The sequence below is a fragment of the Rhodococcus sp. 3258 genome (genome assembly GCF_031456475.1).
GTDB lineage: Bacteria > Actinomycetota > Actinomycetes > Mycobacteriales > Mycobacteriaceae > Rhodococcoides > Rhodococcoides fascians.
The window spans coordinates 172,313-213,252 of the sequence record NZ_JAVDUT010000007.1 but is presented as its reverse complement, the minus strand read 5'-3'; the positions used below and the strand labels follow the sequence as shown (position 1 = coordinate 213,252).

The window sequence follows — 40,940 nt, the reverse complement described above, 5'->3', positions numbered from 1 at the left end:
GCCGACACATCACATGAAAGACAGCCATCGGCGTCAGAGCGGAAACGAGTCATACCTTCCACCTCGACGAACAACTCCAGTATCACTGAGTGGAACCTCGTAGTGGACTACGAGGTTCCACTCACATGGGGTCAGCTGCGATCGGGCAGGGCGCGTTCGACGATGTGCGGGCGACCCAGCGGATGGCGAACCTTGCGCTTGGCTTCGAGGTACACCCGAGCCGTCGACTCCGCGACGTGCTTCCAGTCGAAGTCGACGGTGAGACGTTCCCGAGCGGCGACGGCTCTCTCCTGCGCCGCATCGGTGTTGTCCAACACCCGCCGCACCGCCGCCGTCAGCGCGGCCACATCACCCGGAGGGAAGGACAGCCCGGTGACGCCGTCGACGATCGCCTCACCGAGTCCGCCGGCCGTCGATGCCACCAACGGAATGCCTGCTGCCGCGGCCTCGAGGGCGATGATGCCGAAGGGTTCGTACCGGCTGGGAAGGACGATGGCGTCGGCGCCGTGCAGCCATCCGAGCAGATCGGAGTGGTTCAGGTTGCCGAGGAACGACACCGACCTGGCGACGCGGTGGGTGCGTGCCAGACCTGCCAGCCACCCGAACTGAGTGCCTTCGCCGGCGATGTGCAGCGTGGTGCCGGGGTGACTTCGTCTGACGCGTGGCAGAGCGGCTATGGCGTCCTGGATGCCCTTCTCGTATTCCAGACGACCGACGAACAGCAATTTCGCGGGCTCGGAGCGGGGCTGTCGGCGTCGGAAACTCCACGCGGATCCGTCGATGCCGTTGTGAATGACCGAGACCGTCGACTCGGCGACGTCGAACAGGGCTGTGACCTCGTCCTTCATCGACGCCGAGCACGCGATGATCGCGTCGGAATCGTTCGCGAGCCACCATTCGATCGAATGGACCTGGCGGTTGACGGTGCCCGAGATCCAGCCGCTGTGGCGTCCGGCCTCGGTGGCATGGATGGTCGAGACCAGCGGCACGTCGTAGAACTCCGCCAGAGCGATGGCCGGGTGCGCGACCAGCCAGTCGTGGGCGTGGACGACATCGGGCTGCCAGCCGTCGCCGAGGCCGGGTTTACCGAGGGCGACCCCTGCCCGCACCATGGCGTGCCCCATCGCCAGAGTCCACGCGAGCATGTCCTCTCCGAACACGAAGTGCGCCGGATCCTCGGCGACGGCGACCACCAGTACGCCGTCCTCGATGTGGTGGGAGGTGGGATGGGTGGACGCGTCGGTGCCGGTGGGTCGGCGAGAGAGAACGACGACCTCGTGCCCGCAGCGCACCAGCTCGGTCGCCAGGTGATGAACGTGGCGACCCAGCCCGCCGACCACGACGGGTGGGTACTCCCACGACACCATCAGAACTCTCATCTACGCCCCCCTGGGCCTTCTCGGCGTGCACCGGGCAGTCTGCGTGCGTCCAGCGCCGCGAACAGTCCGTCTGCGTGATTCCATTGCCGCGCCAATTCTTCGGCTCGGGCCGGGTGCTGCTGCGCGGCAGCGATTTCACGTAGCGCATGTGCGTGGACGTGAGCTCGCTCTCGGGCGTATCCGGCCGCGGAGTCCTTGCTGACCATGAACGCCCAGTCGCTGGCCACGGCCATGAGTGTCTCACGCAGAATCTGATCGTCGACTCGATTGCGCAGTTCGGGGCCACCCGCCCGGCTTCGGACGGCACGGGAGGCGTCGACGGCATCGAGCGCGGTCCGGGACACCTCGGCGTTGAGTTTTACCAGGTCGGCGACGTCGTCGCCTGCCCACACGCGCCAGTCCTTGCCCGATCCCCAGGAAGAATCCTGCAGTTCGAGTGGGGCTCCGACAAATCCCCGTTCTCGGGCATCGTTCAGCGTTCCGACGGTGACTCCCGCGGCGGGCAGTGCGCGCATCAACTTCTCGAGCCACTGTGGCCCCTCGTGCCACCAGTGTCCGAACAGTTCGGTGTCGAACGCGGCCACCACCACGGCATCGCGGCCGATCCGCTCGGATTCGGAGATCAAGCGCCGACGCACCACGTCGACGAAGTCGGCGACGTGACGGTCCACTGCTGCCGCGGCACGCTCGGGTTCGTAGGGAGCCTTGTCGTTCGAGTCGACGGTGCGGCCGGTGACCCGGGCCGGTTTGAGTCCGGTCGCGTGGTCGTAGGTGTGGAAATCCCGGTAGGCACCGTGGCCCGGGTAGCCGGACTTCGGTGACCAGACGCGGTAGCTGACCGGGAGATCGCGCCCGAACGCGACGACGTCCGAATCCCACACGGGCCGGCCGAGGGAGGTGTCGCCCCGCATGGCGGGGCCGTCGACCATGAAGTGCGAGACACCTGCGGCCGCGTATTCGGTTTCCATGCCGGGGGTGAATCCGCATTCCGGTGCCCAGATACCGCGTGGCGTGGTGCCCCATCGGGCGGCGGCGTCGCGTAGGCCCTCGCTCAGGGAGAACCGCCGCAGTCTTTCGTCGAGCAACGGTTGGAACGGGTGCGCGAGCGGCCCACCCAGCAGTTCGACGATGCCCGTGTCGATCAGCGGACGAAGTACTGCCGAGCCGCCGTGTCGCCATCGCGTCTCGAAGCGGTCCAGAGCCGCGGCGGATGCCCGGTGTTCACGTATCGAGAGCGCGGGGTCGGTTGCCTCGTGCGCGCGTAGCTGCCAGTTTCCGAGCCAATGGTGCATGCCGGCCAGGCAATGCGGATCGTCGAGCTGGGCCGCGAGTACCGGGGTGACGCCGAGCGAGAGGACGTCGGTGTAACCGTCGTCGGCCAGCCGTTCCAGTGCCGCGGTCAGCGGGAGGTAGCAGTCGGCCCAGGACTGGTACAGCCATTCCTCGCCGACGGGCCACCTGCCGTGATTGGCCAACCAGGGCAGGTGGGAGTGCAGGACGAGGGAGAACATGCCCGGCACGGTGGCACCGGATGTCACCCGATCACCGCAGCCGAGCTCTTTCGGGCGACGGCGACCAGGTCGAGGCTGTCGTCGATTCGATCGGCCGCGATGTCGAAGTCGGCGATGGTGATCGCGGCGACGTCCTCGGCGAGTTCGGCAGGCCAGGGTTCACCGGCGAGTGCTCGTTCGATCTGCGCGTCGATGAAGGATCCGCCGTGTTTGGCGTCGAGGGCGGCCAGCGTGCTTCCGTGCCGGACTCCGGTGAGTTCGGTGACCTCGAGGCGGGCGGCGACGAGCAACTCGGTCAGTTCTGCCGCGTCGAGTTCGCGGGTGTGGAAGGGGTTGAGGGGAGTGTCGCGTCCGGGCGAGAAGGTGATGCGGTTCGGTGTGCTGATCAGCAGCGTGCCGCCGGGCTCGAGGACGCGGTGCACTTCGGCCAGGAACGCTCCTTGATCCCAGAGGTGTTCGATGACCTGGAAGTTGACGACGACGCCGACCGAGGAATCCGCGAACGGAAGGCGGTCGAGATTGCCGCGCACCATCGTCACCGCGGGGTAGCGCGCGTGGACGTGCGTCGCGGCCGAGACGTCGTAGTCGAGGCCGACGACGCAGGCCGCAACCTCGGCAATCATGTTGGCTCCGTAGCCTTCTCCCGATCCGGCTTCGAGCACCGTGCGGTCGCGGCACCGCTCTGCGAGGGCGCGGTAGACCACCTCGTGACGGCGGAACCAGTAGTTCTCCTCGGCGATGCCGGGCACAGTTCGCTCGCCGGTGAGGGGGAGTGGTTCCGGTGCCGGTGTCCGAGCCGATGAATCGTTCACCGACGGAAGGTTAGTGCCTCCGGCGATGAGGTAAGCCAACGTGGTCTCCATAACAGTCGGGGTGCGGATGTATGGTCGATCGGGCAGGGAGGTAAGTTACCCACCAGTAACTACGGTGGGGTAACCTCGTAGCAGAACGTAGAACTGCACCAACCGTTCGACTTGCAGCAACCGTTAGAACACTCACGATCAGCAGAACATGACCAGGAGGTCGACGCAGACCCATGACGAACATCGTTGTTTTGATCAAGCAGGTTCCAGACACATGGTCCGAGCGCAAGCTCAGCGACGGTGACTACACCCTCGATCGCGAGGCTGCAGACGCCGTTCTCGACGAGATCAACGAGCGGGCCGTCGAAGAAGCCCTGCTCATCAAGGAAGCTCAGGGCGGTGAGGTCAAGGTTCTGTCCGCAGGCCCCGATCGCGCCACCGACGCGATCCGCAAGGCTCTGTCGATGGGCGCGGACAGCGCGGTACACCTCAACGACCCGAGCCTGCACGGCTCCGACGCCATCCAGACCGGGTACGCCCTGGCTGCGGCACTGGGCAACGTCGCGTTCGAGAACGACGAGCCTGCCGATCTCATCATCGCGGGTAACGAGGCCACCGACGGCCGCACCGGCGCAGTTCCGGCGATCATCGCCGAATACCTGCAGATCCCGGCCCTGACGCAGCTGCGCAAGCTGTCCGTCGCAGACGGCAAGGTCACCGGCGAGCGCGAGACCGACGAGGGCATCTTCGGACTCGAAGCCACGCTGCCCGCCATCGTGAGCGTCACCGAGAAGATCAACGAGCCGCGGTTCCCGTCGTTCAAGGGAATCATGGCCGCCAAGAAGAAGACGGTGCAGACCATCACTCTGGCCGACATCGGTGTCGAGGACGGCATCGTCGGCGTCGACAACGCCGGAACGACGGTCACCTCGTCCACCCCCAAGCCTCCCAAGACTGCCGGCGAGCGGCTCACCGACGAGGGCGACGGCGGCGACAAGATCGCCACCTACCTCGTAGGCCAGAAGATCATCTGATCCCGCCCCACCGAGCAATCGAAGACCAACGAGGAGCAAAGTCATGGCAGAAGTACTCGTGCTCGTGGAGCACGTCGAAGGAACACTGAAGAAGGTCAGCTCCGAGCTGATCACCGCGGCCCGCGCACTGGGTGAGCCGTCCGCGGTCGTCACCGGCCCGGTCGGTACCGCCGACAAGGTCGCCGACGCGTTGACCGAGGCCGGTGCCGAGAAGATCTACGTCGCCGAGTCCGACGACGTCGACGGTTTTCTCGTCACGCCGAAGGTCGACGTCCTGTCGTCCCTCGCCGAGTCGGTCTCGCCTGCGGCGATCATCACCGCAGCGACGATCGAGGGCAAGGAAGTTGCCGGCCGCCTCGCCGCCCGTCTGGGCTCGGGCTACCACAACGACGTCGTCGCGATCAACGGCGACGGCAGTGCCGTCTACTCCATCTTCGGTGGTGCGTTCACCGTCGAGGCCAAGGCCAACGGCGACGTCCCCGTCCTCTCGCTGCGCCCCGGCGCAGTCGAGGCAGAGCCGAAGGCCGGAGCGGGAACCCGCGAGACCGTCGAGGTCCCGGCGCAGGAAGAGGGCACCGTCAAGGTCACCTCGCGTGATCCGATCGTCGGCGGCGACCGTCCGGAACTGACCGAAGCAACGGTCGTCGTCTCCGGTGGCCGTGGCGTCGGCAGCGCCGACAAGTTCACCGTCGTCGAGGATCTGGCAGATTCGCTGGGTGCCGCAGTGGGTGCCTCGCGTGCCGCCGTGGACTCCGGTTACTACCCGGGCCAGTTCCAGGTGGGCCAGACGGGCAAGACCGTCTCCCCGCAGCTGTACGTTGCACTCGGCATTTCCGGAGCCATCCAGCACCGTGCCGGCATGCAGACCTCGAAGACAATCGTCGCGGTGAACAAGGACGAGGAAGCACCCATCTTCGAGATCGCCGACTACGGCATCGTCGGTGACCTCTTCAACGTCGCGCCTCAGCTGACCGAGGCCGTCAAGAAGCACAAGGGATAGCCTCTCGGCGAAAATCTCTGCTCGACGGGCCCTCATCGCGATTGCGGTGGGGGCCCGTCGCGTTTCGACGGGCGCAATCGTGTTCATGCAAACTCTTCCGACACTTCTCCTCGGCGATGCCCGGTAGTCTTCCCCGCTCGTTAGACACACCTCATGACCACTTCCGTCATGAGCTCGACTGCATCGATCGTCCCGGCCACCGACCGCTATTCGCTCGTGTTGTCCACCGACCCCGAACACCGACTCGCGGCGCAGCGCCTGCGCTACGACGTGTTCGCTTCCGAGCCCGGCTTTGCCATACCCACCGACACGGACGGTCTGGACGCCGACCGGTTCGACGATTTCTGCGACCACCTTCTCGTTCGCGACCAGTGGACCGACACGTTCGTCGGTTGCTATCGCATGTTGCCGCCGCAGGCCGCGGTGTCGGCAGGCGGCTATTACACCGCAACCGAATTCGACATCTCCGCGCTCGATCCGGTCGGGATGAACATCGTCGAAATGGGTAGGGCTGCTGTGCATCCCGACCACCGGTCGGGGTCGGTCCTCGGCCTGATGTGGGCGGGAATCCTGCACTACCTCGACGTGACGGGATACGAGTGGGTGATGGGTTGCGTGTCGGTTCCGATGCAATCGGCTCCCGGGGAAGCGGTCGGGGCCAACGTGCGTGGTGTTCGCGACCGGCTGTTGGATCGACACGCGACAGCGGTCGACAGGCGGGTCGTGCCCTACCACCCCGTGGTCGTCGACGGCGTCGATCTACTCGACATTCCGGCGGCGAAGCGAGCGTCCATGCCGCCGTTGATGAACGGTTACCTGCGGCTCGGTGCCTCCATCTGCGGTGAGCCCGCCCACGACCCGGAATTCGGAGTGGCGGATTTCGTCGCGCTCCTCGGCCTGCACGAGGCCAACACCAGGTATCTGGACCGTCTTCGTTCTGCAGCAACGACATTCGAGTCGGGTGCCCGATGATGCAACCCCTGGTTCGCGCACACGCCTGGATGCCGTCCTCGCCGTGCAGTGACGGGTGTCTGCCGAAGAATCCGCCCACGGTGCGTCGAATCGTCCTCGTTCTGCGCATCGTTGCGGCGATCGCGGCCTTCGCGCTGTTGCCGCTGTTGGTCGTCCTGGGGGTGCCCTTTCCCCGGGTTCGGCATGCATTGACGCGGCTGGGCGCTCGGATGCTGCTATCGGCCATCGGCATCGATCTCACCGTGCTCGATACACGCTCGGAGCGAGAGCGGTCGCGTACGGCAGGTGGTGCCCTGCACGTCTCCGGACACATTTCGTGGACCGACGTCGTCGTCCTCACGGCAGTGCGCCCGTCGACGTTCGTTGCGCGAGCCGATCTGGTGGACTGGCCGCTGCTCGGGCGACTGGCCCGGGCCATGAAGGTGCTTCCCATCGATCGCGCACGACTGCGTGAGCTCCCGGCCGTTGTCGACCAGGTTGCCGACCGAATCCGCGCAGGCGCTTCGGTCGTGGTGTTCCCCGAGGCCACCACCTGGTGTGGGTTGGCCTACGGATCGCTTCGTCCGGCCCTGTTGCAGGCTGCCATCGATTCCGAGACGTGGGTGCAGCCCATCCGGCTGCGCTATCTCGATCGACACGGCGAACTGACCACCGCGACGTGCTTCGTCGGAGACGAGACGATCGGATCGTCGATCGGCCGCATCTTCCGGCTCGCCGGACTGCGCGCCGAGGTCGAGTTCACCGCCCCGGAAGCGCCCGGCGGCAATCGACACGACCTCGCGCGGCGCTGCGAGGTGGCGATTCGACGCGACGACGGAGTAGAGCCTGCGGAACGACCCCGGAAGGACGTCTACGACCCGACGGTGCACGAGGTGATGGCCGAAGCCGAGCGAAGCCCCAGCGCGCCGACGGTTGCAGCTGCCTGATCCACAGCTGAACCGGGCGACCGTGGACCCACCTCGCGCAGGTAGGTCTGCGGTCGCTGGACCGGGTATCGTCGAGCGCGTTATGCCTTCTGTGCGCAGTACGCCTGCCCCCACCCCGCCGCAGCCATCGGTGTACCTCGATCACGCCGCGACCACTCCCATGTTGCCGTGTGCGATCGAGGCGATGAACTCCGTCTTCGGCACCGTCGGGAACGCATCGTCGCTGCACACCTCGGGCCGGTCCGCCCGTCGCCGGGTCGAGGAATCTCGCGAGTCGATCGCCGCGGACCTCGGTGCGCGCCCGTCCGAGGTGATCTTCACCTCCGGTGGTACCGAAAGCGACAATCTCGCCGTCAAGGGCATCTTCTCGGCCCGTCGAGACTCGAACGCCGCACTGACCAGGATCATCGCCAGCTCGGTGGAGCATCACGCCGTGCTCGACGCGGTGGAGTGGCTCGTCGCGCACGAAGGGGCGAGTGTCACCTGGCTCCCGGTCGACGACGAGGGCCGGGTCACCCCCGATGTGCTGCGCGCCGAGCTGGCTCTGCACGCAGACGAGACCGCGCTGGTGACGGTCATGTGGGCCAACAACGAGATCGGCACCGTCATGCCGATCGCCGAACTCGCAGCGGTTGCCGCGGAGTACGGCGTTCCGATGCACAGCGACGCCGTGCAGGCCGTACCGCACCTACCAGTGGGATTCGCCGACAGCGGTCTGTCCGCCCTGAGTATCGCTGCGCACAAGTTCGGGGGCCCGCAGGGCGTCGGAGCCCTTTTGCTGGGCCGTCAGGTCCCGTGCGTGCCGCTGTTCCACGGTGGTGGTCACGAACGTGACGTCCGGTCCGGCACGCCCGACACGGCCGGCGTCGTCGCGATGGCGGCCGCACTGCGATCGACGGTGCAGAATCTGTCGCTGCACGGGGAACGAACTCGCGCGTTGCGTGATCGACTCATCACCGGGGTTCGCGAGGTGGTTTCCGACGCCATCCTCAACGGCCCGGAGGGCGACGGGCGGCTCGCCGGCAACGTGCACTTCACTTTCCCCGGGTGCGAGGGGGATTCGCTGTTGATGCTTCTCGACGCCGCGGGCATAGAATGTTCGACGGGATCCGCCTGCACGGCGGGTGTGGCGAGCGCGAGCCATGTTCTGATCGCGCTCGGGTGCGATCCGGGCGTGGCCCGCGGATCCCTTCGGTTCTCTTTGGGAACCGGCTCGTCCGATTCGGACATCACCACTGTGCTTGCGGCCCTGCCGCAGGTCGTCGAACGTGCTCGTGCCGCCGGACTCGCCGGCGTCGGAGCTCGAGGAGGAAATCGCTGATGCGTGTTCTCGCTGCCATGAGCGGGGGAGTCGACTCCGCAGTCGCCGCGGCTCGAGCCGTCGACGAGGGGCACGACGTCGTGGGCGTTCATCTGGCGCTGTCCACCGCTCCCGGGGCGCTGCGGACCGGCTCTCGCGGGTGCTGCTCGAAAGAAGACGCCGGGGATGCACGCCGAGCTGCCGACGTCCTCGGAATACCGTTCTACGTCTGGGACTTCGCGGATCGGTTCAAAGAAGACGTCATCGACGACTTCGTCGCCTCGTACGCCGCGGGGGAGACTCCGAACCCGTGCCTGCGGTGCAACGAGAAGATCAAGTTCTCCGCGCTCGCGGACCGCGCGTTGGCACTGGGCTTCGACGCCGTCGCGACCGGGCACTACGCGCAACTGCACGACGGAGTTCTGCGGCGTGCGGTGGACGCCGACAAGGATCAGTCCTACGTGCTGGCCGTCCTGAACCGCGGGCAGCTCTCGCGTGCGATGTTCCCCATCGGCGACACCCCCAAGTCCGAGATCCGCGAGGAAGCAGCCGAGCGGGGTCTCGCCGTCGCCGACAAGCCGGACAGTCACGACATCTGCTTCATTCCCTCGGGCGACACCCGGGCCTTCCTCGGCGCACACATCGGCGTTCGTCCCGGCAAGGTCGTCGACTCCGAGACCGGAGCCGAGTTGGCGGACCACGACGGTGTGCACGGCTTCACCATCGGCCAGCGTAAGGGTCTCGGGGTGGAAGTACCGGCCGTGGACGGCCGTCCGCGCTACGTCACCTCGATCGAACCGGACACCGGCACCGTCATGGTCGGTTCGGCGCAGAAGCTGGACGTCTGGTCCATCACCGGAGACCGCGCGGTGTGGACCGAGGGCACCGCGCCCACCGGGCCCATCGAATGCGTCGTACAGGTTCGGGCGCACGGCGGGCTGACCGACGCGGTTGCCGAGGCCGTCGGCGACGGGATGGAGATCCAGCTCCGGGCACCCTTGACCGGTGTCGCCAAAGGGCAGGCAGCGGTGTTGTACCGCAAGGACATTCACGGTGACATCGTGATCGGCAGCTCGACCATCTCGGGCACCCGATCCGAGCGCGAGTGACCCCGAGCACGTTCGGAGGGCTGGCGACCGGCATAGGTTCGTGGCCCGGCACCGACGTTCGTGAGGCCGTCGCCATCGTCCTCGGCGAGCTGGGTGAACTGCCACACGTGGTCGAACTGCCAGGGCGCGGGCTCGGTGCCGACATGATCGGCCGCACCGGAGCCATCATGGTCGACGTCGAACTCGACGTCCGGACGTCGGGCTACCGCGTCGTACCGCGTCCGATGCTGGCCGGTCGCCGTGCGACCGACTTTCTCACCGAGGATCTGGACGTGCTCGAGGAACTGTGGGAGGTCGCGGGACTACGCGGTGCCGGCCGGACCATCAAGGTGCAGGCTGCAGGACCGTTCACCATGGCCGCGCAGGTCGAATTGCGGCACGGACACCGTGCGCTGACCGACCGCGGCGCTCTACGGCACTTCGCGGAATCCCTCGGCGAAGGGCTGCGCCTGCACTGCGCAGAAGTGGCACGCAGACTCTCGGCGAACGTGGTGGTCCAACTCGACGAACCCAGTCTCGCCGCCGTTCTCGCGGGCAGTCTGACCGGGATCACCGGTATCGACTCGGTGCGCGCGATCCCGGAACCGGAGGTTCTGGACCTGCTCGACTCACTGATCGACACCATCGCGTTACCGGTCGCTGTGCACTGCTGTGACGGGGGAGCTCCCGTCGATCTGCTGCGCCGAACCCGAGCCGTCGCGGTGGCCGTGGATGCACACGAGCTGCGCCGAACCGACCTCGATGCGCTGGGAGAGCTGCTCCAGGCCGGCAAGACCCTCGTACTGGGATCGGTGCCGTCGGCAACCCCGGACCGACCACACTTGTGGCGCGAGTGCGCCGAGCCCGGTGTGAAGTTGGTCGACAGCCTCGGCTTCGATCGTTCGATACTCGCTTCGCAGGTGTCGGTGACGCCGTCCTGCGGCTTGGCCGGAAGCACGCCCGAGTGGGCTCGTCGAGCAACGGCTCTCACCCACGAGGTTGTCGCGGCCTATCGGGACGCACCCGAATCGTTGTGACCACGGACCGGGACATTGTGACGAAACACAGTGTGCCGAGTCGGAATGCCTGGAGCGTCCTGCGGCTCCGTCCCGGGTCGTTCGGGACGTACAACAGGTGTGACATCATTCACACGGCCGTCGGGGGTCTGCTTTGAATCGGTGGGAGTTCGTACATGGCATCAGGTGGTCGCGGCTTCGATGAAGTCGCCTCCCTCCGACGTTCCGGCCGGCATCGACGCGGAGTTCTGGCCAAACTCGCCGCCGCCACGTCGGATTGGTACCGGGCTCCGCACGACTTCGAATGGATCCTCAACCACCGGTCCACTCGTCCACTGACGGGAATCATCCGGGTCGTCTTCGGCACCGCCGTCCTGATGTATGCCCTCACGTCGATTCTCATGTTGTTCAGCGATCTCGGCCCCACCGGCTCGCCGGCAATCGGGTGGGTCTTCTTCGTCCTGTTCACGCAGGTACTCGTTGCCGCACGGTGCGTGTTCGGCCCGATCCCCGGGAAGAAGTTCTTCGTCGGGTTCCTGGCGTTCGGCGACATTCTGACGACCTCGGTGCTGGTGTTGTACGCGCCGGTCGCGTCCTTGATCGGAACGGTGCTGTTCGCCGTCACCGGAGCGTTCTGTACGTATTTCCTCAGTCCTCGATTGCTCGTAGCCCACCTGGTGTGGACGGCGACGTTCATCATCGGCTTCGGTATTCGCACGTTCCTCGCTGTGATGGACGGCGAGGTGGTTGCCGTCGACGGACCGGCGGTCGCGACGGCGACGGTGGTGCTGTTGCTGGCAACGGTGGCGGTACCGGTGTTCGCGCAGGTGGCGTGGACGACGTTGTCCAACGACGCCAAGCGGTCGGTACTCGATCCTCTGACCGGGGTGTACAACCGCCGCGGTATCGACAGTGAACTGCTCGACCTGTGGCAGCTCGCGAACAAACGCGGACTGTCGATGGCGTTCCTGGTGGTCGACATCGACAAGTTCAAGGCCGTCAACGACCGTTACGGCCACAGCCGGGGCGACGAGGTCATCGTCCGGGTCGCGGATCGGCTGCGCAGACTCGCCCGCCACCACGGCGGAGTGCTCGCGCGAACCGGTGGCGAAGAATTTCTGCTGGCCGTCGTCGGACATGCGCAGAGCACCGTCGACCTCGGCGTCGATGTGGTGCGCGTGCTGTGCGACCACCGGGACGACATTCCGGTCACGGCGAGCGTCGGTATGGCACTGCTGCGTGAGGACTCCGCGCTGTGGGACGTGGGCACCTCCGTCGTGGGACGAGCGGCTCGCACGGCGGACGCGGCGATGTACCGGTCCAAGCAGTCCGGCGGGAACAGTGTGGTCGTCGACGAGATCTGACACGGGGATCTGCGATGATCGAGACATGTATCGACTCTCGGACGCCCAGCGGCGCGGTCTGCCCGCCGGTGTCCTGCTCTCGGTGATGGCCTCCGTCCTCGGCGGTATCTACTCCGACGACTTCCTGACCGGATTCGCGCTGACTGCCGGAATCTGCGCGGTGGCGTTGATCGCCGCCACCCTGCTGCTGGGCCTGATGGGCAGATAGCCTTCCGGACGCAGGATCGTTTCGATGTCGGTGCCGTCGGATAATCTTCGTCACGTGCCTGAGCCGACCGAACTGCCTGCAGGAACCGACGATGCCGCCGAGGCTGCCGGAGTCGAACTCGATCCTGCCACCCCTGCCGACCGCGAGCGGTGGCAGACACTGGCCGAGGAAGTACGTGGACATCAATTCCGCTACTACGTACGTGATTCGCCCATCGTCTCGGACGGTGAATTCGATGCCCTGCTGCGCGAACTGAACGATCTCGAACAAGCCCACCCGGACCTGCGTACGGCCGACTCACCGACCCAACTCGTGGGCGGTGGTTTCGCGACGGAGTTCACCGCCGTCGACCATCTGGAACGAATGCTGAGCTTGGACAACGTGTTCGATCACGACGAGCTCCGTGCGTGGGCCAAGCGGGTCGAGACCGAGGCCGGTCCGGGTCTGCACTACCTGTGCGAAGTCAAGATCGACGGTGTGGCGTTGAACCTGGTGTACGAGAACGGCACTCTCGTGCGCGGTGCGACCCGAGGTGACGGGCGGACCGGCGAGGACGTCACGCTCAATGCTCGGACGATCGACGACATCCCCGATACCTTGACCGGCAGCGCCGAATATCCGATTCCGGAGCTGCTCGAGGTGCGCGGTGAGGTGTTCTTCCGGCTCGAGGACTTTCAGGCGCTCAACGCGGCGCTCGTCGAAGAGGGCAAACCCCCGTTCGCCAATCCACGGAACTCGGCGGCGGGCTCGCTGCGCCAGAAGAACCCGGCCGTGACCTCGAAGCGGCGTCTCGGCATGATCTGTCACGGATTCGGACGGATGGTCGGCTTCACCCCCGATTCGCAGTGGCACGCCTACGAGGCTCTGCAGGCGTGGGGTCTGCCGATCTCGACCCACACGACGCGCGTGCAGGGCATCGATGCCGTCGTCGAGAAGGTCGAGTACTGGGACAAGCACCGCCACGACGTCGAGCACGAGATCGACGGCCTGGTGGTCAAGATCGACGAGATGTCGTTGCACCGTCGGCTCGGAACGACGTCGCGAGCACCGCGGTGGGCCATCGCGTACAAATACCCACCCGAGGAAGTCACCACCACCCTGCTGGACATTCGCGTCAGCGTCGGCCGAACCGGTCGAGTGACTCCGTTCGCGTACATGACGCCGGTGCTCGTCGCGGGGTCCACGGTGTCTCTCGCGACCCTGCACAACGCGTCGGAGGTCAAGCGCAAGGGTGTTCTGATCGGTGACACCGTCACGATTCGCAAAGCGGGAGAGGTCATTCCGGAGGTGCTCGGCCCGGTCGTCGACGCCAGGACCGGCGACGAGACCGAATTCGTCATGCCCACCGAATGCCCGGAATGCTCGACGCCGTTGGCACCGGCGAAGGACGGCGACGCGGACCTGCGCTGCCCCAATTCGCAGTTGTGCCCGGCGCAACGCCGTGAGCGTGTGTTCTTCGTGGCCGAACGGCAGCGTTTCGACATCGAGGGTCTCGGATACGAAGCGGCGACGGATCTTCTGGCCACCGGTGCGATCGAGGACGAGGGCGATTTGTTCTCGCTCACCGAAGAAGACCTGATGAAGACGACGATCTTCCGCACGAAATCGGGCGCATTGTCGGCCACCGGTCGCAAACTGCTCGACAATTTGTCCTCCGCCAAGAATCAGCCTCTGTGGCGAGTGCTGGTGAGCCTGTCCATTCGCCACGTCGGCCCCTCCGCGGCACGAGCCCTCGCCGGAGAATTCGGCAGCCTCGAGCGCATCGAAGCAGCGTCCGTCGAGGAGTTGTCGGCGGTGGACGGGGTGGGCGGCACCATCGCGGCTGCTGTGTCCGAATGGTTCGAGGTCGACTGGCACCGGGCCATCGTGGAGAAATGGCGGAATGCCGGTGTGCGGATGGAGGACGAGCGAGACGCCTCCATCGAGCGCAATCTGGAAGGCCTGTCGATCGTCGTCACCGGTTCGCTCGAGTCCTACTCGCGCGACGAGGCCAAAGAAGCGATCTTGCTGCGGGGCGGAAAGGCCGCCGGTTCGGTGTCGAAGAAGACGGCGTTCGTCGTCGTCGGTGAATCGCCCGGTTCGAAGCACGACAAGGCCGTCGAGCTCGGCGTACCGGTCCTGGACGAGGCAGGGTTCACGCGTCTGTTGACCGAAGGCCCGGACGCAGTGTCGGAGCCGACGACGGACACCGACGCGTCGCAGTAGGGGAGACCGGGCGGGTTCCGGTGATCAGGTCAGGACGGTTGCGACGATCCCGGCGAGGTAACCGAGTCGGGCTACCTCCGACGGCCTGAACTCTGGCCCTCCCGGCCGACCGAGCATCAGCACGGTGCCGGTGGTGCCGAGGGGAGCGGCAGCGATCTTGGTGTCCATGTCCCGCCACACCTGAGGTACCCAGTCTGCGTCGGAGTCGAGTGCAGCGGGAGAGGTCAGCGGGAACCAGGGCAGTTCGGCGGCGTGTGTTTCGGGTGCGCCCGGGCTACCGACCAGGCGGAACGGACCGTGCGCGTTGGTGGCCACCACGGTGCTCCAGCCCACGCGCAGAACGCGGGGAGCGCCGTCGACCAGAACTTGCAGACGGTCGTCGGATGCCGCTGCGACCCGGTCGATCAGTTCCAGTTCGCGATGGGTGTCGAGAACGCCGGTGTACGGGCGGATCGAGTCGACGCGGACGTCGGTGAGGTTCTCGGCTGCAGTGATCAGTGTGTCGGGAAGCGAACCGGGCGCAACGTCGACCACAAGGTCGTCGACCGCGTAGCCGTCGCCGCGTTCGATGACGTCGAGCGAGAGGATGTCCGCTCCGACCGAGCCGAGGGCCACGGCCAGCGATCCGAGGCTGCCCGGCCGGTCGGGCAGCTGCACGCGGAGCAGGTAGGACATGGCACGCTCCCTTTCGACGTCTGGCGTAGTTCAGGGAACACTGTGCACCCCCGGCGCGAGCAATCTTTGCATCTTCGACCTGGCCGGCTCGACACGCAACGCGGGACGTGACAATTCTGACACTCGTGCGGGCGAGATCGGCGGCCGATCGAGACCGCTGACCGGGAGTGAGGTCGGCGAAACGGTGCGCACTAGGCTGGACCGCGTTCGCGGACCTGTGCGGTTCGCTCTGCGCAAATACGGGGCCGGTTCCTGCAGGCCCCACTCCTACTGTGTGAAAGGGGTCTACGCGGTGCCCGATATCTCCCGCGACGAGGTCGCTCACCTCGCCCGGCTGTCGCGCTTGGCTCTCAGCGACGCCGAACTCGACGAGTTCGCCGGCCAGTTGGATTCGATCCTCCATCACGTCAAGACCGTCGCCGAGGTGGCGACGGACGACGTTGCGCCGACAGCCAACCCCAGCGACATCGTCAATGTGACGCGTCCCGACGTGATCGTTCCCGGTCTGACGCCGGAGCAGTCGCTGTCCGGTGCACCGAATGCCGAGGAGGGCCGTTTCGCGGTGCCGCAGATTCTGGGAGAGAGCGAATGACCGACCTGACCAAGCTCGACGCGTCCGAGCTCGCCGACCGTATCCACTCGCGGGACGTCAGTGCGGTGGAGGTGACCCGGGCACATCTGGATCGGATTGCCGAGGTCGACGGCGACCTTCACGCTTTTCTGCATGTGGCAAGCGCGCAGGCGCTGGCCGCGGCGAACGACGTCGACGCCGGGCTGGCCGCGGGCTCGGCACCGGCCTCACCGCTCGCCGGGGTGCCGTTGGCGCTCAAGGACGTGTTCACCACCACCGACATGCCGACCACCGCCGGCTCGAAGATTCTCGACGGGTGGGTGTCGCCGTACGACGCGACGCTGACCTCGAAGCTGCGAGCGGCGGGCATTCCGGTTCTCGGCAAGACCAACATGGACGAGTTCGCGATGGGCTCCTCGACCGAGAACTCCGCGTACGGACCGACCAAGAACCCCTGGGACACCACCCGGATCCCGGGCGGCTCGGGAGGCGGAAGCGCGGCTGCGCTCGCCTCGTTCCAGGCACCGTTGGCCATCGGCACCGACACCGGTGGATCCATCCGGCAGCCCGCGGCACTGACCGGCACCGTGGGAACCAAGCCGACGTACGGCAGCGTCTCGCGGTACGGACTCATCGCCTGCGCCTCCTCGCTGGATCAGGGGGGACCCTGTGGTCGTACGGTGCTCGACACCGCGTTGCTGCACGAGGTCATCGCGGGTTACGACCCGCGGGATTCCACGTCGGTCGACACCCCGGTTCGTCCCGTCGTCGAGGCGGCCCGAGAGGGCGCTCGCGGCGACCTGACCGGAGTGAAGGTGGGTGTGGTCAAGGAGTTGCACTCGGACAACTATCAGTCCGGTGTCATCTCGTCCTTCGACGCCGCAGTGGCCGCATTGACTTCGCTCGGCGCCGAGGTGGTCGAGGTGTCGTGCCCCAACTTCGTCCACGCATTGGCTGCGTACTACCTGATTCTCCCGTCCGAGGTGTCGTCCAACCTGGCTCGGTTCGACGGAATGCGGTACGGCCTGCGTGCGGGCGACGACGGCCACCACAGCGCCGAATCGGTCATGGCCACCACCCGCGCTCAGGGGTTCGGGCCGGAGGTCAAGCGCCGCATCATGATCGGCACCTACGCGCTGTCGGCCGGTTACTACGACGCGTACTACGGCTCGGCCCTGAAGGTCCGCACCTTGATCGCGCAGGACTTCGACGCGGCATACGAGAAGGTGGATGTGCTCGTATCGCCGACGACCCCGACGACGGCATTCCCGTTGGGCGACAAAGTCGACGACCCGATGGCGATGTATCTCAACGATCTGTGCACCCTGCCCACCAACCTCGCCGGCCACTGCGCGATGTCGGTGCCGTCCGGACTGGCGTCCGAGGACGGTCTGCCGGTGGGTCTGCAGATCATGGCTCCCGCGTTCGCAGACGAGCGGCTCTACCGCGTCGGCGCTGCGTACGAGGCTGCCCGCGGCGATCTGCGGTAGTTCGAGGTGCTGCATCGGTGGGCCGCCCGGTTGGCGCATCTGCCCTTGCTCGGTGGAGCGGTCCCGGTCATCGGATTGGCGGCGGCCACGGTGCTGGCGATCGTGGCCGCCGGTGCGATCGTGGTTCGCATCCGCCGTGGCCGTCCGCTCGGCTCGCCCGTCGGTGGGCTGAGCGCACTGGGCCTGGCAGCGGCGCTCCTGGTGGCGACCGCCGTACTGACCAACCTGACGGTGACGCGGTACCCCACGGCCGCGTCGGCACTCGGGCGTGCGCCGGTCGTGCACGTCGAAGGACACGGCCGGTTGTTCGACGTGGAGGTGCCCGGCACGGTGTCGCAGTTCCGTGCTCGTCCGGCGACGGTCTATCTCCCGGCCGCGTACGACGACGGGGCGGACGACCTCCCGGTACTGGTGTTGCTCACGGGACAGCCCGGCCATGTGGTCGACTGGATCGAAGGTGGCCGACTACCGCAGACGATGGACGCATTCGCGGCACGTCACGGCGGCGTCGCCCCGGTTGTCGTCGTTGCCGACGGGCTGGGGGACACCGAAGCCAACCCGATGTGCATGGATTCGGACCTCGGTAATGCTGCGACGTATCTGACAGTCGATGTCCCGCAGTGGGTTCGGTCGAACCTCCACGTGTCCTCGGACCCGCGATCCTGGGCGGTCGGCGGGTACTCCTACGGCGGAACCTGCGCCCTTCAGCTCGCGACGACGGACCCGTCGGCGTACCCCACATTTCTCGACATCTCCGGTGAGGACGAACAACGTCGTGGCACCAGAGCGGAGTCGGTCCTTGCTGCGTACGGGGCGGACACACCGGCCGACGAGGATCGGTTCGATCGTTCTACGCCGCTGAACGTGCTCTCCCGCAACAGCTTTCCCGACTCTGCCGGTGCCTTCGTCGTCGGAGCCGACGACGAGGAGTTCAGGCCGCAGACCGAGCGGGCCTACCGGGCAGCCGCCGCCGCGGGCATGGATGTGCACTACAGCGAGCTGCCGGGAGGACACTCGATGCAGGTCTGGGCGCCGGCGCTCGATCAGGAGATGGACTGGCTCGGCAATCGGCTCGGTCTGCTCGGCTGACGGACCAGCACTCCCTTTTCCGGCGGCCCCTCTCGTTAGCGGCAGCGAGCCATGGCCTCGCCTTGGTCGGTCCCGTATCGATGGCCGTGGCCCGACGTGACATCCAATGCGGCGAGCAGGTCGACGGACGTCTGCAGGAAGCCGACGACAGGCAACCACGGCGGCCGTGGGGCGTCGATCGTGAACGTCGTCGTATCCGGCGGCGACCACAACAGATCGAGAGACCATCGCGCGACGGGGTCCGAGGAGTTGGCCAGGACGGCGGCACCGTCGGTGTCGACCGATCCCGCGGGCGGGCCGGCCCAGACAGCCCCGCAGAGTGACGAAATGTTCTGTTGCACGGCAAGGTACGCATCACTTCCTGCAACCGAACCCAGGCTCTGGCCGTACACGACGACTTTCGGTGTGGTCGGCTCCGCCGCCGCTCGTGTGGCGACCGCTCGAACCACGGCGTTCGCGGACCGGCGGGCGTCGTCCTCGGCGAACAGGAAGGTCGCCCAACTTGGCTTGTCGGAGTACTGCACCGCCACCGTCGCGACGTCACCGCCGAACGTTCTTTCGGCCCCGGTGATCGCATTCTCGTCCACCCAGCCGGACCCGGTGGGAATCGCGACCACGACGACGCTGCGTTCGAAGGCTCCAGCCCGTTCCATCTCGGAGACGGCCAGTGCCACACGCTCGTCCGGTGTCGCGGCCGACTCGAGTCCCACGTACGTGCGTACGGTGTCGAGATCCTGCCCTCCCGACGCGAACGCGCGGCCCTCGCGTCCCAGCGTGCGCCACGGTGCCGAGGATCCGGGACCGCCGGATCTCGTCTCCGATGTCGGGGCGGCCACTGCGTCGTCCATCGCCGAGTTCGAGGCCGAGTACGAGGCCGACAGAGTGGACCGCACGAACGGAACGGCCAGGGTGTACGACAATGCAGCGACCGTGACGAGCAGTGCCACGCAACGGTTCCGGCCCAGAGCGGAGAAGATTCGCCGGAGCGCGCTACCGGCTCCGCACAGTACGAGCGCAACGCACAGGGCACCCCCGGTAACGTCGACGGCGTAGCTCCAGCTCACCGGCTCGACGTCCATCGCGGCTCGTAATCGATTCTGCCAGTGCATGTTCGAGGCCAACGCGACGCCCGAGATCAATGCAGCAGTGACGACGGTCCACGCTCGTAGCCGTAGCGACGCGGGCCGTCGTGGCCCGAACACCCGTCGGCCCGCACATGCGACCGTCAGAGCGAGTGCCACCATGAATCCGGTGAACAGGGCCGCAGTGACGGCGGAGCGGGGCAGAAGTGACGGAGCCGAGGAGATCGCCACAGCCGCTGCAACGGACACCGACGTGCCGAGTCTCGGCAAGCGAAGACGGTTGGGCGACTCGACATCCGATGCGACTGGGGTCTCGACCTCGCGGTCCGGGATGGCCGTGGTGGACATCAGCGTCGGTCCGTGCGGGTCGGGGTCATCGACACACGTCGGTACCGCGCGACAACGGACGCGATCAGCAGCGTCAGCGCCAGCACGGCTCCGAACAGTGTCAGGGGCATGGCGGGTTCGGCGACCGGTGCACCGAACGATTGTCGCCAGGAATTGAGGTCGACTGCCGTTGCCGCCACGACCGCAGCTGCGTCGCAGATCTGCCGGGACCCGTCGTCGGTGCGATGGTGACAGGCGTCGTGCATGCGACTGTCGAGTTGGGCGTCGATCGCCCTGCGCCACTGTGGGTCGACGGTCGTGCCCGTCGCGTTCGCGTAACGGAGGAGGTCGTAGCCCAGGTCGTGGGCTCGGCACGCAGCCTCGAACTCGGGTGGCAGTGGGATCGGGGACGAGCAATCCCCGCCGGGATTGCTCGCCATCCCGTCCTGCACCGCGGGCCGGTAGCCCATGACGTCTGCGAAGTCGCTCGGGATGGTCGACGCAGCGTCCTCGGCGGGTTCGGTGACCAGTGCACGAACGGTCTGTGCCACGGGGGAGCGACGGTCCTCGGTGGGTGACGACGTTGCTGCTCCCGTCGTGGCGGTCACGACGACGATGGCAGCTGCCACGCACATCAGGGTGCGAGATATGTTCCGGCTCATGAGGATCGACGCTAAGTTCGGCCGGCCGAGGCAAGCATCGCTCCGAGGTTCGGCTGTGGTGAGTGCCCCCGGGACCGGTTCGACGCGGTCCTGATACCTCCGAGCCATGCCGAACCGATACCCCGGTACGAGGACGCCGGCGGTCGATGCTGCCTAGGCTCGAGACGTGCGAAAGAAAAGGTCGACGAGTCTCGAACTCGGGGTACGTGCTCGGCGCCGGGTGCCCGAGCAGATCGGCGGCGTCCGTTCGGTCGACGTGCTGATCATCGCGGTGACGGCAATTCTGTACTCGATCGCGTGGCCGACACTGACGGTCACGCATCAGGTTTCGGTTCCGTTGCTACCGTTCGTCGCAGCGTTGGCAGCGTTTCCGTTCGCTCTGATCAGACTCAATCCCGCGATGGGGTGGGCGGTATCGGCGCTGTCCGCGTTGGTGATTCCGGCGGCGTTCGACCGCGTTCCGGATTACGACTACCCGTGGCAAGTGGTGCACATCCTCGTCCTGTTGGCGTTGCTGTTCGCGGTCGCGCTGCGTTCTCCGGCGCAGGTGCTGTTGGTGGCGTGGTTGGCCAGCATGCTGGTGTTCTTCGCGTACATGCCGGGCTCCGACGGAATCGGGTGGTCGGTGGGCCTGACTGCCGTGGTCGTGTTCGGGCTGCTGATCCGGTGGCTCGTTCTTTCGCGCAGGCAGCTCGCGCAGCAGGAGGAGGTCAGCGAACTCGAACGCACTCGCCGCACGATTCTCGAGGAGAGGGCGAAGATCGCCCGCGATCTGCACGACGTCGTGGCACACCACATGTCGATGGTCGTCGTTCAGGCCCAGAGTGCGCCGTACCGACTGGACGACGTGTCACCGGCCGCGGCTCGAGAATTCGAGTCGATCGGCGCGAGTGCACGCGAGGCGCTCAACGAGATCCGGGGGATGCTCGGGGTACTGCGTAGCGATGGAGCGCAGATGCAGGACGCGCCCGCGCCGAGTGCACTGGATCTCGAACGCACATTGCAGGCGAGTCGCAGAGCGGGCATGAATGTCCGGTGGACCATCGCCGGTACCGTCGAATCGGTCTCGGAGACAACAGGACTGGCCCTGTTCCGTATTCTGCAGGAATCGCTGTCCAATGCCGCGCGCCATGCGCCCGAAGCCGAGGTGGAGGTGGATATCGCGATCGACCCTGCCGTCGTGGACATGACGGTGGTCAACGCACCGGCTCCGAACCCGAGCATCTCCCGCACTCCCGGAAGCGATTGCGGCGGGCACGGAATCGCGGGAATGCGCGAGCGAGCGCAGGCCGCACACGGCCGGCTGCATGCCGCCCCTCTACCCGGCGGTGGGTTCGAGGTTGCGGTTCGTGTGCCGACCGGAATGTCGACTCCGCCGGCAACGGCTGACGCCGGTGACGCGGTTTAGGCTGTCACGCGTGGTTACAACGGTGTTCATCGCCGACGATCAAGCGATGGTGCGGCAGGGGTTCGGTGCACTGCTCGGCGCTCAGGACGACATCTCGGTCGTCGGCGACGCCGACAACGGTCGTACCGCCGTCAGCGAGGTAGCGCGGCTGTTGCCGGACGTAGTGCTGATGGACGTGCGCATGCCCGAGATGAACGGGCTCGACGCGGCCCGCGCGATCCTGTCCGCGTCGCACGCGTCGCCGGTCCGTGTCCTGATGCTGACGACCTTCGACATCGACGATTACGTCTACGAGGCCCTGGCTCTCGGGGCCAGCGGATTCCTCCTCAAGGACGCGGCGGCCGAGGAACTGATCAGAGGCGTACGAGTCGTCGCGGCAGGCGATGCGCTGCTGGCACCGTCGGTGACCCGACGCCTTATCTCCGACGTCACGACCCGTCGCGGAGCGCGGAGGAACACTCCTTCCCGCCTGGCCGATCTGACGCCGCGCGAGCGCGAGGTTCTCGAACTCATCGCGACCGGCATGTCCAATGCGGAAATTGCAGGTGCGCTGTTCTTGGCCGAACAGACGGTCAAGACCCATGTGGGCAAGGTCCTGAGCAAGCTCGGGCTACGCGACCGCGCGCAGGCGGTCGTGCTGGCCTACGAAACCGGTGTCGTCACGCCCAAGTGAGGCCGACCGGTACCGGCGCGCGCGGGGACCCACGCCCGATTAGGCTGATGTTCGTCACTTCGGTCCGCTCCGCGGGCCTGCGAGCAGAGAGGCCAAAATCGATGCGCATCGGAGTTCTGACCGGAGGCGGCGATTGCCCAGGGCTCAATGCGGTGATCCGCGCTGTCGTTCGCACCGCCGACGCGCGATACGGCTCCACGGTCGTCGGATTCCAGGACGGGTGGCGCGGGCTTCTCGAAGACCGTCGGGTCCAGCTGCGCAACGACGACCGCAACGACCGGCTGCTCACCAAGGGCGGCACCATGCTCGGGACGGCTCGAACCAACCCCGACGTGCTGCGGGCCGGTCTAGACCGAGTCAAGCAGACCCTCGAGGACAACGGCATCGACGTGTTGATTCCGATCGGCGGTGAAGGAACTCTGACGGCAGCTGCGTGGCTGTCGGAGGAGGGCGTACCGGTGGTCGGTGTCCCCAAGACGATCGACAACGACATCGATTGCACCGACGTCACATTCGGCTTCGACACGGCGCTCACCATCGCCACCGATGCGATCGACCGACTGCACAGCACCGCCGAATCGCACCAGCGAGTGATGCTGGTGGAGGTGATGGGGCGACACGCAGGCTGGATCGCGTTGCACGCGGGATTGGCCTCGGGCTCGCACATGACTCTCATCCCGGAGCAGCCCTTCGACGTCGAAGAGGTATGCACGTTGGTGCGCAAGCGTTTTCAGCGGGGCGACTCCCACTTCATCTGCGTCGTGGCCGAAGGGGCCAAGCCCGTCGAAGGGTCGATGCAATTGCTCGACGGCGGTATCGACGAATTCGGGCACGTCCGATTCACCGGAGTCGCACATCAGCTCGGCGTCGAGATCGAACGTCGCATCAACAAAGAGGTACGCACCACGGTGCTCGGGCACGTGCAGCGTGGCGGCACTCCCACTCCGTACGACCGTGTGCTCGCAACGCGATTCGGTGTCAACGCCACCGATGCCGCGCATTCCGGAGACTTCGGAAAGATGGTGTCGCTGCGCGGTGCCGAGATCGGCCTGGTGTCGTTGGCCGAGGCCACCAAGCAACTCAAGCGGGTCCCTCAGACCCGGTACGACGACGCAGCAGCGTTCTTCGGCTGACCCCGAGGCGATCGGTGCGCGAGGACACGTGGTTACTCGGGTGGCGAATGCAATGCATAAACTACGGAGCATGACTGCTGCAACCGTCGATCTGATCGATTACGACGATGTGCTCGCCACGTTCGACCCCGTGCTCGGCATGGAGGTCCACGTCGAGTTGGGTACGGCCACCAAGATGTTCTGTGGTTGCCCCACCGCGTTCGGTGCGGAGCCCAATACGCAGGTGTGCCCGGTGTGCCTGAGCCTTCCCGGCGCACTGCCGGTGGTCAACGCTGCTGCGGTGGAGTCGGCGATTCGTATCGGGCTGGCGCTCAATTGCTCGATCACCCCGTGGGGACGGTTCGCGCGGAAGAACTACTTCTACCCGGATCAGCCGAAGAACTACCAGATCTCGCAGTACGACGAGCCGATCGCCACGGAGGGTTACCTCGACGTCGTGCTCGACGACGGCAGCACGTTCCGCGTCGAGATCGAGCGCGCCCACATGGAGGAAGACACCGGCAAGTCGACGCACGTCGGTGGCGCAACCGGACGAATCGAGGGCGCATCGCATTCGTTGCTCGACTACAACCGCGCCGGTGTGCCCCTGGTCGAGATCGTGACCAAGACCATCACCGGTACCGGGGCGCGGGCACCGGAGGTGGCGCGGGCGTACGTGACCGCATTGCGTGACCTGTTGAAGTCGCTGAACGTCTCCGATGTGCGGATGGATCAGGGTTCGTTGCGTTGCGATGCCAACGTCTCGTTGATGCGGAAGTCGGCCACCGAGTTCGGTACTCGCACCGAGACGAAGAACGTCAACTCGCTCAAGAGCGTCGAGGTCGCCGTGCGCTACGAGATGCGCCGTCAGGCTGCGGTGCTCGAATCCGGCGGCGAGGTGACGCAGGAAACCCGACATTTCCAGGAGTCCGACGGCACCACCACGGCGGGCCGGAAGAAAGAGACCGCGGAGGACTACCGCTACTTCCCGGAGCCCGACCTCGCTCCCGTGGCCCCGGATGCAGCGTGGATCGAGGAGCTGCGAGCCACTCTGCCCGAGCTGCCGTGGTTGCGCCGCGGGCGAATTCAGAAGGACTGGGGCGTCTCCGACGAGGAAATGCGCGACTTGGTCAACTCGGGTGCTCTCGAACTCGTGGCGGCGACCGTCGACGCCGGCGCGTCGGCGCAGGCTGCGCGGTCGTGGTGGGTGTCGTACCTGGCGCAGCAGGCCAACATCGCCGGCGTCGAATTGGGGGATCTGGCGATCACTCCGGCTCAGGTGGCCGAGGTGGCAGCCTTGGTGGCCGACGGCAAGGTCAACAACAACGGTGCTCGTCAGATCGTGGACGGCGTCTTGGCCGGTGAGGGCGAGCCCGCAGAGGTGATGTCGGCGCGGAATCTGGTGTTGGAGAAAGACGACACCAAGCTTCAAGCCGCCGTCGACGAAGCACTTGCGGCGAACCCCGGTGTGGTGGACAAGATTCGCAGTGGCAAGGTCCAGGCCGCCGGTGCCATCGTCGGCGCGGTGATGAAGGCGACGCGGGGACAAGCCGATGCCGCCCGAGTCAAGGAACTCGTGCTGGCGGCGTGCGGTCAGTCCTGATCGACGCATGAGCAGGGCGGCCGGGCAGCGATTGCTGCCCGGCCGCCCTTGTCGTTCGAAGGAGCTGTCGGATCAGTCGAAGCCGCCACCACCGCCGGCAGGGAACGGCACCTTGACGACGCGGTCGTCGGTGGGGCCGACGGCAGTGCCGTTCTTGTTCACCGTTCCCACCAGAATCTGACCGTCGCTCGTGCTGGTAGCCCCGTTCAACTGCCCGTACTTGTCCTGGATCAACAGGGTCGGCTCGGCCGAGACCGCTCCGGTGTTCGGGTCCGTGGCCAGTGCTGCAACAGCTTTCGCTGTGGTCAGGGCAACCGCGACGCCGCTCTGACCGGCGGCACACCCGGCCACACCCGGACGGTCGGGCCAGGTCCACACGGGGGAGAACACTGCTCCCAGCTTGTCGATGCGCTGCAGGCGATCCTCGGTGGCGGTGCGGTCGGTGACGTAGATGTTTCCGCTGCCGTCGGTGCACACGTCGCCCGCTGTGCCGATACCGCTGAGCGCGATCCCCGGCCGCGGGGGAGTAGGAGTCGGCGACAGTGACGTCACGCGTAACAGCTTGCCGGACAACGAGTTCGGATCCGCGGCGGCCACGGCATCGCCGTTGTCGCCGGTCAACACCAGAAGTTCGTTCGGCGTGTAGAACTCGAGGGAACCTCGGACTCCCGCGGCCCCGCGGGGGATCCCGGTCAAGATGTCCTTGGGTACGTCCCCCTGCGCGAGCCGAACGACCCGCGTATCCGACGCCGTCGTGATCAGCGCGTAGAGCAGTTTATCCTCGGCGTACGTGGGCGAGAGCGCGATGTCCAGCAGGCCCCCGTCGCCGGTGCCGTCGACGGGGATCGTGGCCACCTGCTGTGGCGTCCGGCCTGCGGTGACCTCCATGATGCGGCCGGTCCTGCGTTCTGCCACGAGGCTGCTCTGGCCGTCGGGAAGAGCTACGAGTCCGCCCGTGGTGTCGAGGCAGGTGGCGATCACTGCCGGGTCGGGATCCACGCACGGTCCCGATACGGGCTGCGGGGCGTTCGGACCCGCCGGGGGCGAGGTCTCGCTGGGTGTGGTGGGTTTGAGTTCGGCAGCTCCGACATCCGGCGCGGGAGTGAACGGGGACGAGTTGGAGTCGTCGAATCGGGCGCACCCGGCGAGCAGAACAGCCGTCGTCGACAGGGCGACGACAGCCGCGCGGGCAGTTCGTGACGATGCTCCGAGCGGCTTCATGGTTCGAACGTTACGGAACGTCGAGTCCGACGCGCCACGCGGCCGTGAGCGTCAACGTCGGTGGCGCGGGGTTGTCGGCCTTAGTGTGGGGAGGTGACCGATACACCGCGTGACCCCAACCAGCAGGATCCCTCGTACGAACCGGCCGAGAGCCCGTACGACAACCCCACCGAGAAGATTTCGCCCACGCGTTCGGGTTCCGACGCGTCCGGTGCATCGACCACAGCGTTCGGTGCGCAGCGTTCGGATCGTCTGCCCCGAACCGACGACGAGTTGGACTTCCCGCATTCCTCCGCATCCGACAAGCGGAGCACCGATGCGGCACCGACAGAGAAGATCCCGACGTACCGTCCGTCGGCTTTCGCCGACTCGCCGACCCAGACGCCTACGACGGCTACGACGGCCGGTGCCACCTCGAACGCGTACTCGGATCGTCCGACGGAGTATCTCGGTGAGTCCTCCGATTCGGCAGTCGCTGCCCCGGCAGCCCCGGTGCGCACCGAGACCGTGGAAGTTCCGGCCCGACGCGGCACCACCGATCTGGGCCTGTTCGTCCTACGCGTCGCCATCGGAGCAGTGTTCCTCGGGCACGGACTGCAGAAGCTCGTCGGATTGTGGAACGGTCCCGGGCTGGACGGATTTCAGAATCTCCTGGAGGAGTCCGGGTTCCGATACCCGGAGATCCTCGCCATCGCAGCCGCGGCCGGCGAAACCCTCGGCGGCGCACTGCTGATCCTGGGACTGGCGACGCCGCTGGCCGGTGCAGCTGTGTTGGCGACCATCATCAACGCCTGGTGCTTCAAGCAGGTGGCAGAGCCGGGGCTGCAGTTCTCCGGTGCCACCGGCGTGGAGTACGAAACCGTTCTCGGCTTCGCGGCCGCGGCCATCATTCTCACCGGACCCGGAAAGATCGCGTTCGACGGCCGCCGCGGCTGGGCGACCCGCCCGCGCATCGGATCGTTCCTCGCACTCGCAGTGGGAATCGCTGCGGGCGTATGCATCTGGATCTTCCTCAACGGAGCGAATCCGGTCGTCCGCTGATCCGGTCGACAACCAACCATGTGAGTGGTTCCTCGTAGCCTGCTACGAGGAACCACTCACATGCTTTTTCTGCTCAGGGCACGTAGCGCACAGCACCCTTGTCCGCGGATGTCGCCAGTGCGGCGTACGCGCGCAGCGCCGTCGTGACCGTGCGCTGTCGGTCGACCGGCTGCCACGGCCGCTCGGACGCGAGCATCTTCGCGCGTCGAGTCTCCAGAGTTTCCTCGTCGACGAGGATCTCGAGCGTGCGCGTGGCAACGTCGATGCGGACCTGGTCGCCGTTCTCGACGAGGCCGATCACGCCGCCGGCCGCAGCCTCGGGGGAAATGTGTCCGATGGACAGGCCCGACGTACCACCGGAGAACCGTCCGTCGGTGATCAGGGCACAGACCTTGCCCAGACCGGCACCCTTGAGGAACGCCGTCGGGTGCAGCATCTCCTGCATTCCCGGTCCACCCTTGGGTCCCTCGTACCGCACGACGAGCACGTCACCGGGTTGGATCTTCTTCTGCAGGATGGCCGAGACGGCTTCTTCCTGAGACTCGACGACCAGCGCAGGTCCCTGGAACGAGAAGAGGTCCTCGTCGATGCCCGCAGTCTTCAGAATCGCGCCGTCGACGGCAATGTTGCCGCGCAGCACCACCAGGCCACCCTCGACCGTGTAGGCGTGTTTGAGATCGCGGATGCAACCACCCGCGGCGTCGGTGTCGAGGGAGGACCAGCGATTGCTCGTGGAGAACGGTTCGACGGTTCGGACGCCGCCGGGAGCGGCATGGAACAGCTCGATCGCCTCGTCGGATGCGGCACCGGAGCGGATGTCCCACGTGTCGAGCCACTCGTCGAAGCTCTTCGTGTGGACGGTCGAGACGTCGGTCTCGAGCAGATTCGCACGCCGCAGTTCACCCAGCAGGGCGGGAATTCCACCCGCCCGGTGCACGTCTTCCATGTGGTAATCCGAATTGGGGGACACCTTGGCCAGGCACGGCACCTTGCGGCTGATGGCGTCGATGGTGTCGAGATCGAAATCGACCTCGCCCTCCTGCGCCGCCGCGAGAGTGTGCAGCACGGTGTTGGTCGAGCCACCCATCGCCACGTCCAGTGCCATCGCGTTGCGGAATGCCGCCGGGGTGGCGATGTTGCGGGGCAGCACCGACTCGTCCTCGTCCCGGTAGTACTTGATCGCCGCCTCGACGATGGTCGTGCCGGCCCGGGTGAACAGGGCGCGGCGGGCCTCGTGGGTGGCCAGAGTGGAGCCGTTGCCGGGCAACGCCAGCCCGAGCGCTTCGGTGAGGCAGTTCATCGAGTTGGCGGTGAACATGCCCGAGCAGGACCCGCATGTCGGGCACGCGCTGCGCTCGACCTCGTCCAGGCCCTCTTCGGACACGGCATCGTTCGCGCTGGCAGAGATCGCGGTGATCAGGTCGGTGGGTGCCTGCGCGACCCCTCCGACGACCACCGCTTTACCGGCCTCCATCGGCCCACCGGAGACGAACACCGCCGGGATGTTCAATCGCATGGCTGCGTTGAGCATGCCGGGGGTGATCTTGTCGCAATTGGAGATGCACACCAGCGCATCGGCGGTGTGGGCATTGGCCATGTACTCGACGGAATCGGCGATGATCTCGCGGCTGGGCAGCGAGTACAGCATGCCGCCGTGCCCCATGGCGATGCCGTCGTCGACGGCGATCGTGTGGAACTCGCGAGGGACCCCGCCGGCTGCGCGGACGGCGTCGGCGACGATCTCGCCGACGTTCTTGAGATGAACGTGGCCGGGTACGAACTGCGTGTACGAATTCGCGATGGCGACGATCGGTTTCCCGAAATCCGAATCCGTCATTCCGGTGGCGCGCCAGAGCGAGCGTGCGCCCGCGGCATTGCGTCCGACAGTGGTGACCCGTGAGCGTAGCGGCGGCATAGCGTATTCCTCGTTCGTTGCAGCGGTTTATCGCACCGACGAGGCTACTCGCCGTCGACTAGTGCTCCTGCGACGCCTGCTCGCCGTCGTCCTCGGCTTCCGCACGGGACTTCTCTTCCGCCGCAGCGGCCGCGGCATAGGGGTCGGTGATGCGACCGCCGCTGGCGGCCGCGAGTTGGGGGAGCCGATCGAACCGCACGAGCGGAAGTGACTTCTCCGTCTTGTCGGCAAGCACCACGCGAGCCCAGCGGCGGTCGGGGAAGTGCAGTCCGACCACGGACTCCCACTCGATGACGTCGGAGCCGATGAAACGGCGGGCCGTGATCGCCTCGGGAGTGATGACGGTGCGCACACGCAGCACCCAGATGCACGCGACGATCGGCAGAATCAGCAGCCAACCCAGTGCGGCGGGCCAGCTCGCCGCAGGCAGAGAGGTACTGAACAGGAGCAACCCGACGCCGATCAGGGCCAGACGTGGGAGGCGGATGACCTGCCTGCTCGACGGCGGTGGCCCGTCGCCACTGTTCGGTTGCTCGGAACCGGTGTGGGATGATGACCGAGGTGGTTCGGACTGCTGCGAAGACGACACCCATTCATCTTCGCATTGCATCTACGCGATCTCACATAATGGGATTGCGTCGTGACGAGTTTGACTCTTCCCTGTGCGCGCGCCTACCGTTCAGTGCGTGAAGCGGAATTGGATACTCGTAATCGGCCGGCGCGTCAACGCCTGAGCCGGTTGTTCAAACTCGCATCGACGCGCCACCCTCGTACAGCTCACGCTGACGGGGGTTTTTTCTTGCCCAGAGATCGCCCAGCAATTTCACATTCCTGAGGAAGCAATCAGTGAGCGCACCAACCGCACGCCCAGGGCCCACGACACGTAAGTCGGGGACAGCCACGAGCCCGTCGACCAGCAACCCGTCCGCAGACGCGGCGACCAACGGATCGCGACGCCACGTCGCACCCGAGAAGGTCAGCGGCGCACAGTCTGTCGTACGAGCTCTCGAAGAACTCGACGTCGACACCGTATTCGGCATTCCCGGTGGCGCGGTTCTCCCGGTCTACGATCCGCTCTTCGACTCCGTCAAGGTTCGCCACGTGCTCGTTCGCCACGAGCAGGGTGCGGGTCATGCCGCCACCGGCTACGCCCAGGCGACCGGCAAGGTCGGCGTCTGCATGGCGACGTCCGGCCCGGGTGCGACCAACCTCGTCACCCCGTTGGCCGACGCGCAGATGGACTCGGTTCCCATCGTCGCGATCACCGGTCAGGTCGCCCGCAGCCTCATCGGTACCGATGGGTTCCAGGAAGCCGACATCTCGGGTATCACGATGCCCATCACCAAGCACAACTTCCTGATCACCGACGGTGCGGACATCCCGCGCATCATGGCCGAGGCGTTCTACATCGCCGCGTCGGGTCGTCCCGGTGCCGTCCTCGTCGACATCCCGAAGGATGTGCTGCAGGCGCAGACCACGTTCTCGTGGCCGCCGGAAATGCGTCTGCCCGGCTACCGCCCGGTCACCAAGCCGCACGGCAAGCAGGTTCGCGAAGCGGCACGCTACATCGCCGATGCCAAGCAGCCGGTGCTGTACGTCGGTGGCGGCGTCATCAAGGCCAACGCCTCGGCAGAACTGCTCGAGCTCGCCGAACTGACCGGTATCCCGGTCGTCACGACGCTGATGGCGCGCGGGGCATTTCCCGACACCCACCAGCTGAACCTGGGCATGCCCGGTATGCACGGCACCGTCGCGGCGGTCGCCGCTCTGCAGCGCAGCGACCTGCTGATCACGCTCGGTGCCCGGTTCGACGACCGCGTCACCGGTCAGCTCTCGTCCTTCGCTCCCGATGCCAAGGTCATCCACGCCGACATCGACCCGGCCGAGATCGGCAAGAACCGATACGCGGACGTGCCGATCGTGGGCGACTGCGGCGAGGTCATCACCGAGCTGATCGAGGCCCTGCGGGCCGATCGCGCCACCGGAACGACTCTCGACCTCGAGCAGTGGTGGGTCTACCTCGACGGCATCCGCAAGACGTACCCGTTGAGCTACGACCGTCCGTCCGACGGTTCCATGTCTCCCGAGTTCGTCATTTCCTCGGTCGGCAAGTTCGCCGGTCCCGACGCGATCTACTGCGCCGGCGTCGGCCAGCACCAGATGTGGGCCGCGCAGTTCATCAACTACGAGAAGCCGCGCACGTGGCTCAACTCCGGTGGTCTCGGCACGATGGGGTACGCGGTTCCGGCCGCCATGGGAGCCAAGATGGGCCTGCCCGACGCCGAGGTGTGGGCCATCGACGGCGACGGCTGCTTCCAGATGACCAACCAGGAGCTTGCTACCTGCGCGGTCGAGGGAATCCCGATCAAGGTCGCGCTCATCAACAACGGCAACCTCGGCATGGTTCGGCAGTGGCAGACCCTGTTCTACGAGGAGCGCTACTCCAACACCAATCTCGGAACTCACGGTGCCGTGCGCATCCCCGATTTCGTCAAGCTGGCCGAGGCATTGGGCTGCGTCGGGTTGCGATGCGAGCGGGAAGAGGACGTGGATGCGGTGATCGCTCAGGCTCGCGCCATCAACGATCGTCCGGTCGTCATCGACTTCATTGTCGGTGCCGACGCCCAGGTGTGGCCGATGGTGGCCGCCGGAACGGGTAACGACGAGATCATGGCCGCCCGCGGCATCCGTCCGCTGTTCGACGAGGACGAGACCGTGGGCAGTGAGCCAGGACTCGACGACGCGATGGAACGCGAGCAGGCGCCGCACCCGATGAACAACGACGCGAAAGGCACGGACCTGTGAGCACGAGCCATACCCTCAGCGTTCTCGTCGAGGACAAGCCAGGTGTGTTGGCGCGCGTGGCCGCGTTGTTCTCGCGCCGCGGCTTCAACATCTCCTCACTCGCGGTCGGCGGCACCGAGATTCCCGATATCTCGCGCATGACGATCGTGGTGACGGTCGACGAGTTCCCGCTCGAGCAGGTGACCAAGCAGCTCAACAAGCTCATCAACGTCATCAAGATCGTCGAGCAGGACGACGATTCCTCGGTGGCGCGCGAGTTGGTCCTGATCAAGGTCCGCGCCGATGCCAGCGTTCGGAGCGAGGTCATCGAAACGGTGAATCTGTTCCGCGCCAAGGTCATCGACGTCTCTCCCGAGGCGGTGACGGTCGAGGCTACGGGCACCCGCTCCAAGCTCGACGCGTTGCTGAAGATGTTGGACCCCTATGGAATTCGAGAAATAGTTCAGTCGGGAGTCGTTGCCGTCGGACGTGGACCGAAATCGATCACTGCGTCGCGTTAGCGGCCTCGGTGACGAACATGCGTAAAACCCAAGAGGAAAGGTAACAACCAGTGGCAGTCGAGATGTTCTACGACGACGATGCTGATCTGTCGATCATCCAGGGCCGCAAGGTCGCTGTGATCGGCTACGGAAGCCAGGGCCACGCGCACTCGCTCAGCCTGCGCGACTCCGGCGTCGATGTTCGCATCGGCCTGGCGGCAGGCTCGAAGTCCCGCGCCAAGGCGGAGGAGCAGGGCCTGAAGGTCGGAACTCCCGCAGAGGTGTCCGAGTGGGCCGACGTGATCATGGTGCTCGCACCCGATACCGCTCAGGCCAAGATCTTCTCCGAGGAGATCGAGCCCAACCTGAAGGACGGCGACGCGCTGTTCTTCGGCCACGGCCTCAACATTCACTTCGACCTGATCAAGGCTCCGGAGTTCGTGACCGTCGGCATGGTTGCCCCCAAGGGCCCCGGCCACCTCGTGCGTCGTCAGTTCGTCGACGGCAAGGGTGTTCCCGCGCTCATCGCCATCGACCAGGACCCGAAGGGTGAGGGCCAGGCCCTCGCGCTGTCGTGGGCCAAGGGCATCGGCGGCACCCGCGCAGGCGTCATCAAGACCACGTTCAAGGAAGAGACCGAGACCGACCTGTTCGGTGAGCAGGCCGTGCTGTGCGGCGGCACCGAAGAACTCGTCAAGACGGGCTTCGAGGTCATGGTCGAGGCCGGCTACGCACCCGAGATGGCGTACTTCGAGGTGCTACACGAGCTCAAGCTCATCGTCGACCTCATGTACGAGGGCGGCATCGCCCGCATGAACTACTCGGTGTCCGACACCGCGGAGTTCGGTGGGTACCTCTCCGGACCGCGCGTCATCGACGCAGGCACCAAGGAGCGCATGAAGGCCATCCTGGCCGACATCCAGTCGGGCGAATTCACCCGTCGCCTCGTCGCCAACGTCGAGAACGGCAACACCGAGCTCGAAGGCCTGCGCAAGGCCAACGCCGAGCACCCCATCGAGGTCACCGGCAAGAAGCTGCGCGACCTCATGAGCTGGGTCGACCGCCCGATCACCGAGACGGCCTGATTCTCATCGAATCGCGTTGTCACGCAATCTGATCGAAGGGCACCCCTGGATTGCCGGGGGTGCCCTTCGGTGCGTGAGTCCGGTGGCGTCACCGTGTGACGTCTCGGACCTCTAAACTGTTCGTGCTGCACAGCCCGCCGAATTTTTCCGACCACGTCTCGAACCGATATAGGGAGTTTTTCACGTGAGCCAGCCAGGCCGTCCTGTCGTTCTGATCGCCGACAAACTTGCGCCGTCCACCGTCGAGGCACTGGGCGACGGCGTCGAGGTTCGCTGGGTCGACGGTCCGGATCGCCCCGCGTTGCTCGCTGCAGTTCCCGAGGCCGACGCCATTCTCGTGCGGTCCGCGACCACGGTCGACGCCGAGGTGCTCGCTGCCGGGACCAACCTCAAGATCGTCGCCCGCGCCGGTGTCGGCCTGGACAACGTCGACGTACCCGCAGCCACCGAGCGCGGCGTCCTCGTCGTCAACGCACCGACCTCCAACATCCACACGGCCGCCGAGCATGCGGTGACGTTGCTTCTCGCGGCCGCGCGCCAGATCCCCGCTGCCGACGCCACTCTGCGTCAGCACGAGTGGAAGCGCAGCAAGTTCAACGGTGTCGAGATCTTCGGCAAGACCGTCGGCGTCGTCGGACTCGGCCGTATCGGCCAGCTGTTCGCGCAGCGTCTGGCCGCGTTCGAGACCCACATCATCGCGTACGACCCCTACGTCTCGGCAGCGCGCGCGGCGCAGCTCGGTATCGAACTGGTGAGCCTGGACGAGCTGCTCGAGCGGGCCGACATGTTCTCGGTGCACCTGCCGAAGACGCCGGAGACCAAGGGCATCATCGGCAAGGAAGCCCTCGCCAAGACCAAGCCCGGGGTCATCGTCGTCAACGCCGCACGCGGTGGACTGGTCGACGAGCAGGCACTGGCCGACGCCATCACCTCCGGTCACGTGTTCGCCGCGGGCATCGACGTCTACGCCTCCGAGCCGTGCACCGACAGCCCGTTGTTCGAGCTGCCGCAGGTCGTCGTCACTCCCCACCTCGGGGCATCGACCACCGAAGCGCAGGACCGAGCGGGCACCGATGTGGCCAAGTCCGTATTGCTGGCTCTCGCAGGCGAATTCGTGCCCGACGCGGTCAACGTCAAGGGTGGGGCCGTCGGCGAAGAGGTATCGCCGTGGCTCGAAATCGTGCGTAAGCAGGGTGTGCTGCTCGGAGCCCTGTCCGACGAGCTTCCCACCTCGTTGTCGGTGGACGTTCGCGGCGAACTCGCGAGCGAGGACGTGCAGATCCTGAAACTGTCCGCGTTGCGCGGACTGTTCTCGGCCGTCATCGAGGATTCGGTCACGTTCGTCAACGCTCCGTCGCTCGCCGAGGAGCGCGGTGTCACAGCAGAAGTGACCACCGCTCCCGAGAGCGAGAACCACCGCAGTGTCGTCGACATTCGCGCCGTCTACGGTGACGGATCGGTCCTCAACGTTGCCGGCACTCTGACGGGCACCTCGCAGGTCGAGAAGATCGTCAACATCAACGGCCGCAACTTCGACCTCCGCGCCGAGGGCAAGAACCTCATCGTCAACTACGCGGATCAGCCCGGCAGCCTGGGTCGAATCGGCACTCTGCTCGGCGACGCCGGAATCGACATCCAGGCCGCAGCACTGAGCCAGGACTCCGAGGGCGACGGTGCCACCATTCTGCTGCGCGTCGACAAGGACGTTCCGGCAGAGCTCAGCGCGAGCATCGCCACCGCTGTGGGTGCCTCCACCATCGAGCTGGTCGACCTGTCCTGATCGCTCGCAGCCGATCGGACCGACACGAACTACGAGGAGTGAAATGAAGCTGGCCGTCATCGCCGGGGACGGAATCGGACCGGAGGTCGTCGCCGAAGCGCTTGCCGTTCTCGACGTGGTCGCACCCGGAGCCGAGAAGACCGAGTACGACCTCGGGGCGCGGCGTTACAACGCCACCGGAGAGTTGCTGCCGGATTCGGTGTTGGCAGAACTGCGTGAGCACGACGCAATTCTGTTGGGAGCCATCGGCGATCCGTCGGTGCCCAGTGGTGTGCTCGAGCGTGGGCTGTTGCTGCGGGCGCGATTCGAGCTCGATCACCACATCAATCTGCGGCCGGCCAAGTTGTACCCGGGCGTGGTCGGTCCGCTGGCCGGGGACAAGCAGATCGATGTCGTCGTCGTTCGGGAGGGTACCGAGGGTCCGTACACCGGAAACGGTGGTGCGCTGCGCGTCGGCACGCCGCACGAGGTGGCCACCGAGGTCAGCGTCAACACTCGTTACGGCGTGGAGCGCGTGGTGCGCAACGGTTTCGAGCGGGCGCTGACCCGCAGGAAGCACCTGACGCTGTTGCACAAGACCAACGTGCTCACGTTCGCCGGTGGCCTGTGGGCCCGCACGGTCGAGGCAGTCTCGGCGGACTTCCCGGACGTCGAGGTCGCGTATCAGCACATCGATGCCGCGATGATTCACCTCGTCACCGATCCCGGCCGGTTCGACGTGATCGTCACCGACAATCTGTTCGGCGACATCGTGACCGACCTCTCGGCTGCCGTCACCGGCGGAATCGGTTTGGCCGCAAGTGGAAACATCGACGCCACCGGTACCAACCCCAGCATGTTCGAGCCGGTGCACGGTAGTGCGCCCGACATCGCGGGACAGCAGAAGGCCGATCCGACCGCTGCCATCCTGTCGGTGTCCTTGCTACTCGATCATCTCGGCGACGCGGCGGGGGCCGCGCGAGTAGAAGCCGCTGTCGCAGCGGATCTCGCCGAGCGGGGAACCACGGCCGCGTCGACGAAAGAGATCGGCGCTCGGATCGCCGCTCGCCTGTAACTCTCACGCCACGACATGCCACGGTGGGCCGACAGCCCACCGTGGCATGTCGTGTATCACGGGCAGGTCACCCCTTGGGCACGTCAGCGGGCGCGGTCTGCACCGGCGCCGGACGTCTCGTCCGTGGGCTCGGGTGCCGGATCGTCGGGCACGATCGGTACGGAGAGCGCGGGAAAGACCGCCGACACCAGGAACGCCACGGGGAAGCTGATGGCCGCGATCGCCCCGAACACCGGCGGCACAGCCGAGGCGAACACGTACTGACTCGTGTTCTGTACCCCGAGAGCGCGTCCGCTCCAATACGGTCCCGAGATTTCCGCGACAGCAGTGAACGCGAGGCCGTTCGGGGCAACGGTGGCGACGGACGCGACGACGAGCAGGACGATGGCGGCGGGGGAGTCGAACCAGTCGGCGATGCCGAGCCCGAGCATGCTGGCGGCGGCCGTCACGGCCACCCACCGCAAAGGCCGCATGCGGCTACCGACACGATCGGACAGCGCGCCCACGCTCATCCGACCCAGTGCGCCGAGAATCTGGGTCAGCGTGACGAGGACACCCGCGGCCGCGGCCGTCCAGCCTCGGTCGGTCATCAGCCACACGAGCGCATACGTCCACACCACGTACTGCGGCACCACCAACAGGATGGACGTGGCGTGAATGCGCCACAGTTGGCTGCTGTTGCGGTACGGATTGTCGAGCAGACCCTGCGCCGCCGCATCGGTGCGATTCGGACGGGGAGGGTCGACCACGGCCAGGCACAGCAGAGCGCTCGCAGCGCAGACGGCAGCGGGCACGAGCAGGGCCGCGCCGACGCCGTGGTCACGTGCGACAGGCGGGATGGTCAGTGCCGCGACGGCCACGCCGAGGGGAACCGACATCTGTCTGATGCCCATGGCCAGCCCACGACGGTGCGGCGGAAACCACCCCACCACGACGCGTCCGCTCGCGCTGTTCGCGCTGGCCGCAGACATACCGCCGATCAACAGCAGGGCGGCGAGCGCCGGAATGGACGTGCTGACCACAGCAGCCAGGCTCGCGGCAGCGGTGAGCCCGAGCCCGATCACCAGAACGAGACGTTCGCCGATGCGGTCGACGAGCACGCCCCATGCGATGAGGGTCAGCATGATGCCCACGGTGGGCATCGCAACCACGAATCCTGCAGTCGCAAGTCCGAGTCCCCGGTCGTCGTGCAGGGCCGGAATGAGAAATGCAGCACCGTTGATGAAGACGGCACCGGCAGTCTGCGCGAGCATCCCGAGCACGAGCATGAACCACCGTCGCGTCTCGCCGATACTGGACAGCTGCTTCGTGGCGCTCATTCCGGCCTCTCGTCTCACTATGTGAACACATAATCTTGCTATCTGGATGCAGATCGAAACATTACACCGGCGAAAGATCGACGGACCGGACGGCATCGGCGTGCGAAGAATGGCGGTCGATAGACTTTCGACATGCGTCTCGGTCGAATTGCAAGTCCTGATGGTGTGGCATTCGTGAGTATCGAAGGTGAGGGGGATGCCCGGACGGCCAAGGAAATTGCCGAACATCCTTTCGGCACACCGACGTTCACGGGTCGATCGTGGCCACTGGCCGACGTGCGACTGCTCGCACCGATCCTCGCCAGCAAGGTGATCGCCATCGGTAAGAACTACGCCGCGCACGCCGCCGAGATGGGTGGTGAAGCGCCGGAGACTCCCGTCATTTTCATCAAGCCGAACACCTCCATCGTCGGTCCGGGTGCGGCCATCGTGCTGCCTCCGTCGTCGAACGAGGTGCACTACGAAGGCGAACTCGCCATCGTGATCGGTCGTCCGTGCAAGGACGTGCCCGCCTCCAAGGCGTACGACGTGGTGCTCGGATACACCGTCGCCAACGACGTCTCGGCACGCGACCATCAGAAGCACGACGGGCAGTGGACCCGGGCGAAGGGGCACGACACGTTCTGCCCCCTCGGGCCGTGGATCGAGACGTCCCTCGATCCTTCGGACCTCGAGATCAAGACCGAGGTCGACGGCGTCGTCAAGCAGCAGAGTCGTACTTCGCTTCTACTGCACGATATTCCGAAGATCATCGAGTGGGTGTCCGCAGTGATGACCCTGCTGCCCGGAGACGTCATTCTGACCGGAACGCCCGAGGGTGTCGGCCCCATCACCGACGGAGACAGTGTGTCGATCACCGTCGAGGGAATCGGTACCTTGACCAACCCAGTCGCAGCGAAGAAGTAGGACAACGATGACCACAGCAGCAGATGTCCGCGTTCGGTTCTGCCCGTCGCCCACCGGCACACCGCACGTCGGTCTGGTCCGCACCGCCCTGTTCAACTGGGCGTTCGCGCGACATCACGGCGGCACCTTCGTCTTTCGGATCGAGGACACCGACGCCGCTCGCGATTCCGAGGAGTCCTACGCAGCGTTGCTCGACGCGCTGCGATGGCTCGGTCTGGATTGGGACGAGGGCCCCGAGGTGGGCGGTCCCTACGAGCCCTACCGCCAGTCGCAGCGACGCGACCAGCATGTGGCTGTCGTACAGCAACTGCTCGATGCCGGCGAAGCCTACGAGTCGTTCTCGACGCCCGAGGAAGTCGAAGCGAGGCACAAGGCCGCCGGGCGTGACCCCAAGCTCGGCTACGACAACTTCGACCGCGACCTGACGCCGGAGCAGCGGCAGGGATTCCTCGACGAGGGACGTGGGGCCGTCGTGCGGCTGCGCATGCCCGATCACGATCTGACGTGGAACGACCTCGTACGCGGCGAGACCACGTTCAAGGCGGGGACCGTACCGGACTTCGCCTTGACTCGCGGCAACGGAGTTCCGCTGTACACGTTGGTCAATCCGGTCGACGACGCACTGATGAAGATCACGCACGTGCTGCGCGGCGAGGACCTGTTGTCGTCGACGCCTCGACAGCTCGCACTGTACGAGGCCCTGATCCGAATCGGTGTGGCCGACCGCACCCCGGAGTTCGGACATCTGCCGTTCGTGATGGGCCAGGGCAACAAGAAGCTGTCCAAGCGTGACCCCGAATCGAACCTGTTCATCCACCGCGACCGAGGCTTCGTCCCGGAGGGGCTGCTGAACTACCTGGCGCTTCTCGGGTGGGGCATCTCCGACGATCACGACGTGTTCTCGCTCGACGAGATGGTGGCGGCGTTCGAGATCTCGTCGGTCAATTCCAACCCTGCGCGCTTCGACCAGAAGAAGGCCGACGCGATCAACGCCGAGCACATCAGGATGTTGGCTGCAGACGACTTCGCGGCACGGTTACGCGAATTCCTCGTTGCTCGAGGGCATCTCACCGAGCCGGTCGACGAGAAGATGTTCGCTGTCGCGGCGGATCTGGTGCAGACGCGCATCGTCGTGCTGTCGGATGCGTGGGGCCTGCTGAAGTTCCTCTTCGTCGACGACGCGGAGTTCGAGATCGATCCTGCAGCGGCGGCCAAGAATCTCGGCGCAGACGCGGCACCGGTACTCGACGCCGCCATCGAAGCACTGACCGCAGTGACGGATTGGTCGACGGCCGAGCTGGAAGTCGCCCTCAAGGACGCGCTCATCGAGAAGATGGAACTCAAGCCCCGCAAGGCCTTCGCGCCGGTTCGGGTGGGAGTCACCGGCTCCCACATCAGCCCGCCGCTGTACGAGTCCATGGAACTTCTCGGCCGCGAGAGGACCCTCGCTCGTCTGACCGCCGCACGTACCCTTATCGCGTGACGGCGGTGCGACGTCGGCCGTCGAGGTCGGTCGGAGACTTTCGCACATGAGCGTCGCCGACCGACTGGATCGACTGCAGCGCAGGCGTCCGGTTCTCGGATTTCCGATTGCGGTGGTCTACAAGTTCGTCGACGATCAGGGTGGTTACCTGGCCGCGCTGATCACGTACTACGCATTCGTCTCGCTCTTTCCTGCGCTGCTGCTCTTCTCCGTGATTCTGGGCATCGTGTTGATGGGCAACCCGGAGCTGCAACAACAGATCCTGAACTCTGCACTCGGTCAGATCCCGGCGATCGGGGAAGAACTGGGGCGTCCCGAACGGATAGGTGGCGGCACTGTCGGTCTGACGGTGGG

General features: G+C 66.2%; 36 protein-coding genes (1 of these 36 cut by a window edge). 26 read left to right on the top strand and 10 right to left on the bottom strand.

Translation table 11 applies throughout. The annotated features are described in order from the left end of the window. Positions 1-131 precede the first annotated feature (131 nt). From J2X62_RS20840 to J2X62_RS20830, 3 genes are read right to left on the bottom strand one after another with little or no spacing between them, the layout of a single operon-like run. Positions 132-1,379, bottom strand: coding sequence for a glycosyltransferase family 4 protein (locus tag J2X62_RS20840; protein ID WP_032366357.1), 1,248 nt, complete (start codon positions 1,377-1,379; stop codon positions 132-134). Continuing rightward, complete coding sequence (locus tag J2X62_RS20835; protein ID WP_310183100.1) at positions 1,376-2,890, bottom strand: glycoside hydrolase family 57 protein; 1,515 nt, start codon at positions 2,888-2,890, stop codon at positions 1,376-1,378. The genes J2X62_RS20840 and J2X62_RS20835 overlap by 4 nt, the downstream gene beginning before the upstream one ends. A 23-nt stretch (positions 2,891-2,913) precedes the next feature. Further along, positions 2,914-3,753 carry a bifunctional 2-polyprenyl-6-hydroxyphenol methylase/3-demethylubiquinol 3-O-methyltransferase UbiG gene (locus J2X62_RS20830; protein WP_032366359.1) on the bottom strand — a complete coding sequence of 280 codons (840 nt, stop codon included), beginning with the start codon at positions 3,751-3,753 and terminating at the stop codon, positions 2,914-2,916. 173 nt (positions 3,754-3,926) lie between these two features. On the opposite strand from J2X62_RS20830, the gene J2X62_RS20825 reads away from it, so the two are divergent. From J2X62_RS20825 to ligA, 10 genes are all read left to right on the top strand, one after another. Then, on the top strand, positions 3,927-4,727 hold the full coding sequence (locus J2X62_RS20825) for an electron transfer flavoprotein subunit beta/FixA family protein (protein WP_027496624.1): 801 nt from the start codon (positions 3,927-3,929) through the stop codon (positions 4,725-4,727). Positions 4,728-4,770: 43 nt separating this feature from the next. Then, a complete protein-coding gene (locus J2X62_RS20820; RefSeq protein ID WP_027496625.1) occupies positions 4,771-5,727 on the top strand; it encodes an electron transfer flavoprotein subunit alpha/FixB family protein in 957 nt (318 codons plus the stop codon). A gap of 153 nt (positions 5,728-5,880) precedes the next feature. Next, positions 5,881-6,699 (top strand): GNAT family N-acetyltransferase, encoded by an 819-nt coding sequence (locus J2X62_RS20815; protein ID WP_032366360.1) that lies wholly within the window; start codon positions 5,881-5,883, stop codon positions 6,697-6,699. Continuing rightward, complete coding sequence (locus J2X62_RS20810) at positions 6,696-7,625, top strand: lysophospholipid acyltransferase family protein (protein ID WP_310183076.1); 930 nt, start codon at positions 6,696-6,698, stop codon at positions 7,623-7,625. The genes J2X62_RS20815 and J2X62_RS20810 overlap by 4 nt, the downstream gene beginning before the upstream one ends. Before the next feature lie 82 nt (positions 7,626-7,707). Then, the gene (locus J2X62_RS20805) at positions 7,708-8,946 is read left to right on the top strand and encodes a cysteine desulfurase family protein (protein ID WP_310183073.1); all 1,239 of its coding nucleotides are present in this window, start codon (positions 7,708-7,710) and stop codon (positions 8,944-8,946) included. Further along, on the top strand, positions 8,946-10,034 hold the full coding sequence (mnmA, locus tag J2X62_RS20800) for a tRNA 2-thiouridine(34) synthase MnmA (protein WP_310183071.1): 1,089 nt from the start codon (positions 8,946-8,948) through the stop codon (positions 10,032-10,034). Before J2X62_RS20805 ends, mnmA begins: the two co-directional genes overlap by 1 nt. Further along, on the top strand, positions 10,031-11,050 hold the full coding sequence (locus J2X62_RS20795) for a methionine synthase (protein ID WP_032407036.1): 1,020 nt from the start codon (positions 10,031-10,033) through the stop codon (positions 11,048-11,050). Before mnmA ends, J2X62_RS20795 begins: the two co-directional genes overlap by 4 nt. 155 nt (positions 11,051-11,205) lie before the next feature. Beyond that, a complete protein-coding gene (locus J2X62_RS20790) occupies positions 11,206-12,393 on the top strand; it encodes a diguanylate cyclase (RefSeq protein ID WP_052053331.1) in 1,188 nt (395 codons plus the stop codon). A 25-nt stretch (positions 12,394-12,418) separates the two neighbouring features. Continuing rightward, a complete protein-coding gene (locus tag J2X62_RS20785) occupies positions 12,419-12,601 on the top strand; it encodes a hypothetical protein (RefSeq protein ID WP_027496631.1) in 183 nt (60 codons plus the stop codon). A 54-nt stretch (positions 12,602-12,655) separates the two neighbouring features. Beyond that, positions 12,656-14,806, top strand: coding sequence for an NAD-dependent DNA ligase LigA (gene ligA / locus J2X62_RS20780; RefSeq protein ID WP_371832752.1), 2,151 nt, complete (start codon positions 12,656-12,658; stop codon positions 14,804-14,806). A 24-nt stretch (positions 14,807-14,830) separates the two neighbouring features. On the opposite strand, the gene J2X62_RS20775 is transcribed toward ligA, so the two are convergent. Beyond that, a complete protein-coding gene (locus J2X62_RS20775; RefSeq protein WP_027496633.1) occupies positions 14,831-15,481 on the bottom strand; it encodes an amino acid-binding protein in 651 nt (216 codons plus the stop codon). A 292-nt stretch (positions 15,482-15,773) separates the two neighbouring features. Between J2X62_RS20775 and gatC the strand changes: the two genes are divergently transcribed. The 3 genes from gatC to J2X62_RS20760 are packed head-to-tail and all read left to right on the top strand — an operon-like array spanning position 15,774 to position 18,631. Continuing rightward, positions 15,774-16,073, top strand: a complete 300-nt coding sequence (gene gatC / locus J2X62_RS20770; RefSeq protein ID WP_027496634.1) for an Asp-tRNA(Asn)/Glu-tRNA(Gln) amidotransferase subunit GatC — start codon at positions 15,774-15,776, stop codon at positions 16,071-16,073. Further along, complete coding sequence (gene gatA, locus J2X62_RS20765; protein WP_032366363.1) at positions 16,070-17,542, top strand: Asp-tRNA(Asn)/Glu-tRNA(Gln) amidotransferase subunit GatA; 1,473 nt, start codon at positions 16,070-16,072, stop codon at positions 17,540-17,542. Before gatC ends, gatA begins: the two co-directional genes overlap by 4 nt. A 6-nt stretch (positions 17,543-17,548) precedes the next feature. Further along, entirely contained in the window at positions 17,549-18,631 is a 1,083-nt protein-coding gene (locus J2X62_RS20760) for an esterase family protein (protein ID WP_052053330.1), read from the top strand. A gap of 35 nt (positions 18,632-18,666) precedes the next feature. On the opposite strand, the gene J2X62_RS20755 is transcribed toward J2X62_RS20760, so the two are convergent. Together J2X62_RS20755 and J2X62_RS20750 are read right to left on the bottom strand one after the other, a co-directional pair. Continuing rightward, positions 18,667-20,061 carry an alpha/beta-hydrolase family protein gene (locus tag J2X62_RS20755; protein ID WP_057474112.1) on the bottom strand — a complete coding sequence of 465 codons (1,395 nt, stop codon included), beginning with the start codon at positions 20,059-20,061 and terminating at the stop codon, positions 18,667-18,669. Continuing rightward, positions 20,061-20,702, bottom strand: coding sequence for a hypothetical protein (locus tag J2X62_RS20750; RefSeq protein WP_032407037.1), 642 nt, complete (start codon positions 20,700-20,702; stop codon positions 20,061-20,063). Before J2X62_RS20750 ends, J2X62_RS20755 begins: the two co-directional genes overlap by 1 nt. Positions 20,703-20,922: 220 nt before the next feature. On the opposite strand from J2X62_RS20750, the gene J2X62_RS20745 reads away from it, so the two are divergent. The 4 genes from J2X62_RS20745 (at position 20,923) to gatB (ending at position 25,498) form a co-directional block, all read left to right on the top strand. Continuing rightward, on the top strand, positions 20,923-22,110 hold the full coding sequence (locus J2X62_RS20745) for a histidine kinase (protein ID WP_310183098.1): 1,188 nt from the start codon (positions 20,923-20,925) through the stop codon (positions 22,108-22,110). 10 nt (positions 22,111-22,120) lie between these two features. Continuing rightward, entirely contained in the window at positions 22,121-22,783 is a 663-nt protein-coding gene (locus J2X62_RS20740) for a response regulator transcription factor (RefSeq protein WP_032391549.1), read from the top strand. Positions 22,784-22,884: 101 nt separating this feature from the next. Further along, positions 22,885-23,916, top strand: a complete 1,032-nt coding sequence (locus J2X62_RS20735) for an ATP-dependent 6-phosphofructokinase (protein ID WP_032366581.1) — start codon at positions 22,885-22,887, stop codon at positions 23,914-23,916. 70 nt (positions 23,917-23,986) lie between these two features. Continuing rightward, a complete protein-coding gene (gene gatB, locus J2X62_RS20730) occupies positions 23,987-25,498 on the top strand; it encodes an Asp-tRNA(Asn)/Glu-tRNA(Gln) amidotransferase subunit GatB (protein ID WP_027496639.1) in 1,512 nt (503 codons plus the stop codon). A gap of 72 nt (positions 25,499-25,570) precedes the next feature. On the opposite strand, the gene J2X62_RS20725 is transcribed toward gatB, so the two are convergent. Then, positions 25,571-26,719: a sorbosone dehydrogenase family protein gene (locus tag J2X62_RS20725; protein WP_032370765.1), complete on the bottom strand. Its 1,149-nt coding sequence runs from the start codon at positions 26,717-26,719 to the stop codon at positions 25,571-25,573. Positions 26,720-26,812: 93 nt separating this feature from the next. Here J2X62_RS20725 and J2X62_RS20720 point away from each other — a divergent pair, with 93 nt between their 5' ends. Continuing rightward, positions 26,813-27,760: a DoxX family protein gene (locus tag J2X62_RS20720; RefSeq protein WP_032372647.1), complete on the top strand. Its 948-nt coding sequence runs from the start codon at positions 26,813-26,815 to the stop codon at positions 27,758-27,760. 73 nt (positions 27,761-27,833) lie between these two features. Here J2X62_RS20720 and ilvD read toward each other — a convergent pair whose 3' ends face one another. Further along, positions 27,834-29,675, bottom strand: coding sequence for a dihydroxy-acid dehydratase (ilvD, locus tag J2X62_RS20715; protein ID WP_310183056.1), 1,842 nt, complete (start codon positions 29,673-29,675; stop codon positions 27,834-27,836). 58 nt (positions 29,676-29,733) lie between these two features. Beyond that, entirely contained in the window at positions 29,734-30,264 is a 531-nt protein-coding gene (locus J2X62_RS20710) for a PH domain-containing protein (protein WP_310183054.1), read from the bottom strand. A gap of 257 nt (positions 30,265-30,521) precedes the next feature. On the opposite strand from J2X62_RS20710, the gene J2X62_RS20705 reads away from it, so the two are divergent. From J2X62_RS20705 to J2X62_RS20685, 5 genes are all read left to right on the top strand, one after another. Then, the gene (locus tag J2X62_RS20705; protein WP_032366369.1) at positions 30,522-32,480 is read left to right on the top strand and encodes an acetolactate synthase large subunit; all 1,959 of its coding nucleotides are present in this window, start codon (positions 30,522-30,524) and stop codon (positions 32,478-32,480) included. Continuing rightward, positions 32,477-32,980, top strand: coding sequence for an acetolactate synthase small subunit (gene ilvN, locus J2X62_RS20700; RefSeq protein WP_008717436.1), 504 nt, complete (start codon positions 32,477-32,479; stop codon positions 32,978-32,980). Before J2X62_RS20705 ends, ilvN begins: the two co-directional genes overlap by 4 nt. 62 nt (positions 32,981-33,042) lie before the next feature. Then, the gene (gene ilvC, locus J2X62_RS20695) at positions 33,043-34,044 is read left to right on the top strand and encodes a ketol-acid reductoisomerase (protein ID WP_170944858.1); all 1,002 of its coding nucleotides are present in this window, start codon (positions 33,043-33,045) and stop codon (positions 34,042-34,044) included. A gap of 184 nt (positions 34,045-34,228) precedes the next feature. Then, a complete protein-coding gene (serA, locus tag J2X62_RS20690; protein WP_027496645.1) occupies positions 34,229-35,824 on the top strand; it encodes a phosphoglycerate dehydrogenase in 1,596 nt (531 codons plus the stop codon). Positions 35,825-35,867: 43 nt separating this feature from the next. Then, on the top strand, positions 35,868-36,878 hold the full coding sequence (locus tag J2X62_RS20685; RefSeq protein ID WP_310183051.1) for a 3-isopropylmalate dehydrogenase: 1,011 nt from the start codon (positions 35,868-35,870) through the stop codon (positions 36,876-36,878). 83 nt (positions 36,879-36,961) lie between these two features. Here J2X62_RS20685 and J2X62_RS20680 read toward each other — a convergent pair whose 3' ends face one another. Next, positions 36,962-38,197, bottom strand: a complete 1,236-nt coding sequence (locus tag J2X62_RS20680) for an MFS transporter (protein ID WP_032366583.1) — start codon at positions 38,195-38,197, stop codon at positions 36,962-36,964. A gap of 132 nt (positions 38,198-38,329) precedes the next feature. Between J2X62_RS20680 and J2X62_RS20675 the strand changes: the two genes are divergently transcribed. The 3 genes in view from J2X62_RS20675 to J2X62_RS20665 are tightly spaced (at most 46 nt apart) and all read left to right on the top strand, a layout consistent with a single transcriptional unit that may run on beyond the window. Continuing rightward, entirely contained in the window at positions 38,330-39,103 is a 774-nt protein-coding gene (locus tag J2X62_RS20675) for a fumarylacetoacetate hydrolase family protein (RefSeq protein ID WP_027496648.1), read from the top strand. Between the two features lie 7 nt (positions 39,104-39,110). Next, positions 39,111-40,586, top strand: coding sequence for a glutamate--tRNA ligase (gene gltX / locus J2X62_RS20670; RefSeq protein ID WP_032372644.1), 1,476 nt, complete (start codon positions 39,111-39,113; stop codon positions 40,584-40,586). Positions 40,587-40,632: 46 nt separating this feature from the next. Next, positions 40,633-40,940 carry the 5' portion of a YihY/virulence factor BrkB family protein gene (locus tag J2X62_RS20665; protein WP_032366375.1) on the top strand. The gene runs 703 nt beyond the window's last position, so only the first 308 of its 1,011 coding nucleotides appear in the window; its start codon is at positions 40,633-40,635; its stop codon lies off the right edge, out of view.

Bases quoted from the DNA above. Each gene is read 5' to 3' on its own strand.
- J2X62_RS20840 (WP_032366357.1), bottom strand. From the start codon at position 1,379: ATGAGAGTTCTGATGGTGTCGTGGGAGTACCCACCCGTCGTGGTCGGC.
- J2X62_RS20835 (WP_310183100.1), bottom strand. From the start codon at position 2,890: ATGTTCTCCCTCGTCCTGCACTCCCACCTGCCCTGGTTGGCCAATCAC.
- J2X62_RS20830 (WP_032366359.1), bottom strand. From the start codon at position 3,753: ATGGAGACCACGTTGGCTTACCTCATCGCCGGAGGCACTAACCTTCCG.
- J2X62_RS20825 (WP_027496624.1), top strand. From the start codon at position 3,927: ATGACGAACATCGTTGTTTTGATCAAGCAGGTTCCAGACACATGGTCC.
- J2X62_RS20820 (WP_027496625.1), top strand. From the start codon at position 4,771: ATGGCAGAAGTACTCGTGCTCGTGGAGCACGTCGAAGGAACACTGAAG.
- J2X62_RS20815 (WP_032366360.1), top strand. From the start codon at position 5,881: ATGACCACTTCCGTCATGAGCTCGACTGCATCGATCGTCCCGGCCACC.
- J2X62_RS20810 (WP_310183076.1), top strand. From the start codon at position 6,696: ATGATGCAACCCCTGGTTCGCGCACACGCCTGGATGCCGTCCTCGCCG.
- J2X62_RS20805 (WP_310183073.1), top strand. From the start codon at position 7,708: ATGCCTTCTGTGCGCAGTACGCCTGCCCCCACCCCGCCGCAGCCATCG.
- mnmA (WP_310183071.1), top strand. From the start codon at position 8,946: ATGCGTGTTCTCGCTGCCATGAGCGGGGGAGTCGACTCCGCAGTCGCC.
- J2X62_RS20790 (WP_052053331.1), top strand. From the start codon at position 11,206: ATGGCATCAGGTGGTCGCGGCTTCGATGAAGTCGCCTCCCTCCGACGT.
- J2X62_RS20785 (WP_027496631.1), top strand. From the start codon at position 12,419: ATGTATCGACTCTCGGACGCCCAGCGGCGCGGTCTGCCCGCCGGTGTC.
- J2X62_RS20775 (WP_027496633.1), bottom strand. From the start codon at position 15,481: ATGTCCTACCTGCTCCGCGTGCAGCTGCCCGACCGGCCGGGCAGCCTC.
- gatA (WP_032366363.1), top strand. From the start codon at position 16,070: ATGACCGACCTGACCAAGCTCGACGCGTCCGAGCTCGCCGACCGTATC.
- J2X62_RS20755 (WP_057474112.1), bottom strand. From the start codon at position 20,061: ATGTCCACCACGGCCATCCCGGACCGCGAGGTCGAGACCCCAGTCGCA.
- J2X62_RS20750 (WP_032407037.1), bottom strand. From the start codon at position 20,702: ATGAGCCGGAACATATCTCGCACCCTGATGTGCGTGGCAGCTGCCATC.
- J2X62_RS20735 (WP_032366581.1), top strand. From the start codon at position 22,885: ATGCGCATCGGAGTTCTGACCGGAGGCGGCGATTGCCCAGGGCTCAAT.
- gatB (WP_027496639.1), top strand. From the start codon at position 23,987: ATGACTGCTGCAACCGTCGATCTGATCGATTACGACGATGTGCTCGCC.
- J2X62_RS20725 (WP_032370765.1), bottom strand. From the start codon at position 26,719: ATGAAGCCGCTCGGAGCATCGTCACGAACTGCCCGCGCGGCTGTCGTC.
- ilvD (WP_310183056.1), bottom strand. From the start codon at position 29,675: ATGCCGCCGCTACGCTCACGGGTCACCACTGTCGGACGCAATGCCGCG.
- ilvC (WP_170944858.1), top strand. From the start codon at position 33,043: ATGTTCTACGACGACGATGCTGATCTGTCGATCATCCAGGGCCGCAAG.
- J2X62_RS20685 (WP_310183051.1), top strand. From the start codon at position 35,868: ATGAAGCTGGCCGTCATCGCCGGGGACGGAATCGGACCGGAGGTCGTC.
- J2X62_RS20680 (WP_032366583.1), bottom strand. From the start codon at position 38,197: ATGAGCGCCACGAAGCAGCTGTCCAGTATCGGCGAGACGCGACGGTGG.
- J2X62_RS20675 (WP_027496648.1), top strand. From the start codon at position 38,330: ATGCGTCTCGGTCGAATTGCAAGTCCTGATGGTGTGGCATTCGTGAGT.
- gltX (WP_032372644.1), top strand. From the start codon at position 39,111: ATGACCACAGCAGCAGATGTCCGCGTTCGGTTCTGCCCGTCGCCCACC.